Source organism: Microbacterium sp. NPDC057658, assembly GCF_042799975.1.
GTDB lineage: Bacteria > Actinomycetota > Actinomycetes > Actinomycetales > Microbacteriaceae > Microbacterium.
Window position 1 is genome coordinate 2,596,479 of the sequence record NZ_JBHVHT010000001.1, and the last position, 55,462, is coordinate 2,651,940.

Annotated in this window: 57 protein-coding genes (2 of these 57 only partly in view); 15 read left to right on the forward strand and 42 right to left on the reverse strand. The window is 69.2% G+C overall.

Going from position 1 to position 55,462, the window contains the following annotated elements:
• The 12 genes from gap to ACFU8V_RS12580 form a co-directional block, all read right to left on the reverse strand.
• Positions 1-398, reverse strand: the 5' end (the start) of a protein-coding gene (gap, locus tag ACFU8V_RS12525; protein ID WP_025105026.1) for a type I glyceraldehyde-3-phosphate dehydrogenase. The gene continues 613 nt to the left of window position 1, outside the view; only the first 398 of its 1,011 coding nucleotides appear in the window; it begins with the start codon at positions 396-398; the stop codon falls past the left edge of the window.
• A gap of 115 nt (positions 399-513) precedes the next feature.
• A complete protein-coding gene (locus ACFU8V_RS12530; protein WP_025105027.1) occupies positions 514-1,140 on the reverse strand; it encodes a superoxide dismutase in 627 nt (208 codons plus the stop codon).
• A 161-nt stretch (positions 1,141-1,301) separates the two neighbouring features.
• On the reverse strand, positions 1,302-2,279 hold the full coding sequence (whiA, locus tag ACFU8V_RS12535; protein WP_025105028.1) for a DNA-binding protein WhiA: 978 nt from the start codon (positions 2,277-2,279) through the stop codon (positions 1,302-1,304).
• A 63-nt stretch (positions 2,280-2,342) separates the two neighbouring features.
• On the reverse strand, positions 2,343-3,215 hold the full coding sequence (gene rapZ / locus ACFU8V_RS12540; RefSeq protein WP_025105029.1) for an RNase adapter RapZ: 873 nt from the start codon (positions 3,213-3,215) through the stop codon (positions 2,343-2,345).
• A gap of 35 nt (positions 3,216-3,250) precedes the next feature.
• On the reverse strand, positions 3,251-5,155 hold the full coding sequence (gene uvrC / locus ACFU8V_RS12545) for an excinuclease ABC subunit UvrC (protein WP_378871536.1): 1,905 nt from the start codon (positions 5,153-5,155) through the stop codon (positions 3,251-3,253).
• The gene (uvrA, locus tag ACFU8V_RS12550) at positions 5,155-8,043 is read right to left on the reverse strand and encodes an excinuclease ABC subunit UvrA (RefSeq protein WP_025105031.1); all 2,889 of its coding nucleotides are present in this window, start codon (positions 8,041-8,043) and stop codon (positions 5,155-5,157) included. Before uvrA ends, uvrC begins: the two co-directional genes overlap by 1 nt.
• A 9-nt stretch (positions 8,044-8,052) precedes the next feature.
• The gene (locus tag ACFU8V_RS12555; RefSeq protein WP_378871540.1) at positions 8,053-8,628 is read right to left on the reverse strand and encodes a hypothetical protein; all 576 of its coding nucleotides are present in this window, start codon (positions 8,626-8,628) and stop codon (positions 8,053-8,055) included.
• On the reverse strand, positions 8,625-9,932 hold the full coding sequence (locus ACFU8V_RS12560; protein WP_378871543.1) for a DUF58 domain-containing protein: 1,308 nt from the start codon (positions 9,930-9,932) through the stop codon (positions 8,625-8,627). Before ACFU8V_RS12560 ends, ACFU8V_RS12555 begins: the two co-directional genes overlap by 4 nt.
• Positions 9,929-10,900 (reverse strand): MoxR family ATPase, encoded by a 972-nt coding sequence (locus tag ACFU8V_RS12565; protein WP_062766806.1) that lies wholly within the window; start codon positions 10,898-10,900, stop codon positions 9,929-9,931. The genes ACFU8V_RS12560 and ACFU8V_RS12565 overlap by 4 nt, the downstream gene beginning before the upstream one ends.
• Positions 10,897-11,367 carry a hypothetical protein gene (locus ACFU8V_RS12570; RefSeq protein ID WP_378871546.1) on the reverse strand — a complete coding sequence of 157 codons (471 nt, stop codon included), beginning with the start codon at positions 11,365-11,367 and terminating at the stop codon, positions 10,897-10,899. The genes ACFU8V_RS12565 and ACFU8V_RS12570 overlap by 4 nt, the downstream gene beginning before the upstream one ends.
• On the reverse strand, positions 11,364-12,119 hold the full coding sequence (locus ACFU8V_RS12575) for a DUF4129 domain-containing protein (RefSeq protein WP_338566290.1): 756 nt from the start codon (positions 12,117-12,119) through the stop codon (positions 11,364-11,366). Before ACFU8V_RS12575 ends, ACFU8V_RS12570 begins: the two co-directional genes overlap by 4 nt.
• Before the next feature lie 63 nt (positions 12,120-12,182).
• Positions 12,183-12,626 carry a MarR family winged helix-turn-helix transcriptional regulator gene (locus ACFU8V_RS12580; protein WP_378871550.1) on the reverse strand — a complete coding sequence of 148 codons (444 nt, stop codon included), beginning with the start codon at positions 12,624-12,626 and terminating at the stop codon, positions 12,183-12,185.
• Positions 12,627-12,671: 45 nt separating this feature from the next.
• Between ACFU8V_RS12580 and ACFU8V_RS12585 the strand changes: the two genes are divergently transcribed.
• On the forward strand, positions 12,672-12,914 hold the full coding sequence (locus ACFU8V_RS12585) for a hypothetical protein (protein ID WP_378871553.1): 243 nt from the start codon (positions 12,672-12,674) through the stop codon (positions 12,912-12,914).
• Between the two features lie 12 nt (positions 12,915-12,926).
• Here the strand turns inward: ACFU8V_RS12585 and ACFU8V_RS12590 are convergent, their stop codons facing one another.
• The 3 genes from ACFU8V_RS12590 to coaE are packed head-to-tail and all read right to left on the reverse strand — an operon-like array spanning position 12,927 to position 16,015.
• Positions 12,927-13,274: a TfoX/Sxy family protein gene (locus ACFU8V_RS12590; RefSeq protein WP_378871556.1), complete on the reverse strand. Its 348-nt coding sequence runs from the start codon at positions 13,272-13,274 to the stop codon at positions 12,927-12,929.
• Positions 13,275-13,285: 11 nt separating this feature from the next.
• Entirely contained in the window at positions 13,286-15,358 is a 2,073-nt protein-coding gene (gene uvrB, locus ACFU8V_RS12595; RefSeq protein WP_025105040.1) for an excinuclease ABC subunit UvrB, read from the reverse strand.
• A 57-nt stretch (positions 15,359-15,415) separates the two neighbouring features.
• Entirely contained in the window at positions 15,416-16,015 is a 600-nt protein-coding gene (coaE, locus tag ACFU8V_RS12600; RefSeq protein ID WP_062766818.1) for a dephospho-CoA kinase, read from the reverse strand.
• 126 nt (positions 16,016-16,141) lie between these two features.
• Here coaE and ACFU8V_RS12605 point away from each other — a divergent pair, with 126 nt between their 5' ends.
• From ACFU8V_RS12605 to ACFU8V_RS12615, 3 genes are read left to right on the forward strand one after another with little or no spacing between them, the layout of a single operon-like run.
• Positions 16,142-16,699, forward strand: a complete 558-nt coding sequence (locus tag ACFU8V_RS12605) for a hypothetical protein (RefSeq protein WP_062634042.1) — start codon at positions 16,142-16,144, stop codon at positions 16,697-16,699.
• A 36-nt stretch (positions 16,700-16,735) separates the two neighbouring features.
• Positions 16,736-17,251 (forward strand): signal peptidase I, encoded by a 516-nt coding sequence (locus ACFU8V_RS12610; protein ID WP_231729464.1) that lies wholly within the window; start codon positions 16,736-16,738, stop codon positions 17,249-17,251.
• A 23-nt stretch (positions 17,252-17,274) separates the two neighbouring features.
• Positions 17,275-17,778 (forward strand): hypothetical protein, encoded by a 504-nt coding sequence (locus ACFU8V_RS12615; protein WP_062766821.1) that lies wholly within the window; start codon positions 17,275-17,277, stop codon positions 17,776-17,778.
• A gap of 26 nt (positions 17,779-17,804) precedes the next feature.
• Here ACFU8V_RS12615 and ACFU8V_RS12620 read toward each other — a convergent pair whose 3' ends face one another.
• The 7 genes from ACFU8V_RS12620 to rpsA all read right to left on the reverse strand — a co-directional run bounded on the left by ACFU8V_RS12620 (position 17,805) and on the right by rpsA (position 26,013).
• Entirely contained in the window at positions 17,805-18,377 is a 573-nt protein-coding gene (locus tag ACFU8V_RS12620) for a CoA-binding protein (protein ID WP_082758503.1), read from the reverse strand.
• Positions 18,374-19,678 (reverse strand): O-acetylhomoserine aminocarboxypropyltransferase/cysteine synthase family protein, encoded by a 1,305-nt coding sequence (locus tag ACFU8V_RS12625; RefSeq protein WP_338566296.1) that lies wholly within the window; start codon positions 19,676-19,678, stop codon positions 18,374-18,376. The genes ACFU8V_RS12620 and ACFU8V_RS12625 overlap by 4 nt, the downstream gene beginning before the upstream one ends.
• Positions 19,675-21,681: an acetate--CoA ligase gene (gene acs / locus ACFU8V_RS12630; protein WP_338566297.1), complete on the reverse strand. Its 2,007-nt coding sequence runs from the start codon at positions 21,679-21,681 to the stop codon at positions 19,675-19,677. The genes ACFU8V_RS12625 and acs overlap by 4 nt, the downstream gene beginning before the upstream one ends.
• Positions 21,672-22,529 carry an ABC transporter permease gene (locus ACFU8V_RS12635; RefSeq protein WP_062766830.1) on the reverse strand — a complete coding sequence of 286 codons (858 nt, stop codon included), beginning with the start codon at positions 22,527-22,529 and terminating at the stop codon, positions 21,672-21,674. Before ACFU8V_RS12635 ends, acs begins: the two co-directional genes overlap by 10 nt.
• Positions 22,526-23,566: an aliphatic sulfonate ABC transporter substrate-binding protein gene (locus ACFU8V_RS12640; RefSeq protein ID WP_126892926.1), complete on the reverse strand. Its 1,041-nt coding sequence runs from the start codon at positions 23,564-23,566 to the stop codon at positions 22,526-22,528. Before ACFU8V_RS12640 ends, ACFU8V_RS12635 begins: the two co-directional genes overlap by 4 nt.
• Positions 23,563-24,414 (reverse strand): ABC transporter ATP-binding protein, encoded by an 852-nt coding sequence (locus ACFU8V_RS12645; RefSeq protein WP_102209591.1) that lies wholly within the window; start codon positions 24,412-24,414, stop codon positions 23,563-23,565. Before ACFU8V_RS12645 ends, ACFU8V_RS12640 begins: the two co-directional genes overlap by 4 nt.
• 144 nt (positions 24,415-24,558) lie before the next feature.
• Entirely contained in the window at positions 24,559-26,013 is a 1,455-nt protein-coding gene (rpsA, locus tag ACFU8V_RS12650; RefSeq protein WP_025105051.1) for a 30S ribosomal protein S1, read from the reverse strand.
• A 234-nt stretch (positions 26,014-26,247) separates the two neighbouring features.
• Here rpsA and ACFU8V_RS12655 point away from each other — a divergent pair, with 234 nt between their 5' ends.
• The 3 genes from ACFU8V_RS12655 (at position 26,248) to ACFU8V_RS12665 (ending at position 28,528) form a co-directional block, all read left to right on the forward strand.
• On the forward strand, positions 26,248-26,781 hold the full coding sequence (locus ACFU8V_RS12655; RefSeq protein WP_378871563.1) for a hypothetical protein: 534 nt from the start codon (positions 26,248-26,250) through the stop codon (positions 26,779-26,781).
• A 263-nt stretch (positions 26,782-27,044) separates the two neighbouring features.
• On the forward strand, positions 27,045-27,545 hold the full coding sequence (locus ACFU8V_RS12660; RefSeq protein ID WP_338566301.1) for a hypothetical protein: 501 nt from the start codon (positions 27,045-27,047) through the stop codon (positions 27,543-27,545).
• A gap of 32 nt (positions 27,546-27,577) precedes the next feature.
• Positions 27,578-28,528: a 5'-3' exonuclease gene (locus ACFU8V_RS12665; RefSeq protein ID WP_315106152.1), complete on the forward strand. Its 951-nt coding sequence runs from the start codon at positions 27,578-27,580 to the stop codon at positions 28,526-28,528.
• A gap of 12 nt (positions 28,529-28,540) precedes the next feature.
• Here the strand turns inward: ACFU8V_RS12665 and ACFU8V_RS12670 are convergent, their stop codons facing one another.
• Together ACFU8V_RS12670 and trpD are read right to left on the reverse strand one after the other, a co-directional pair.
• The gene (locus ACFU8V_RS12670; protein ID WP_025105055.1) at positions 28,541-29,527 is read right to left on the reverse strand and encodes a PHP domain-containing protein; all 987 of its coding nucleotides are present in this window, start codon (positions 29,525-29,527) and stop codon (positions 28,541-28,543) included.
• A 2-nt stretch (positions 29,528-29,529) separates the two neighbouring features.
• Complete coding sequence (trpD, locus tag ACFU8V_RS12675) at positions 29,530-30,600, reverse strand: anthranilate phosphoribosyltransferase (RefSeq protein ID WP_062766848.1); 1,071 nt, start codon at positions 30,598-30,600, stop codon at positions 29,530-29,532.
• A 288-nt stretch (positions 30,601-30,888) separates the two neighbouring features.
• Between trpD and ACFU8V_RS12680 the strand changes: the two genes are divergently transcribed.
• The 7 genes from ACFU8V_RS12680 (at position 30,889) to ACFU8V_RS12710 (ending at position 36,701) form a co-directional block, all read left to right on the forward strand.
• Entirely contained in the window at positions 30,889-31,446 is a 558-nt protein-coding gene (locus ACFU8V_RS12680) for a heme-copper oxidase subunit III (protein WP_231729617.1), read from the forward strand.
• Positions 31,447-31,466: 20 nt separating this feature from the next.
• Positions 31,467-32,267, forward strand: a complete 801-nt coding sequence (locus ACFU8V_RS12685) for a c-type cytochrome (protein WP_378871568.1) — start codon at positions 31,467-31,469, stop codon at positions 32,265-32,267.
• 36 nt (positions 32,268-32,303) lie between these two features.
• Positions 32,304-33,380, forward strand: coding sequence for a ubiquinol-cytochrome c reductase iron-sulfur subunit (locus ACFU8V_RS12690; protein ID WP_025105059.1), 1,077 nt, complete (start codon positions 32,304-32,306; stop codon positions 33,378-33,380).
• Positions 33,377-35,188: a cytochrome bc complex cytochrome b subunit gene (locus ACFU8V_RS12695; RefSeq protein ID WP_378871572.1), complete on the forward strand. Its 1,812-nt coding sequence runs from the start codon at positions 33,377-33,379 to the stop codon at positions 35,186-35,188. Before ACFU8V_RS12690 ends, ACFU8V_RS12695 begins: the two co-directional genes overlap by 4 nt.
• A gap of 78 nt (positions 35,189-35,266) precedes the next feature.
• Positions 35,267-35,680 (forward strand): RidA family protein, encoded by a 414-nt coding sequence (locus ACFU8V_RS12700; RefSeq protein ID WP_378871575.1) that lies wholly within the window; start codon positions 35,267-35,269, stop codon positions 35,678-35,680.
• Entirely contained in the window at positions 35,677-36,201 is a 525-nt protein-coding gene (locus tag ACFU8V_RS12705) for a GNAT family N-acetyltransferase (protein WP_378871578.1), read from the forward strand. Before ACFU8V_RS12700 ends, ACFU8V_RS12705 begins: the two co-directional genes overlap by 4 nt.
• An 80-nt stretch (positions 36,202-36,281) precedes the next feature.
• The gene (locus ACFU8V_RS12710) at positions 36,282-36,701 is read left to right on the forward strand and encodes a rhodanese-like domain-containing protein (protein ID WP_025105063.1); all 420 of its coding nucleotides are present in this window, start codon (positions 36,282-36,284) and stop codon (positions 36,699-36,701) included.
• Positions 36,702-36,764: 63 nt separating this feature from the next.
• On the opposite strand, the gene ACFU8V_RS12715 is transcribed toward ACFU8V_RS12710, so the two are convergent.
• From ACFU8V_RS12715 to ACFU8V_RS12735, 5 genes are all read right to left on the reverse strand, one after another.
• A complete protein-coding gene (locus ACFU8V_RS12715) occupies positions 36,765-37,199 on the reverse strand; it encodes a cytochrome c oxidase subunit 4 (protein ID WP_126892922.1) in 435 nt (144 codons plus the stop codon).
• 3 nt (positions 37,200-37,202) lie between these two features.
• Entirely contained in the window at positions 37,203-38,936 is a 1,734-nt protein-coding gene (gene ctaD, locus ACFU8V_RS12720; protein ID WP_025105065.1) for a cytochrome c oxidase subunit I, read from the reverse strand.
• Between the two features lie 3 nt (positions 38,937-38,939).
• On the reverse strand, positions 38,940-39,866 hold the full coding sequence (coxB, locus tag ACFU8V_RS12725; protein ID WP_062634011.1) for a cytochrome c oxidase subunit II: 927 nt from the start codon (positions 39,864-39,866) through the stop codon (positions 38,940-38,942).
• Positions 39,867-39,975: 109 nt separating this feature from the next.
• Positions 39,976-40,338 (reverse strand): iron-sulfur cluster insertion protein ErpA, encoded by a 363-nt coding sequence (gene erpA / locus ACFU8V_RS12730; protein WP_025105067.1) that lies wholly within the window; start codon positions 40,336-40,338, stop codon positions 39,976-39,978.
• A 67-nt stretch (positions 40,339-40,405) separates the two neighbouring features.
• Entirely contained in the window at positions 40,406-41,809 is a 1,404-nt protein-coding gene (locus ACFU8V_RS12735) for a dipeptidase (RefSeq protein ID WP_025105068.1), read from the reverse strand.
• Positions 41,810-41,854: 45 nt separating this feature from the next.
• Between ACFU8V_RS12735 and ACFU8V_RS12740 the strand changes: the two genes are divergently transcribed.
• Positions 41,855-42,427 carry a DUF3043 domain-containing protein gene (locus ACFU8V_RS12740; protein ID WP_060921218.1) on the forward strand — a complete coding sequence of 191 codons (573 nt, stop codon included), beginning with the start codon at positions 41,855-41,857 and terminating at the stop codon, positions 42,425-42,427.
• Here ACFU8V_RS12740 and ACFU8V_RS12745 read toward each other — a convergent pair.
• From ACFU8V_RS12745 to ACFU8V_RS12805, 13 genes are all read right to left on the reverse strand, one after another.
• Positions 42,402-43,439 carry a quinone-dependent dihydroorotate dehydrogenase gene (locus tag ACFU8V_RS12745; protein WP_062766860.1) on the reverse strand — a complete coding sequence of 346 codons (1,038 nt, stop codon included), beginning with the start codon at positions 43,437-43,439 and terminating at the stop codon, positions 42,402-42,404. The genes ACFU8V_RS12740 and ACFU8V_RS12745 overlap by 26 nt on opposite strands.
• Before the next feature lie 10 nt (positions 43,440-43,449).
• Positions 43,450-43,920 (reverse strand): transcriptional regulator NrdR, encoded by a 471-nt coding sequence (gene nrdR / locus ACFU8V_RS12750; RefSeq protein WP_025105071.1) that lies wholly within the window; start codon positions 43,918-43,920, stop codon positions 43,450-43,452.
• Between the two features lie 10 nt (positions 43,921-43,930).
• Positions 43,931-45,235, reverse strand: coding sequence for a histidinol dehydrogenase (hisD, locus tag ACFU8V_RS12755; RefSeq protein ID WP_378871586.1), 1,305 nt, complete (start codon positions 45,233-45,235; stop codon positions 43,931-43,933).
• 1 nt (position 45,236) lies between these two features.
• A complete protein-coding gene (locus tag ACFU8V_RS12760) occupies positions 45,237-46,499 on the reverse strand; it encodes a hypothetical protein (RefSeq protein ID WP_249520596.1) in 1,263 nt (420 codons plus the stop codon).
• A 67-nt stretch (positions 46,500-46,566) separates the two neighbouring features.
• Entirely contained in the window at positions 46,567-50,085 is a 3,519-nt protein-coding gene (gene dnaE / locus ACFU8V_RS12765; RefSeq protein WP_025105074.1) for a DNA polymerase III subunit alpha, read from the reverse strand.
• Between the two features lie 38 nt (positions 50,086-50,123).
• Positions 50,124-51,179 (reverse strand): hypothetical protein, encoded by a 1,056-nt coding sequence (locus ACFU8V_RS12770; protein ID WP_338566318.1) that lies wholly within the window; start codon positions 51,177-51,179, stop codon positions 50,124-50,126.
• On the reverse strand, positions 51,163-51,765 hold the full coding sequence (locus ACFU8V_RS12775) for an RNA polymerase sigma factor (protein WP_025105076.1): 603 nt from the start codon (positions 51,763-51,765) through the stop codon (positions 51,163-51,165). The genes ACFU8V_RS12770 and ACFU8V_RS12775 overlap by 17 nt, the downstream gene beginning before the upstream one ends.
• Before the next feature lie 31 nt (positions 51,766-51,796).
• The gene (locus tag ACFU8V_RS12780; protein ID WP_062766878.1) at positions 51,797-52,378 is read right to left on the reverse strand and encodes a GNAT family N-acetyltransferase; all 582 of its coding nucleotides are present in this window, start codon (positions 52,376-52,378) and stop codon (positions 51,797-51,799) included.
• Between the two features lie 56 nt (positions 52,379-52,434).
• Positions 52,435-53,355, reverse strand: a complete 921-nt coding sequence (locus ACFU8V_RS12785) for an RluA family pseudouridine synthase (RefSeq protein WP_025105078.1) — start codon at positions 53,353-53,355, stop codon at positions 52,435-52,437.
• A 2-nt stretch (positions 53,356-53,357) separates the two neighbouring features.
• The gene (lspA, locus tag ACFU8V_RS12790; protein ID WP_036293163.1) at positions 53,358-53,930 is read right to left on the reverse strand and encodes a signal peptidase II; all 573 of its coding nucleotides are present in this window, start codon (positions 53,928-53,930) and stop codon (positions 53,358-53,360) included.
• A gap of 9 nt (positions 53,931-53,939) precedes the next feature.
• Positions 53,940-54,542 (reverse strand): DivIVA domain-containing protein, encoded by a 603-nt coding sequence (locus tag ACFU8V_RS12795; protein ID WP_025105080.1) that lies wholly within the window; start codon positions 54,540-54,542, stop codon positions 53,940-53,942.
• Positions 54,543-54,723: 181 nt separating this feature from the next.
• A complete protein-coding gene (locus ACFU8V_RS12800) occupies positions 54,724-55,023 on the reverse strand; it encodes a YggT family protein (protein WP_025105081.1) in 300 nt (99 codons plus the stop codon).
• Positions 55,024-55,026: 3 nt separating this feature from the next.
• Positions 55,027-55,462, reverse strand: partial view of a cell division protein SepF gene (locus tag ACFU8V_RS12805; protein ID WP_025105082.1) — the 3' portion only. 38 nt of this gene lie beyond the right edge of the window; 436 of the gene's 474 nt are visible here — the last part of the coding sequence; its start codon lies beyond the right edge, outside the window; the stop codon is at positions 55,027-55,029.

A 55,462-nucleotide genomic window follows, 5' to 3' on the forward strand; every position in this document is an offset into this window, starting at 1 on the left:
ATGACGATGGTGCGGTCGTCACCCGTGGCCGGAGCCGAGATGAGGACCTTCTTCGCACCGGCGTCGATGTGCTTGCGCGCGGCGTCAGCGTTGGTGAAGAAGCCGGTCGACTCGATGACGATGTCCACGCCCAGCTCGCCCCACGGGAGGTTGGCGGGGTCACGCTCTGCGAAGGCCTTGATCTCCTTGCCGTCGACGGTGATGCTGTCGTCGTCGTACGTGATCTCGGCGTCGAGGACGCCGCTGACCGAGTCGTACTTCAGCAGGTGTGCCAGGGTCTTGTTGTCGGTGAGGTCGTTGACCGCGACGATCTCAAGGTCTGCTCCCTGCGCGAGAGCTGCGCGGAAGTAGTTGCGTCCGATGCGGCCGAAGCCGTTGATACCGATCTTGACAGACACTCAGGTCTCCCTGTTTCTCATGCGCCGAGCGCCGCCGTCGAGCGTGCGCCATGCGCGGGTTTTTTGGCTGAGATGGCGCCCCGACGAGCCGTGGGCCCGCCGGGACGCGACCCGATTACGACAGTACCAGCAGGCCGTTCGTCTGCTGACGGGCGACCTCGAGGCGCTGGGCGACGTTCTCCCAGTTGGCGATGTTCCACGCGGCCTTGACGTAGTCGGCCTTCACGTTGAGGTAGTCGAGGTAGAAGGCGTGCTCCCACATGTCCAGCTGGAACAGCGGGATGGTGCCCTGCGCGGTGTTCGACTGCTGGTCGAAGAGCTGCTGGATGATGAGGCGCGAGCCGATCGAGTCCCAGCTCAGGACGGCCCAGCCGGAACCCTGGATCCCGGTGGCGGCGGCGGTGAAGTGCGCCTGGAACTTCTCAAAGGAGCCGAAGTACTCGTCGATGGCCGCCTTGAGCTCGCCCTCGGGCTGGCCGCCGCCGTTCGGCGAGAGGTTGGTCCAGAAGATCGAGTGGTTGACGTGGCCGCCGAGGTTGAACGCGAGGTCCTTCTCGAGCTTGTTCACGTTCGCGAGGTTGCCGCTCTCGCGGGCCTCGGCCAGCTGCTCCAGGGCGGTGTTGGCGCCCGCGACGTAGGTCGCGTGGTGCTTGTCGTGGTGCAGCTCCATGATCTTGCCGCTGATGTGCGGCTCGAGAGCGGCGAAGTCGTAGGGAAGGTCGGGGAGCGTGTAGGTTGCCATATCGCATTCATCCAATCCGCGCCGCGCCGCGGCGCTTGCCGATGCTCCGCGTCGCCGATGTGCGACGGAGAGCGGACGACTTTCATCCTACTGACGACAACGCCTCGGGTGTCCGGATCCTTCCGGGGGTTGACACGCCGTCCAGGGCGGCGTCACCCGAGTCAGACGTCGAGACCGGCGGGGACGGCGGCCTCGGTCCCCGGGATGCCCTCCTGCTGCGCGCGCTTGTCCGCCATCGCCAGCAGGCGGCGGATGCGGCCGGCCACCGCGTCCTTCGTGAGCGGAGGGTCGGCGTGGTGACCGAGCTCGTCGAGGCTGGCGTCGCGGTGTGCGAGGCGAAGCTCGCCGGCGACACGGAGGTGGTCGGGCACCTCGTCGGCCAGGATCTCGAGAGCGCGCTCGACCCGGGCGCATGCCGCCACGGCGGCCTGCGCGGAACGGCGGAGGTTCGCGTCGTCGAAGTTGACGAGACGGTTGACGCCGGCGCGCACCTCGCGGCGCTGTCGCAGCTCCTCCCACGCGAGAGCGGTGCGCTGGGCGCCCATCTCGCTGAGGATGGTGCGGATCGCCTCCCCCTCGCGCACGACGACGCGGGGAAGCCCGCGGACCTCGCGCGCCTTCGCGGCGACACCGAGGCGGTGGGCGGCACCCACGAGCGCCATGGCGGCCTCGGACGACGGGCAGGCGACCTCGAGCATCGCGGAGCGGCCCGGCTCGCTCAGCGAACCCGCGGCGAGGAAGGCCCCGCGCCAGAGGCCGGCGATCTCCGCACGGGACCCCGTGGTGAGGCGGTTCGGCAGTCCGCGGACCGGGCGGCGACGCTGGTCGAGCAGTCCGGTCTGGCGGGCCAGGGTCTCCCCCTGCGCGATGACGCGGACGGCCCAGCGGGCGCCGTCGTTGGCGGTGCTCGACTGCACCTGGGCGATCTCCGGGCGGACGCCGTAGATCTCGGCGAGGTCGCGGGCCACACGGCGGGCGAGGGTCTCGGCATCGACCTCCGCTTCCACCGCCACACGGCCGGCGATGGAGTGCAGACCACCGGCGAACCGGAGGATGGCCGTCACCTCAGCGACGCGCACCGTCGGAGGTGCATTGCGGATGCTGACGAGCTCAGCCTTGACGTCGGTGGTTAGTGCCACGAGACTCCTTCACGTTCACGCGCCGGGTCGCGACGCAAACCTCCAGCTTACTCGCTCGGGGGCCTATTCCCTGCCGAGGTCACGGTGGCGGACGTTGACCGCGACGCCCGGGATTCCCGCCAGTCGACGGGCGAGCTCCTCGGACATGGCGACCGAACGGTGCTTGCCGCCCGTGCACCCGATGGCGATCGTGGAGTGGCTCTTGTTCTCGCGCTGATACCCCTCGAGGACGGGCACGAGAGCCTTCGCGTAGGCGTCGAGGAACTCCTCCGCGCCGTCCCGGGAGAGCACGTACTCCCTCACGGTCTCGTCCTGCCCCGTGAGACCGCGCAGGTCCTCGTTCCAATACGGGTTCGGGAGGAAGCGCATGTCGGCCACGACGTCGACGTCGGTGGGCAGCCCGTACTTGAAGCCGAAGCTGAGCAGGGTGACCCGGTGCCGCGCCTCGCCCTCCTCCGAGAAGATGTCCGAGACCTTGGTCGCGAGCTGGTGGATGTTCAACGCCGAGGTGTCGATCACCAGATCCGCGGCCTCGCGGATCGGGGCGAGCCGGGCGCGCTCGGTCCGGATGCCGTCGAGGAGGGTGCCGTCGCCCTGCAGCGGATGCGGGCGCCGTACGGCCTCGAAGCGACGGACGAGGACGTCGTCCGAGGCGTCGAGGAAGAGCACGCGGATGGATCCCCTGGTGCGCAGCACGCGAGCGACACCCGGGAAGTCGTCGAAGAGGTTGCGGCCGCGCACGTCGACCACCGCCGCGACCTTCGGCAGCGCGTCGCCCCCCATGCCGGTGAGATCGAGCAGCGGTCGGAGGATCTGCGGCGGCAGGTTGTCGACGACGTACCAGCTGAGATCCTCCAGCGCGTTCGCCACCGTGGTCCGACCCGCGCCGGACATCCCGGTGACGATGAGGAATTCGCCCTGTTCCCCGTCAGACATCGCTCACTGCTCCTTCTCCCCCTCGGCCTCCCAGCCTAGCGAGTGGACAGGTGCGTATGGATGTTCTGGGCGAGCACCGGACCGATCCCCTGGACCTCCTGGATCTGCTGCGGTTCCGCGGCACGCAGCGCGGTGACCGACCCGAAGTGCTTGAGGAGGACCTTGATCCGCGAGGCCCCGAGACCAGGGACCTCGGCGAGCACCGTGGTGATGTCCTTCTTGCGCTTCTTGCGCTGGTGCGTGATTGCGAACCGATGCGCCTCGTCGCGAAGACGCTGGAGCAGGTAGAGGGATTCGCTGGTCCGCGGCAGGATGACCGGGAAGTCGTCTCCCGGCAACCAGATCTCCTCCAGACGCTTGGCGATGCCGCAGACCGCGATCTCCGTGTGTCCGGCGTCGCGCAGTGCCCGCGCGGCGGCCTCGACCTGCGGCTGACCGCCGTCCACGAGCAGCAGCTGCGGCGGGTAGGCGAACCGGGGCTTCCGGCGCACCCCCGCCTCGCCGACGTCTTCCGCGACCACCTCGTCGGTGGTGGGGTCGACGGTCTCCTGCTCTTCCGGGCGGTCGAGGTAGGCGAGCCGACGCCGCAGCACCTGGTACATGGAGTCGGTGTCGTCGGTGGTCTCCGCGATGTTGAAGGTGCGGTACTGGTCCTTGCGCGGCAGCCCGTCCTCGAACACGACCATGGACGCCACCACGTTGGTGCCCCCGAGGTGCGAGATGTCGAAGCACTCGATCCGGAGCGGTGCCTCCTCCATCCCCAGCGCCTCCTGGAGATCGGTGAGCGCCTGCGTGCGCGCGACGTAGTCGCTCGTCCGACGCGTCTTGTGCCTGATCAGCGCCTGCTGGGCGTTCAGGGTGGCCGTGCGCATGAGGTCGGCGCGCTGGCCGCGATGCGCCACGGCGATCTCGACCTTCCGGCCCCGGCGCTCGCGCAGCCACACCTCCAGCTCGGAGGCGTCGTCCGGAAGCACCGGGACGAGGATGCGGCGCGGCACGTCCTGGGCCTCGCCGTACGCCTGCTGAAGGACCTGCTCCACGAGCTCCCCACCCGTGATGTCGATCTCCTTCTCGATCGTCAGGGCCCGGACGCCTCGAACACGACCGCCGCGGATGACGAAGTGCTGCACGGCGGCGGCGAGCTCGTCCTCCGCGATGCCGAACAGGTCGGCGTCCTCGTCGGCCGGGAGCACGAGGGCGCTCTTGCCGAGCACGGCCTCGATCGCCGAGAGCTTGTCACGGTACTTCGCGGCCGCCTCGTAGTCCATGGCCGCCGACGCCGCGAGCATGCGCTGCGTGAGCTCACGGGTGAAGCGTTCGTCACCGCCCGCCATGAATGCGACGAAGTCGTCGACCATGGCGCGATGCTCCTCGATCGACACCGTCATCGAACACGGCCCGCCGCACTTGCCGATCTGCCCGGGGAAGCACGGGCGCCCCGTCTGCATCGCCCGCTTGTAACTGGCGTCGCTGCACGTGCGGATCGGGAACGCCTTGATCATCAGGTCGATGGTCTCGTGCACCGCCCAGACCTTCGGGTACGGACCGAAGTAGCGGGCCCCGGCGATCTTCCGGTTGCGGGTGACCAGCACACGCGGCGCCTCGTCCCCGAGCGTCACCGCCATGAACGGGTACGACTTGTCGTCCCGGTACTTGACGTTGAACGGCGGATCGAACTCCTTGATCCACATGTACTCGAGCTGGAGGGAATCGACGTCGGTGGGCACGACGGTCCACTCCACCGACGCCGCCGTCGTCACCATCCGGCGCGTGCGCTCGTGCAGTGTCCGCAGCGGAGCGAAGTAGTTCGACAGCCGCTGACGGAGGTTCTTCGCCTTCCCGACGTACAGCACCCGGCCGTTGGCGTCGCGGAACCGGTACACCCCCGGGTCGGTCGGGATCTCGCCCGCCCGGGGCTTGTACGGCAGCACGTCGGCCATCAGCTGGCCTTCCGCGCGGAGCGCCCCTCACCCAGGATCTCGGCGAGGAACTGGCCGGTGTGGCTCTCCTCGACCCGCGCGATCTGCTCCGGCGTGCCGGTGGCGAGGATCGTGCCGCCGCCGGAACCGCCCTCCGGACCCAGGTCGATCACCCAGTCGGCCGACTTGATCACGTCGAGGTTGTGCTCGATCACGATGACCGTGTTGCCCTTGTCGACCAGACCGTTCAGCACCTCGAGGAGCTTGCGCACGTCTTCGAAGTGCAGACCCGTCGTCGGCTCGTCGAGCACATAGATGCTCCGGCCGTTGCTGCGACGCTGGAGCTCGGTCGCGAGCTTCACGCGCTGCGCCTCACCGCCCGACAGCGTCGTCGCCGACTGCCCGAGGCGCACGTATCCCAGCCCCACGTCGACCAGGGTCTTCATGTAGCGGTGGATGGCCTGGATCGGCTCGAAGAACTCGGCCGCCTCCTCGATGGGCATCTCCAGCACCTCGGCGATGTTCTTGCCCTTGTAGTGCACGGCGAGGGTGTCGCGGTTGTACCGCTTGCCGTGGCACACCTCGCAGTCCACGTACACGTCCGGGAGGAAGTTCATCTCGATCTTGATCGTGCCGTCGCCCGAGCACGCCTCGCAGCGTCCGCCCTTGACGTTGAAGCTGAAGCGTCCGGGCTGGTAGCCGCGGACCTTCGCCTCGGGCGTCTCGCTGAAGAGCGTGCGGATGCGGTCGAAGACACCGGTGTAGGTCGCCGGGTTCGATCGCGGGGTGCGGCCGATCGGCGCCTGGTCGACGTGCACGACCTTGTCGAGGTTGTCGAGCCCGGTCACGCGCGTGTGCTTGCCCGGCACCGTCCGCGCCCCGTTGAGCCGCGACGCGAGCACCTGATACAGGATGTCGTTCACGAGGGACGACTTCCCGGATCCGCTGACGCCGGTGACCGCGGTCAGCACGCCGAGCGGGAAGTCGGCCGTGACGTTGCGGAGGTTATTGGCGCGGGCGCCCACGACGCTGAGCATGCGCTTCTTGTCGATCTTGCGGCGCTTCGCCGGCATCGGGATCTCCCGACGGCCCGAGAGGTAGTCCCCGGTCATCGATTCGGTGTCGGCGAGCAGCGCCGAGTAGGGCCCGGAGTGGACCACGGCACCGCCGTTCACGCCGGCGCCCGGGCCGATGTCGACCACCCAATCCGCGGCCTCGATGGTCTCCTCGTCGTGCTCGACGACGATCAGGGTGTTCCCGAGGTCGCGCAGCGTGAGCAGCGTCTCGATGAGCCGGCGGTTGTCGCGCTGGTGCAGTCCGATCGACGGTTCGTCGAGGACGTAGAGCACGCCGGTGAGACCGGAGCCGATCTGCGTGGCGAGGCGGATGCGCTGGGCCTCGCCACCCGACAGCGAGCCGGCCGAACGGCTGAGGTTGAGGTAGGACAGACCGACCTGGAGGAGGAAGTCGAGGCGCAGGCGGATCTCACGGAGCACCTGGGCGGCGATCTTGGCCTCGCGGTCGGTGAGATGCAGCTTCTCCATGAACGCCCGGGCGTCGGCCAGGCTCAGGTGGGAGACCTCGGCGATGGAGTGGCCGTGCACCTGCACGGCCAGCACCTCGGGCTTGAGACGGTCGCCGTTGCAGACCGGGCACGGGACCTCGCGGAGGTACTCGCCCCACCGGCTGCGCTGGGTGTCGGACTCGGCCTGCAGGTACTGCCGCTCGATGTACGGCACCACGCCCTCGAATCCGGAGGCGTAGCGCATCTCACGGCCGTAGCGGTTCTTCCACTTGACGGTGACCTTGTAGTTCTCTCCGCGCAGGACTGCTTCCTTGACGTCGGAGTGCAGTTCGCGCCACGGGGTGTCGAGGGAGAAGTCGAGGTCGCGGGAGAGTCCTTCGAGCAGGCGCTCGTAGTACTGGAAGAGCCCCTTGCCCTGCGTGGTCCACGGGATGATGACGCCCTCGCGGATCGAGAGGTCTTCGTCGCCGAGCATCAGATCGACGTCCACCGACATGCGGGTGCCGAGGCCCGAGCAGGCGGGGCAGGCACCGAACGGCGCGTTGAAGGAGAACGTGCGCGGCTCGATCTCGGTGAGGGTGAGCGCGTGGCCGTTCGGGCACGCGAGCTTCTCCGAGAACGTCTGCCAGGCGTCGTCGCCCTCGCCGTCCACGTAGTTGATCTGCACGACCCCACCGGCGAGACCGAGAGCGGTCTCCACCGAGTCGGTCACGCGTCCGAGGATGTCGGGCGAGGCGACGAGGCGGTCGACGACCACCGCGATGTCGTGCTTGTAGCTCTTCTTGAGCGTCGGAGGCTCGGCCAGCTGGATGAGCTCGCCGTCGACGATCGCCCGCGAGTAGCCCTTCGCCCCGAGCTCCCGGAACAGGTCGACGAACTCGCCCTTCTTCTGGGAGACGATCGGCGCGACCACCTGGTAGCGGGTGCGCTCCGGGAGCTCCATGAGCTGGTCGGCGATCTGCTGGACGGTCTGCCGCTGGATCTTCTCGCCGCACACCGGACAGTGCGGAACGCCGATACGCGCCCAGAGCAGACGCATGTAGTCGTAGATCTCGGTGATCGTGCCGACCGTCGACCGCGGGTTGCGGTTCGTCGACTTCTGATCGATCGACACCGCCGGGCTCAGCCCCTCGATGAAATCGACGTCCGGCCGGTCGACCTGACCGAGGAACTGCCGCGCGTAGGCGCTCAGCGACTCGACGTACCGGCGCTGCCCCTCGGCGAAGATCGTGTCGAAGGCGAGGCTCGACTTCCCCGATCCGGAGAGGCCGGTGAAGACCACCAGCGAGTCACGGGGGATGTCGATGTCGACGTTCTTGAGATTGTGCACGCGGGCGCCGCGGACACTGAGTTTTCCTGGGGAAGCAACGGGGACGATGGGCACCGAACAAGTCTACGAGGGGCCACGGACATCGGCTCCGAGAACGCCGAACGCCCCGGTTCCTGCGGCCGCCACGTCGGCCCGTCTCGCAGCGCGGACCGCGAGCAGGACCCCACCCAGCAGCATCGCCGCGGCGACCGGTGCCAGGAGCGCGGTCGTCCCGGTGATCTCCCGCTCGGTGAGCAGCCAGACTCCGAACGCGACCGGCTGGGCGAGCAGCTGGACCGTGAGGAAGCGGCCGGCGGTCGGAAGCAGGACCGGGAGGGCCACACGCGAGGACGGCGGCACCACGAGACTCAGCGACGCGCACACGTGCAGAGCATGCACGCACAGCAGCGCCAGCGCCGTCCGGCCGGGATCCGGCTCGGTGAGGATCACCCCGAACGGCAGGCACGCGAGCGCCACCCAGGCGGCGAGGCTGCGCGGGATCGCGACGGCGACGAGCGCGGCGAGCACCGCGATGCCCTGCCACAGCGGGAACGGGATGAGCATCAGGGCCCCGCCGGCGGCCACGGCGACCATCGCGAGCCGGATGACGATGCCCGGCACCGCGGCGCCGGTGCGGAACGAGCGGACGGAACGACTCATCGGCGCCCCGTCCCCCGGCGCGTGAGACGACGCGCCGCCAGCCGCATCGCCGCATCGGCTCCGCTCGACCACGGCACCACCTCGATGCCCGCGTGGTCCAGCTCCGTCAGGATGTCGGCGCGTTCGGCGAGCAGCGCGCGAAGCGCGATCCGCTGTTCCCTGGTGAGGCGGGTCGCCTCCGGCACAGGGAGCACGTCGACCGCCACGACGGCGTGGCCCGCGGCACGCCAGCTCGTCGCCAGCCGCGCGGCGACCCCGTCGACGAACGTCGAGAGCACGAAGACGATCGAGCCGGGCGGCACCACCGGCGAGCGACGATACGAGGGGTCGGCGCCGAGGCCGGTGGCCGCGATGGCGCGGCGGAGACGGGCGAGGTGCCGCACTCCTCCACCGGACGGCAGCGACACCCCGTCCGGGGAGAGGGCGTGATAGGCGACCCGGTCCCCGACGCCGATGGCGGCCGTGGCGATCGCGAGGGCAGCCTCACGCGCGTGATCGAGCGACGTGACCCCGGAGCGATCGGCGTCGCCGCTCCCCCACGCGGCGACGACGGCACCCAGGTCTTCCGCGGTGTCGATCGCGATGACCACCGAGGAATCGCTCAGCGCGTCGTCCCTGCGCACCAGGAGGTCGCCGGGGCGACGGGCGGCTCGCGCGGTCGCCCGCCAGTCGACCCGCCGGAGCTCATCCCCCGGGACGAAGGGCTGGATGTCGCGGAAGTCCCCACCCTGACCGGGGCGCGAGCCCGGATGGGCACCGTGGAGTCCGGTGAGTCGCGGCGCCACCGGGAGGGTGCTGATCCGCACGCCGCGCGGGGGCGCGTTCCAGGCGACGGCCGTCCGGGGAAGGAGCCCCGTGACCCACGCACCGTCGAGGTCGGATCCCCGCGCGGTCACGCCGAGCGGCTCACTCGGCCCGGAGTGCTGCAGAGCACTGCGGGCCGTGACGCACGCGGCGCCGGGCCGCACGTCCGCGAGGCCGGTCCGCCGCCCGTCCTGATCCACCGCGACCTGGACGGCGTCGGCCGTCAGCAGCACGTCCACGGTGGTCCGCACCTCCGGGCGGTCACCGTCGCCGACGGCCTGGGCCCGCAGCGCGATGCGTGCGTGTCCGGGACGGGGGCGCGAGAGGAGCGCCCAGCCCGCGGTCAGCGCCAGCGGCAGCCCGAGGGCGACGACGTCCGGACGCGAGGAGGCGAGCCCGACCGCCGCGAGGATCGCGCCGCCGGCGATGCCGAGCGCGATGACCGGCGTGCGCCGCCACGTGAGTGCGGCGGTGGACTCGACCGCCGTCTCGTCCGTCACGGCGTCGTCGCGACCGTCGGAGGCACCGGCGTCCGAGCCAGCGCCGCGTCCACCACCGTCCGCGGATCGACGCCCTGCGCCCAGGCTTGCGGCGTCAGCGTCAGGCGGTGAGCGAGGACGGGCACCGCGATGCGCTTGATGTCGTCCGGCCGCACATACGCCCGGCCGTCCAGGGCGGCGAGCGCGCGGCCGAGGAGGACGAGCGCCTGCGAGCCGCGCGGGGACGCGCCGACGGCCACCGTCGCCGCCTCGCGGGTGGCGCGGGCGAGTTCGACGGCGTACCGCACGACGTCGGGATCGACGTGGATGCGCTCGACCGCGGCCTGAAGACGCTGGAGGCCCTCCGCGTCCAGAACGGGTGCGACCTCGACATCCGGGCTCTGCCGCTCGACGCGGTCGAGGATGATGCGCGCCTCCTCCTCAGCGCCGGGATAGCCCACGGCGAGCCGCACCATGAACCGGTCGAGCTGGGCTTCGGGCAGCGCGTACGTCCCCTCGTACTCGATCGGGTTCGAGGTCGCGATCACGTGGAACGGCCGTGGGAGGGCGAACCGATTGCCCTCCACCGTCACCTGGCGCTCGGCCATGGCCTCGAGCATCGCCGACTGCGTCTTCGGCGTCGTCCGGTTGATCTCGTCCGCGAGCAGCAGGCCCGTGAAGAGGGGGCCGGGGCGGAAGGCGAACTCTCCGGTCGAGGGCGAGTACACATACGAGCCGGTGACGTCGCCGGGAAGCATGTCAGGAGTGCACTGCAGCCGACGGAAGTCCAGGCCGAGGGCCCCCGCCAGACTCCGCGCGGCGAGCGTCTTGCCGAGGCCGGGGACGTCCTCGAAGAGCACATGTCCCCCGGCAAGGATCGTGGCGAGCGCCAGAGTCAGAGGCTCGTCCATCCCGACCACCGCTGTCCGGACGCCGGCGAGCACGCGGCGTCCGACGTCGGCGATCTGCGCGGTCTCATCGTTGGTCATGAAGTCTCCTCCGTGTCGGTAGGGATGCGATCGAGGGCGTCGAGGGCGTGCTCGATGTCGGCACGCTGCACGTCACGCGCGTGCAGGGACGCCCGAACGCCGTCCCCCAGCATCGCGTCGATGCGCGGGTGGTCGTCAGGATCGTCGAGGTCGAGGCCGCGATGGGCGAGGCGCCGCCGGACGACCCCCTGCACGCGCCGCACGACGACGTGCCCGGCGACGCCCGTGCGGGTGTTGATCGCCCAGGCCATCCGCGACACGTCCGAGCCGCGCGATTCCGGCCGCGGCGCCTCCGGCGGCCACACGACCGCCTCGTCGACGAAGACCTGCCGAGTGGCCGCGACCACCGCGAGCAGGAGGAGGGTCCAGGCCACGGCGAAGGCGGCAGGCACTCCGAGCACGAGGAGCACGGTGGGGAGAGCGGCCCCGATGAGGGCGCTGATCACCGTCACGACGATGCCCTTCACCGCCACCCCTCCTTGATGCCCCGGAGGGCGACCACGGCGCTCTGTCGGTCCTGCTCGTCCGCGACCAGCCCACCGAAGCGGACCCGCTCGTACAGCCCCTGGAGCCGGAGCACGTCGGCCGCGATGCTCCGGCGGGCACCGACCACCCGGGCCGTGAACTCCGCCGGCGTCTCGGCGGCTCCGCGACCGTGGCCGGCGTCGGCGGCGGATTCCTCCAGTCCGACCCACGCGGCGACGATCGCATCACCGGGATCGGGCCTCGCTGTCACGGTGCGCAACGCGGCGGAGACCCCGCGGCGGATGACCTCCTCGTTCGGAGGTACCGCGGGAGTGCTGCCACCGTCCTCCCCGGCGGCAGCGGTGACCTCACGACGATCGAGCGGACGTGCCTGCCACAGCCGTCGGAGGAAGCGGAGGAGCTGACGCAGGACCACGAGGACGAGGGCGAGGACGGCCAGCGTCAGCAGCGCCCCGAAGACCACCCCGAGAATCTGCGCGAGAGCGGATTCGCCCCAGGACTCCGGGGGCGGTGGTGTCCCGGTCGTCGACGGGACCGGGAGGACGAGGTCCTCCGGGGGCGGCGGCGTGCTCTCCGGTTGTGACGACGAGAACTGCGGGGTGCCCTGTCCCGCGGCAGCGAGCATGAGGACCCCGAACAGTCCGGCGATCGCGGCGAGGCCGAGCAGCGGCGCGGTCGCCCCTGACCGGCGCACGGCCTCCGGTGCACGGACCGGAGGCTCTGGGCGCGACATGCCTCCACCCTAGGGGCGCGGCCCGAGACGGCCCCGTTCCGCACCGGGGTGCCGCGGAACGGGTCAGCTCTGATCGGGGCGCCGCCCCGCGAAGGCCCCGAGCCCGTCACGGAGAGCGGCGATCTCGCCGATGCCCATCCCCACGGCGGCCATCACCTGCCGCGGCACATCCACGGCCCTCGCACGCAGAGCCGCTCCGGCATCGGTGAGCGTGATCTCCAGTCGGCGCTCGTCTTCACTGCTGCGCTGGCGCGTCACCAGGCCGTCGGTCTCGAGCCTCTTGACGAGGGGCGACGCGGTCGCGGGCTCCAGCGCGAGGTCGGCGGCGAGGTCGTTCAGGGTCCGCGGCGACCGCTCCCACAGGGCGAGCATCACCAGGTACTGCGGGTGCGTCAACCCGAGCGGCTCGAGGATCGGCCGGTAGATCGCCACGACGTTCCGCGCCGCCGTGACCACGGCGAAGCAGAGCTGATTCTCGAGCCGGAGCAGATCGTCGGTGTCAGTCACGGTCCCGACTATACATCTGCACGAATCATTAGTACACTAACGAACATGTCACGCGACTCCAGCCGCCCCCCTCTTCGCACCCGCATCCGCGAGGCGGGGGGCCTTTACACCTGGGTGAACACCAACCTCGTGCGTCTCGCCGGCCCGGCCTCGGTCGGGCCGTACGAGAAGACGCCGCCGCCCAGCGCCGCGGAGCGCGCCGAACGGGCCTGTCCGCTGTGCGGCGCGCCGATGACCGAGCACGAGATCGATCGCTCGGGCCCGAAGACGCTGGTGCACTGCCCGTAAGCTCCCTCGGCGTCAGTCGTCGTCATCGGCGAGCGCGGCGCCGACCGACTCGCGGGCCATGTCGATCCACGTCATGAGCGCGGCGTCGTCGGCGATCGCCGAGGCTGCGACATCGATCCAGCCGGACCCCATGGTGCGGGCTCCCATCACGGCACGCGCGGCCCCGGGCAGCGTCACGGCGACAGCCCCGTTCTCCTCATCCACGCGGACGAGAAGCGTCCCGTCCTTCCGGGCACCCACGAGGATGCGCCCCTCGTCGAGGAATGCCCTGGTCCCGAACATCCGGCGCTCCTCGATGGAAGGGTCGGCCCCGAGCAGTGCGCGGACGCGGTCCGCGAGTTCCTCTCCTGCGGCATCCATCTCGGCTCCGTCTACGCGTGCCCGGCCCGCTCCATCGACCGGAGCTCCTTCTTCAGATCCTGCACTTCGTCGCGCAGGCGCCCGGCGAGCTCGAACTTCAGCTCCGCGGCTGCCGCGAGCATCTGATCGGTGAGGTCCTGGATCGTGGCCTCCAGCTGCTGAGCGCCCTCGGCCGCGATCCCGGTGCGCCGCAGGTTCGGTGTCGGCGACTTGCCCTTGCCCGACGCGCGGCCCCGGCCGGACATCAGCTCCGCCGTATCCTGACCCTCGCGCGCCAGCACCTCTGTGATGTCGGCGATGCGCTTGCGCAGCGGCTGCGGATCGATGCCGTGCTCCTTGTTGTACGCGATCTGCTTCTCACGCCGACGGTCGGTCTCCTCGATGGCCTTGGCCATGGAGTCCGTCATGTTGTCCGCGTACATGTGGACTTCACCCGAGACGTTGCGCGCCGCGCGGCCGATCGTCTGGATGAGTGAGGTCCCGGAGCGGAGGAAGCCCTCCTTGTCCGCGTCGAGGATCGCGACGAGCGACACCTCCGGGAGGTCGAGTCCCTCGCGCAGCAGGTTGATACCGACCAGGACGTCGTACACACCGGCGCGCAGTTCGCTGAGGAGCTCGACGCGGCGCAGGGTGTCGACGTCGGAGTGCAGGTAGCGCACCCGGACGCCGTGCTCGCCGAGGAAGTCCGTCAGCTCCTCCGCCATCTTCTTCGTGAGCGTCGTGACGAGCACGCGCTCGTCCCGCTCCACGCGAAGCCGGATCTCTTCGAGGAGATCGTCGATCTGCCCCTTCGAGGGCTTGACGATGATCTCCGGGTCGACGAGGCCGGTCGGGCGGATGATCTGCTCCACCACGCCGTCGGCGATGCCCATCTCGTACTTGCCGGGGGTGGCGGACAGGTAGACGGTCTGCCCCACGCGGTTCTTGAACTCGTCCCAGCGCAGCGGTCGGTTGTCCATCGCGCTCGGCAGCCGGAATCCGTGGTCGACGAGGGTGCGCTTGCGGGACGCGTCGCCTTCGTACATCGCGCCGATCTGCGGCACCGTGACGTGGGACTCGTCGATGACGAGCAGGAAGTCGTCCGGGAAGAAGTCGAGGAGCGTGTGCGGGGGCTCGCCGGGCATGCGTCCGTCCATGTGACGCGAGTAGTTCTCGATGCCGGAGCAGAATCCGAGCTGCTGGAGCATCTCCAGGTCGAAGGTCGTGCGCATCCGGAGGCGCTGCGCCTCGAGGAGCTTGCCCTGACGCTCGAACTCCTTCAGCCGCTCCTCCAGCTCGTGCTCGATGGTGCCGATGGAGCGCTGGATGACGTCGGTGCCCGCGACGTAGTGCGAGGCGGGGAAGATCGGCACGGCGTCCAGCTTCTCGATGACCTCGCCCGTGAGCGGGTGCAGCGAGTAGAGCGCCTCGATCTCGTCGCCGAACAGCTCGATGCGGATGGCGTGCTCCTCGTACACCGGGATGATCTCGATCGTGTCGCCGCGCACGCGGAAGTTTCCCCGCGAGAAGTCGACGTCGTTGCGGTTGTACTGCATCGCGATGAACTGACGGATCAGGGCGTCGCGGTCGTACCGCTCCCCCACCTGCAGCGCGACCATGGCGCGCAGGTACTCCTCCGGAGCACCCAGGCCGTAGATGCAGGAGACGGTCGACACCACGACCACGTCACGCCGGCTCAGCAGGGAGTTCGTCGTCGAGTGGCGGAGCCGCTCGACCTCCGCGTTGATCGAGGAGTCCTTCTCGATGAAGGTGTCCGTCTGCGGGACGTACGCCTCGGGCTGGTAGTAGTCGTAGTACGAGACGAAGTACTCGACGGCGTTGTTCGGCATGAGCTCGCGGAACTCGTTGGCGAGCTGTGCCGCGAGGGTCTTGTTGTGCGCGAGCACGAGCGTGGGACGCTGCACCTGCTCGACGAGCCAGGCCGTGGTCGCCGACTTGCCCGTTCCGGTGGCGCCGAGCAGCACGATGTCGGTCTCGCCCGCGTTGATACGGGAGGCCAGCTCGGCGATGGCCTGCGGCTGGTCACCGGCAGGGGCGTACTCGCTGATGACCTCGAAGGGGCGGACACTGCGGGTGGGCTGCATACATCAAGCGTATGCCGCCCCTCCGACATCGGGGCCGCGTCCGGCGGCGACACCGCTTCAGCTCGCGCGGAGCCGGTTCCAGAGCGCGTCCGTCTGGGCCAGCGTGTCCGCGATCGATCCTGCGGTGTCGATCACGACGTCGGCGATCGCGAGCCGCCGGTCGTCCGGAACCTGGGCGGCGATCCGTCCGCGGGCCTCGTCGGGCGTCATCCCGCGCAGGTGCACGAGCCTCTCGAGGCGAACCTCCTCCGGGGCATGGGCGACGACGATCGCATCCCAGGGGTCGTCGACACGAGCCTCCACGAGAAGCGGCACGTCGTACACGACGACGGCATCCGGATCAGCCTGGAAGGCGGCGTCGAAACGACGCTGGGACTCGGCCCGTACGGCCGGGTGCACGATGGCGTTCAGCTGTGCGAGACGGCCAGGATCGGCGAACACGGTCGCACCGAGAGCGGCTCGGTCGAGCGACCCGTCTTCGGCGATGACCTCGTCACCGAACGTCCGCGCGATCGCGCCGAGCACCTCGGATCCGGGCGCCTGCACCTCGCGCACGATCCGATCCGCGTCGACGACCACCGCGCCGAGTTCGGCGAGCCGGTTCGCGATGGTGGACTTTCCCGACGCAATGCCTCCGGTGAGAGCGATGAGCGGCATCCGACCATCCTGCCACGCCTGTCCGAGGGCGGCGCACGACGCTGCCGCGGAACAATCGGGAAAGCTTCGGTCCCTCTTGAGGAAGACTTGACGGTCCCCTGAGGTGCGCTGCGTAACGTCGAAGCCATGACGAACACGGATGCCCCCGCACGCCCTGACCGCACCGAGCGACGCTCCCGGCGGCGCCCGATCATGGCGTTCGCGCTGGCCGTGCTCGCGACCGGAGGGATCGGTGCCGCGCTCACGAGCGCCGCGTGGACCGACAACACCTTCTTCAGCGCCCCGGCCGCAGGAGCCACCTTCAACCTCCAGGGTTCCACCGACGGGACCACCTGGAAGGAGTCGGCCGCGAAGAACAGCATCGAGCTCGTCGTGCCCGCGGAGAAGCTGGCCAACCTGCTCCCGGGCGAGACCCGCACGATCAAGCTCTGGGTGAAGAACGCCAGCTCCGTCAACGCCGCACTCACCTCGACCGTCGAGTACGCCCCCGGCAACACGGCGACGGACTTCACGGTCAAGCCGACGGCGACGATCACCGGGCTCGCGGCGTCGCTGACCTCCTCCGGCTCCACGGCGACCGATGAGTTCGACCTCGTCGTCACCACCCCGGCCGACTGGCCGACGAGCAACCAGGGCAAGACCGGCACGATCCTCGTCACGGTCTCCGCCACCGCCACCAACTGACCCCTCGCCCCGCAGCAGAGAACGAAGAGACGAACCGTGGTGCAGATCCTCCGCCGGCTCGCCCTGCCCGTGCTCTGGGCGCTGGCTGCCACGGGCGTGGGCTGCGGCGTCGTCTGGGGCGCCACGGCGATCGGGCTCATCCAGCCGCTCGTCGTGATCTCGGGCTCGATGGAGCCCGGGATCATGACGGGCGATCTCCTCATCGCCACGAAGGTCCCCGCCGACTCTCTGGAGGTGGGCGACGTCGTCAGCCTTCGGAGCGCGCTGACCGACTCCCTGGTGACTCATCGCATCACCGCCATCGAAGCCGCCGACGGCGCGCGCACGATCACCATGAAGGGCGACAACAACGAGTTCTCCGACGCTCTCGACTATCCGGTCACCGGCGATGTCTGGAAGCCGGCGGTGCAGCTTCCCGGTTGGGGGACCGCCATCATGCGGATGACCACGCCCGCCGTCGCCGTCCCGCTGCTCCTCGGACTCCTGGGGCTGCTCGGCCTGAGCATGATGAGCCCTGGGGAGCGACCGGCGCGGAAGCCGCTGACCACGTGATGCCGGCACGACGGGTGTCCCCGATGGCCGGCTTCGCGGTCGCGATGGCGTTCGTCTTCCTGGCCGTCGCCCAGGGAAGCGTCTCGACCACTACCGCGGCGTGGACGGATCGGACCGTGGTCACGGCGACGGTGACGTCCGCCTCGGCATGGTTGTCGCCGTTCGCGGGGAACACGTGCAAGGCCTACAGCAGCCAGTCGGCAGCTCCCACCAGCTGCGCGATCACGGCGATCCGCTACGAGGAGATCAGCGACACCTCCGGCCACTTCTACATCAGCACGAACGCCCCGGGCGGGTCGCACCACGTCGACGTCGACGTGGATCTGAAGAAGGCGACGGGCCTTCCCCGGACGTGGACCTCGTGGACCGCTGCGGGGGTGCTCCCGGGCAGCCACGTCACGCCGGACCCCGCGTGGACGTGCTCCTCGTTGCCCCGGCTCACCGGCCGCAGCCTCGACTGGCACCTCACCGACCTTCAGGTTGCCGTGACGCTGCAGCGCACCACGGCGAACACGATCTGCACCTGAGCCTCCTGGGCACGGCGCGGCTCCCCTCAGCGCGCGAGCAGCTGCCGTCGGGAGCTGATCACCCCGGTGTCGAAGCCGGCGAGATGCAGGCCGCCGTGGAAGCGGGCGTGCTCGATCTTGATGCAGCGGTCCATGACCACCGAGAGCCCCGCCGCCTCCGCGATCGCGGCGGCTTCCTCGTTCCAGGAGCCGAGCTGGAGCCACAGGGTCTTCGCGCCGCTGTCGATCGCCTCCTGCGCGACCCCCGGGAGGTCGTCGTGACGACGGAACACGTCCACGATGTCGGGCTGCACGGGCAGGGCACTCAACGACGGGTAGACCGGCTGGCCGAGGATCTCGGTCTCCCTCGGGTTCACGAGATAGACGTCGTAGGCCGTGCTGGACAGCAGGTAGGTCGCGACGAAGTACGAGGCCCGTGACGGATTCCCGGAGGCACCGACGATGGCGATCGATCGCGCCCGCCGCAGCAGTCCGAACCGCTGCGGCTGCGAGGGCCCGGTCCAGGTGCGGCCCGGCTCCACGGCAGCGGGAAGCGCGCAGCTGGCGGCATCCGTGGTCGGCGGGATGGCGCAGGCGTCGCCGGCGGAGGTCGTGCTCATCGGTGGGCTCCCGTCGCGAGGGTGAGGGCCTGGTCGAGGTCCCAGATGATGTCCTCTGCGTCCTCCAGGCCGACGGAGATGCGGATCAGGTCGGGACGCACGCCCGCGGCGACGAGCTGCTCCTCGGTGAGCTGGCGGTGCGTGGTGGAGGCCGGGTGGATCACCAGGGTGCGGGCGTCGCCGATGTTGGCGAGGTGGGACGCGAGCTGCAGGTTCTCGATGAACGCCTCCCCCGCGGCGCGGCCGTCCTCGGCGGCGACCCCGAACGCGAACACGGAGCCCGGTCCCAGCGGCAGGTATCGCGCGGCACGCTCGTGATGCGGATGACCGTCCAGCCCCGCCCAGGTGACGTAGGACACGCGGGGGTCGGCGGCCAGCCACTCGGCGACGACCCGGGCGTTGGCGATGTGGGCGTCGATGCGCTGCGGCAGCGTCTCCACGCCCTGCAGGAGCGCGAAGGCCGACTGCGGGCTCAGCGCCGGCCCGATGTCGCGCAGCTGCTCGGAGCGCAGCTTGGTCAGGAATCCGTACTCGCCGAAGTTCCCCCACCAGGAGATCCCGCCGTAGGAGGCCACCGGTTCGGTCATCTGCGGGAACTTGCCGTTCCCCCAGTCGAAGGTGCCCTTCTCGATGACCACGCCGCCGAGGGTCGTGCCGTGGCCGCCGAGGAACTTCGTGACCGAGTGGATGACGATGTCCGCCCCGTGTTCCAGCGGGCGCGCGAGGTACGGGGTGGCCAGCGTGGCGTCGACGACGAGCGGCACCCCCGCCTCATGCGCGACGGCGGCGAGTCCCGCGATGTCGGCGATCTCGCCCGACGGGTTCCCGATCATCTCGACGTAGACGACCTTGGTCTCCGGACGGATGGCCGCGGCGAAGTCGGCCGGGTCTGAGGAGCTGACGAACGTCGTCTCCACGCCGAACCGTCGCAGGGTGACGTCGAGCTGCGTCACCGTGCCGCCGTAGAGCTGCGCGGCGGCGACGACATGATCGCCCGCGCCCACGAGGGCGGCGAACGTGATGAACTCGGCGCTCATCCCCGAGGCGGTCGCCACGGCCCCGATACCGCCTTCCAGCGATGCCAGCCGCTCCTCCAGGGCGGCGACGGTGGGGTTGCCGATGCGCGAGTAGATGTTGCCGTACTTCTGCAGCGCGAAGAGGTTCCCGGCGTCGGCCGCACCGTCGAAGACGAACGACGTCGTCTGGTAGATCGGCACCGCCCGCGCTCCGGTGGCGGCGTCCGGTGTGCCGCCGGCGTGCAGAGCGCGGGTGCGGAACCCGAAACGGTGGTCCTCGGTCATGATGTCCTCGATTCTGCGGCGAGAGCGCCGGCGATGTCGTCGACGGCCCAGGGGTTCTGCAGTGACGTCGTGTCGCCGAGGGCCTGCGGAGTGCGTCCCGCTCGCCGATCCTGTTCGGCATCCCAGAGCTGCGCGAGCAGGCGGCGCATGATCTTCCCCGAGCGTGTCTTGGGCAGGTCCGGCACGACGACGACGTGCTTCGGCTTCGCGACCGGACCGATCGCGCGGGCGACCTCAGCACGCAGCGCGTGCACGTCGATCTCCGCCCGGCCGGACGGGGTGACGAACGCCACGACCGCCTGCCCGGTGACCGGATCCGCCACGCCGGCGGACCCGGCTTCGCCGACGGTCTCGTGCGCCACGAGCGCCGACTCGATCTCGATCGTCGAGAGGCGATGACCGGACACGTTCACGACGTCGTCGAGCCGGCCCAGGATCCAGATGAACCCGTCGGCGTCCCGGGTCGCCCCGTCTCCGGCCACGTAGTAGCCGCCGTGCGCGCCCACGCCGGCGTACGCGGACCAGTATGCGTCGCGGTAGCGCTCCGGGTTCCCCCAGACGGTCCGCGCCATCCCCGGCCACGGGCGCCGGACGACCAGCGTCCCGGATCGGCCCGGCGCCACCTCGTCCCCGTTCTCGTCGACCACCGCGACGTCGATGCCCGGAAGCGGGACCGACGCAGAGCCGGGCTTCAGCGGCGTGATGCCGGGCAGGGGGGCGATCATCGCGGCGCCGGTCTCCGACTGCCACCACGTGTCGATGACGGGGAGCTCCTCCCGCCCGAAGTTCCGGCGGAACCACACCCAGGCCTCCGGATTGATCGCCTCCCCCACCGTGCCGAGCAGTCGCAGGGTCGACAGGTCGTGGCCGCTCGGCAGCTCGTCGCCGAACCAGGTCATGAACGTCCGGATGAGCGTCGGGGCCGTGTAGTAGACCGTGACGCCGTAGCGCTCGATGATCTCCAGGTGCCGCTCGCGGCGCGGAGTGTCCGGCGTGCCCTCGTAGATGACCTGGGTGAGCCCGTTCGACAGCGGCCCGTAGATCTCGTAGGTGTGGGCCGTGACCCAGGCGAGGTCGGCCGTGCACCAATGGACGTCGTCGGGTTTGGCGTCGAAGTGCGCCCAGTGCGCCCAGCTCGCGTGGGTCAGGTAGCCACCGGAGGTGTGCACGAGGCCCTTGGGCTTCCCGGTCGTGCCGGAGGTGTAGATGATGAAGAGCGGGTGCTCGGCGTCGAAGGCCTCCGCCCGATGCGCGGTGGGAGCCGTGTCGACGACATCGTGCCACCACACGTCCCGGCCTTCGGTCCACGGGACGCTCTGTCCGGTGCGACGGAGCACGAGGACGTGTTCGAGGTCCGGCAGTCCCGCAGCGGCGGCATCGGCGGCGGACTTGACCTCGGTCGCCGTCCCCCGCCGGAACTGGCCGTCGCTGGTGACGAGCAGCTTCGCCCCGGTGTCCTCGAGCCGGAACCGCACGGCCTCCGCGGAGAACCCTCCGAACACGAGCGAGTGGACGGCTCCGATCCGCGCGCACGCGAGCGTGATGACCACGGTCTCCACGAGCACAGGGAGGTAGATCACCACGCGGTCCCCCGGTCGGATCCCGAGGTCTTCCAGCGCGTGCGCCGCCTGAGCCACACGACGCTGCAGGTCGGCGTAGGTCACCGAGATCCGGTCGCCGGGCTCCCCTTCGAAATGCAGCGCGACCTTGTCTCCGCGTCCGGCGTCGACATGACGGTCCACGCAGTTCACCGCGACGTTCAGCCGTCCGCCGAGGAACCACCGCGCCGCGGGGACGGCACCGTCGACGGGCGGCTCCCACTCGTGCACGGCCGTCCACGGCTCGGCCCAGTCCAGTCGGCGCGCCGCGTCCTCCCAGAAGGCCAGAGGATCAGCGGCCGCGCGCTCGTAGGCGTCCGCGGTCACGTTGGCGTCGAGGAACGCGGGCGACGGAGGATAGACCCGTTCCTCCTGCAGCCGAGCCTCGGTCGTCGTCACGTCCATCGCCGCAGCAGGTACTTCTCCAGCAGCGCGAGCACGCCGTTGGTGATCGTGCCGAGCAGCGCGAGCAGCACGATCGAGAGCAGGATGCGGTCGACGCGCCCCGTGCTCTGGGAGTCGGTCAAGAGGAAACCGAGCCCCATGGACGAGGCGATCAGCTCGGCGGCGACCAGGAACAGCCACGCCTGGGCGAGCGCGAGGCGCAGGCCCGCGACGACGGACGGCACGACGGCCGGGAGCTGCACGGTGCGGAACAGCGACCATCCGTGCAGGCTGAAGGAGCGTCCCGCCTCGACGAGCTGCGGGTCCACGTGCCGGAGCGCGGAGGCGACGGTCGTGTAGACCGGGAAGAACGCACCGATCGCGATGAGGGTCACCTTGGACTCCTCGCCGATCTGCATCCACAGGATCAGCAGCGGCACCCAGGCGAGCGACGGCACCGCGCGAACCGCGGCGAGGGTCGGGCTGAGCAGCACGTCACCCCAGCGTGAGAGCCCGACGATGCCGGCTGCGGCGAGGCCGACGACCGAGCCGATCGCGAACCCGAGCAGCACCCGCTGGACGGAGATGGCGATGTGGGTCCAGAGCTGTCCGGACTCGGCGAGTTCCACCCCGGCCTGGAAGACCGACGCCGGCGCCGGGAGGCGGTACGGCTCGATGAGACCGGCCGTCGTGACCACCTGCCAGGCGATGAGGATCGCGGCCGGGAGCAGGAGACCCGCGACGATCCGCACGACGGGCGGCAGACCACGCCGTGATCCTCCTGTCCCCCGCCGGGGAGCACCCTTCGCGAACTCGAGCGCGTCCCGCGATTCCGCCGGGACGACCACCCGATCCTCAAGACCGGTCACTCGTCTGCGCCCGCCTTCGTCGCGAAGGTGTCGTTGATGATGCTGGACAGCGCCTTGTCGACGGATTCCTGCCCACCCTGGACGTCGCCGGACTCGACGAGCACCGGAGCGATCTTCTCGAGCACCGCGAGCTGGTCGTCACCGGGGACGCCGTCCACGTCGAGGTTCGACCGCTCCTGGATGACCGTGGTCGCGACCTCGAGGTCGATACCGGCGACCTCTGCCAACAGGGCGGCGGTCTCCTCCGGGTTCTCCAGCGCCCACGCACGCGCCTCCTCGTAGGCGTCGACGACGGCCTGAGCGAGGTCGGGGTGGTTGTCGATGAAGTCCTCGGTCGCGTTGAGGAAGCCGTACGTGTTGAAGTCGACGTTGCGATAGATGAGCTTGTCGCCCGACTCCTGCTCCGCGGCGGCCATGATGGGGTCGAGACCCGCCCATGCGTCGACGGAACCGCCGTCGAGCGCCGCGCGCCCGTCGGCGTGCTGGAGGTTCTGCACCTCGACGTCGGCCAGCGACAGCCCGCCCTCCTCCAGGGCCTGGAGAAGGAAGAAGTAGGGGTCCGTGCCCTTGGTGGCCGCGACGGAGGCGCCCTTGAGATCCTCCACCGAGGTGATGTCGCTGTCGGGCCCGACGACGATGGCCGACCACTCGGGCTGGGAGAAGATGTCGATCACCTGGATGGGCGAACCGTTCGCGCGGGCGAGCAGCGCGGCCGAGCCCGCCGTCGATCCCACGTCGACCGAACCCGAGCGGAGGAGCTCGTTGGCCTTGTTCGAGCCGGCGGACTGCACCCATTCGACGGTGACGTCGTCGCCGAGGATGTCCTCCAGGATGCCCTGGTCGCGGATCACGAGGCTGAGCGGATTGTAGGTCGCGAAGTCGATGGACAGCGTGTCCGCCGACCACTCGCCGTTCCCGGCCGGGGTGGACTCGGCCTCGGCGGACGCGTTCTCCCCGGCGACGCAGCCGGTGGCGACGAGCATCATCGTCCCGGCGACGGCGATCGCAGGGATGATGCGGCGGGTGATGGTGCTCATCGGGTCTCCTCGGGGGTGTGGTGGTGCGTGTCGACGCCGAGCCCTTCGAGGAGCTCGGCGCGCAGGTCGGCGAGGCCGCGGTCGGCGCGGTCTCGGGGGCGGATGCCGGGGACGCGGATCGTCCGCGCGACGGACGACGCGGTGTCGTCCGCGTCGCCGACGGTGCGCAGCAGCAGCACGCGGTCGGCGAGATAGAGCGCCTCCTCCACGTCGTGGGTCACGAGCAGCACCGTGGTGGGCTCGGCCGCGTGGATCTTCAGGAGCAGGTCGTGCATGCGGAGGCGCGTGAGGGCGTCGAGCGCGCCGAACGGCTCGTCGAGCAGCAGGACTCCGGGGTTCCTGGCGAGAGCCCGGGCGAGGGAGGCCCGTTGCGCCATGCCTCCGGATACTTCACGGGGGCGCTGGTCGGCGGCGTGCTCGAGTCCCACGAGCTGCAGGAGTTCGCGGACCCGGGCGCGTCCGGCGCGGCGGGAGACGCCCCGGGGGAGACCGAGCTCGACGTTCTGCGCGAGCGTACGCCACGGGAGCAGCCGCGGCTCCTGGAACGCGATCGCCGTGCGCTCGTCGACGTCGGCGACACCGGAGCCGTCCAGACGGATCGTTCCACGCGTAGGGGTGTCCAGTCCGCCGATGAGGCGCAGCAGCGTCGACTTCCCACACCCGGACGGACCGACGACGGCGACGATCTCCCCGGCGGCGATATCCAGGTCGATGCCGCGGAGCACCTCGCGTCGCCCCTGAGCGAGCGGGAACGACCGCGCGATGCCGTCCAGGCGCACGGGTTGTGCGGAGCCCGACGTCGTCGGGGCCTCAGCGGTGCGCGACGCAGCGGGCAGGAGGGCGGTCATGTCCCCATGCTGTCGGAGGCTCCGGAATGTTACGAATGCGGTCGTAACGTTGCGTCACGCAGCTGCTCCGCCGGATTCCGGGCATGCCAAAAGGGCCGCCACACCCGCCGTGAGGCGGGGTGACGACCCTTTTCGGAGTGGTGCTTAGGAGTTGCCGCCCGAGAGCTTCTCGCGCAGAGCCGCGAGAGCCTCGTCGTCGGCGAGCGTGCCGGCGCCGGCCGACTCGCTCGAGAAGGACTGGCCGCCGAAGTCGTCGCCGGCCGCAGCCTCGGCCTCGGCCGCCTTCGCGACCTGAGCCTTGTGAGCCTCCCAGCGAGCCTGGGCCGCAGCGTACTCCTGCTCCCATGCCTCGCGCTGGGCGTCGAAGCCTTCCTTCCACTGACCGGTCTCGGCGTCGAAGCCCTCCGGGTACTTGTACTCGCCGTTCTCGTCGTACTCGGCGAGCATGCCGTACAGAGCCGGGTCGAACTCTGTGCCGTTGGGGTCGACCGACTCGTTGGCCTGCTTCAGCGACAGCGAGATGCGACGACGCTCGAGGTCGATGTCGATGACCTTGACGAAGACCTCTTCGCCGACCGACACGACCTGCTCGGCCAGCTCGACGTGCTTGCTGGAGAGCTCGGAGATGTGCACGAGGCCCTCGATACCGTCGGCGACGCGGACGAACGCACCGAACGGAACGAGCTTGGTGACCTTACCCGGCGTGACCTGACCGATCGCGTGGGTGCGGGCGAAGACCTGCCACGGGTCCTCCTGCGTCGCCTTCAGCGACAGGGAGACGCGCTCGCGGTCGAGGTCGACCTCGAGGATCTCGACGGTGACCTCCTGGCCAACCTCGACGACCTCGGAGGCGTGCTCGATGTGCTTCCAGGACAGCTCGGAGACGTGCACGAGGCCGTCCACGCCACCCAGGTCCACGAACGCACCGAAGTTGACGATCGAGGAGACGACACCCTTGCGGACCTGACCCTTGTGCAGGTTGTTCAGGAACGTGGTGCGCGACTCCGACTGCGTCTGCTCGAGCAGCGCGCGGCGGCTGAGGACGACGTTGTTGCGGTTCTTGTCGAGCTCGAGGATCTTCGCCTCGATCTCCTGGCCGAGGTACGGCGTGAGGTCGCGGACGCGACGGAGCTCGATGAGCGAGGCCGGGAGGAAGCCACGGAGGCCGATGTCGACGATGAGTCCACCCTTGACGACCTCGATGACCGTACCGGTGACGACGCCGTCGTTCTCCTTGATCTTCTCGACGTCTCCCCAGGCGCGCTCGTACTGTGCACGCTTCTTGGAGAGGATCAGGCGGCCTTCCTTGTCCTCCTTCTGGAGAACCAGGGCCTCGACCTCGTCGCCGACCTTGACGACCTCGTTGGGGTCGACGTCGTGCTTGATCGAGAGCTCGCGCGAGGGGATGACACCCTCGGTCTTGTAGCCGACATCGAGCAGGACCTCATCGCGGTCGATCTTGACGATCGTGCCCTCGATGATGTCGCCGTCGTTGAAGAACTTCAGGGTCTTCTCGACCGCGGCCAGGAAGTCCTCAGCAGATCCGATGTCGTTGATGGCGACCTGCTTGGTGGCCGGGGCGGTCGTTGCGGTAGTCATGTAGTGGGTTGTCCTTGTGAATGGATACTCGGGCTGCGGAGCATGGCCGCGCACGGCCGGGATGTGCTTCGCAGCAGGTGGATTGTGGTGTGTTCGTCACCTGGGCATGCATGTACACGCCACGAGTGACAGTTCAGGCTATCAGAAGTTGCCGTCCGCGAAAGAGCGGATTCGTGCGAGCTTCTCTGTGGATAACGTCGGCGCCGCTCCGTCCATTCCGCGTACGGTGGCCCGGTGATGTCGCCCACCGCTCTCCGCATGCTCGCCGTGCTGGCCCTCGGCGTCGCGGCCCTGTCCGCCTGCGCCCCCACTCCGGAGCCCACGCCGACCCCCTCCCCCGCCTTCGCCTCCGAGGAAGAGGCTTTCGCCGCCGCCGAGGCCACCTTTGCCGAGTACACCAAAGCGACCAACAGCACAGACCTGCAAGACCCAGCCACGTTTGAACTGGTCTACGCCTGGCTGGCCGACGACGCAGCTACTTCTGCGCGCGAGAACTACAGCCGGCTCCACGCCGCAGCCATAGTTCGCTCAGGCGATTCCGGCTTCGACCGGATGGAGATCCAGAGTTACGCCGACTCGGAAGTGACAGCCAACTTGTGCTTGGACGTCTCGGAGGTATCGCTGAAGAATCCAGACGGCACATCGGCAGTGCCAGACGATCGACCACCCCGCCAACCAGTCAATGTTGAGTTCGTCGCTGCCACCACGAGCACGGGCCTTGTGATCTCGTCGATCACCTCATCGGAGACGCTGCAATGCGAGCCCTAGGTGGCGTCACGCTCACTTCTCTGGTCCTGTTAGCCGTGACGACGTTTGCCGACCTCCCAGACAACGGCCAACCCCAAGCCGGTTTCGATAGCGGATGGACGGCATCGCGCAATGGCTCGCTAGTTGTCCGCGCGCAGCAAGAACGAACTGTGACGAGCGATCAGTCAGCTGCCCAACGAAATCAATCGTCCCCAGAACCAAAACGCGAACCGTGCAAGACGGACACAGCGCTGAGCCGGTCGTGCGGCATGTACGGAGTGCGGGTGACGGAGGAGTCCGAGCACCCGCTCACGATCGAGGACCTCGCACGGTTCGCGCCGGACCCCGTGACGACGACAGCGGAGCCCGGGAACGCCGGCGTCGTGGGGATGGCGACGAACTTCGTGGCGACCGTCGCGGCGCACACGGTGAGCGGCACACTCCTCGACCGGCCGGTGACGGTGCGCTTCACACCCGTGCGGGTCGTCTTCAACCACGGCGATGGAACGTCGGCCACCGCGCCGGACGGCGGCCGCACGTGGGCGACGCTCGGCCAAGCGCCCTTCACCGCGACCCCCACGAGCCACGTCTACCCCCGACGCGGCACCTACACGACGAGGACGGCGGTCGCCTATACGGCGGAGGTCGACGTCGGCGGGGGCTGGTTCCCGGTGTCCGGCGAGCTTTCGGTCGATGGCGCATCCAGGCAGATCCGCATCTACGAGGCGACCACCGCGCTCGTGGCACGGACGTGTGAAGAGCGACCCGCGGCGGCGGGCTGCTGAGCACCCCTAGGGGCACGCTCTACCCTGAATCCATGACCCGCGCCGAACGCCTCATGCTGCTCGACACCGCCAGCCTCTACTTCCGCGCGTTCTACGGCGTCCCCGACAAGGTGACAGCCCCCGACGGCTCCCCCATCAATGCGGCGCGCGGCCTACTGGACATGATCGCGAAGCTCGTGACCACCTATCAGCCGACCCACGTCGTGGCGTGCTGGGACGACGACTGGCGCCCGCAGTGGCGAGTGGACCTCATCCCCAGCTACAAGACGCACCGCGTGGTGGAGGTCGTGGCGGGTGCGCCCGACGTCGAGGAAGTGCCCGACCCGCTGGAGGCGCAGATCCCGCTGATCCGCGAGACGCTCGCGGTCGTCGGCATCCCGATCGTCGGTGTCGCCGAACATGAGGCGGACGACGTCATCGGCACCCTCGCGACGAACGCGACGATGCCCGTCGACATCGTCACCGGAGACCGCGACCTGTTCCAGCTCGTCGACGACGAGCGCGACGTGCGTGTGATCTACACGGCGCGCGGCATGAGCAACCTCGAGGTCGTGACGGACGCCACTGTGGTCACCAAGTACGGGGTGCTCCCCTCGCAGTACGCGGACTTCGCGACGATGCGCGGCGATGCGTCGGACGGACTCCCGGGCGTCGCCGGGATCGGCGAGAAGACCGCCGCCACCCTGCTGCAGAAGCACGGCGACCTCGTCGGCATCCGGGAAGCCGCGGAAGCGGGCGAGGGCATGAGCGCCGGCATCCGCGCGAAGATCCTCGACGCGCAGGCGTATCTCGATGTCGCCCCCACGGTCGTCGCCGTCGCCACGGAGCTCCCGATCACCGCTCCCGATGTCGCGCTGCGAGCCCTCACGCCGGACGAAGCGGCGGAAGCCACGGCCCTCGCCGAGCGCTGGAACCTCGGAAGCTCGATGACAAGGGCCGTCACCGCGGTCACCGCGGCCGCGAGCCAGATCACCGAGGGCTGACGCGGCCGGACGTCACTCCGCCCAGGCGAGGAGGCGCGACAGACCCCACGTCGTGACGATGCGCGACGCCGGCACCCCGGCGCGCTCCGCACGTTCGGCGCCGTGGTCCAGCAGCGAGAGCTGTCCGGGAGCGTGCGCGTCGGAGTCGATCGAGAAGAGGCATCCGGCCTCGAGCGCGATCGCGATGAGCTCGTCCGGCGGGTCCTGACGCTCGGGGCGCGAGTTGATCTCGACCGCCACCCCGTTCTCCGCGCACGCCGCGAACACCGCGGCGGCATCGAAGGCCGAGGGCGGGCGCGTGCCCCGGTCGCCCTGGACGAGCCGGCCGGTGCAGTGTCCGAGGACGTTCACCCGAGGATGCGAGACGGCCGCGATCATCCGCGCGGTCATCGCCCGTCCGTCCATGCGGAGCTTGGAATGCACCGAGGCGACGACGATGTCCAGGTCCGCGAGGAGGGCGTCCTCCTGATCGAGCGCTCCGTCTTCCAGGATGTCCACTTCGATGCCGGCGAGCAGTGTGAAGCCGTCCCCCGACTGCGCCCGCACCTGCGGGATCTGCTCGCGGAGTCGCTCCGCCGAGAGTCCTCGCGCGACACGGAGGCGCGGCGAGTGGTCGGTGATGGCCTGGTACTCGTGACCCTGCGCGCGGGCGGCAGCAGCCATCACCTCGATGGAGGTCGTCCCGTCCGACCACTCGGTGTGGGCGTGCAGGTCTCCGCGCAGCTTCCCGCGAAGCACCGACACCTTCTCCGGTTCGACGTCACCGCGGAGCTCCACGAGGTACTCCGGCACCTCTCCTGCCTGCGCCTGGCGGATGACGGCGAAGGTCGACTCCCCGATGCCCTTGGCCGCTCGCAGACGCGTCGGGTCGCCCTGCACGTCGGACGGAAGATCCTGGAACGTGGCAGCCGCCTGGCGGAACGCCTTGGCCCGGTAGCGCGACGCCCGCTCGCGCTCCAGCAGCGAAGCGATCTCGAGCAGCGCGTCGACCGGGTCCATGCTCACTCCTTCGGCGCGGCCAGCTCGCGACTGACGCCGATCCACTGATCCAGCTTGGCCAGCGCGCGCCCGTCGTCCACTGCGGCGGACGCACGGGCGAGCGCATCGCGGAGCCGCTCGAGGATCGGCCGCTGCACCTGGGTCGCGTCCTGCGACAGCTCGAAGGCGACGATGCCGGCGGCGGCGTTGAGGAGCACGATGTCCCGTACCGGCCCCTGCTCCCCCGCGAGCGTCCGGCGGAGGATCTCGGCGTTGTGGGCGGGAGAGCCGCCGATGAGGTCGGAGAGGTCGGCGAGCGGGATGCCGAGATCACGGGGATCGAGGTCGTGCTCGTGGATGTCTCCACGGGTGACCTCCCAGATGCGGCTGTGCCCGGTGGTCGTGAGCTCGTCGAGGCCGTCGTCGCCGCGGAAGACCAGCGCCGTCGCTCCCCGCGTCCGGAAGACGCCGGTGATCAGCGGGACGCGCTCCATCTGGGCGACACCGACCGCGTTCGCCTCGGCGCGCGCGGGGTTGCAGAGCGGGCCGAGCATGTTGAACACGGTGGGCACTCCGAGCTGCGAGCGGACGGCACCGGCGTGCTTGAACCCGGGATGGAACGCCCCCGCCCAGGCGAAGGTGATGCCCGTCCGGTCGAGGATCGAGGCGACCGCCGCGGGGTCGAGGGAGAGCTCGAGGCCGAGTGCACCGAGGACGTCGGAGGAGCCCGAGGCCGAGCTCGCGGCGCGATTGCCGTGCTTGACCACGGGGATGCCCGTGGCACCGATGATGACGGCAGCCGTCGTCGACACGTTCACGGTCCCGACGCGGTCGCCGCCCGTGCCCACGATGTCCAGCACGTTCGGGGAGACCGGCAGAGGCACGGCCGCCTCGAGGATCGCGTCGCGGAAGCCGACGATCTCATCGATCGTCTCCCCCTTCGCCCGCAGAGCGACGAGGAATCCGGCGAGCTGCGCCTCGGAGACGTCGCCGTTCATGATCTGGCGCATGGCCCACGTCGACTCCCACACGCTGAGGTCGCGACGCTCCAGGAGAGAGGTGAGCACATCGGACCAGGTCAGGGAATCAGCCATGTGTGCGATCCTATCGGCGCGGAGAAAACGTGCAGATCGATCCGGGCGAGCGCGCAGCCCGCGGAAGAGCGACGTTTCCCGCGTATTCACCGGGTATTCGCAGTGTTTTCTTAGGGTCCCCTAAGTCCTCGACGGGCGAATCGAGGGGCGCGGGTGCAAGAATCACGCCCGCGGATCGGCCATAATGGAGGGGTGACGACCTCAGCGACGTATGCCCCGGCGGCGAGAACCATCAAGCGGCCCAACCCGGTAGCTGTCGGCACCATTGTGTGGCTCGGCAGCGAGGTGATGTTCTTCGCGGGACTCTTCGCGATCTACTTCACCCTCCGCAGCACTTCCCCCGAGCTGTGGGCCGACCGTACCGAGCTCCTGAACGTGCCGTTCGCGGCAGTGAACACGGCGATCCTCGTGCTCTCCTCGTTCACCTGCCAGATGGGCGTGTTCGCGGCCGAAGACCTGCAGCCGTACAAGATCGGCAAGGGCCAGAAGAACGGCGCTGGCCGCCGTCGCCTGTTCGGCTGGGGCATGGTCGAGTGGTTCTTCCTCACCTTCGCCCTCGGCGCGATCTTCGTGTCCGGCCAGGTGTGGGAGTACGCCCAGCTCGTCGCAGAGGGCATGCCCATCCAGGCGGACTCGTACGCCTCGGCGTTCTACCTCACCACCGGCTTCCACGCCCTCCACGTCACCGGCGGACTCGTCGCGTTCCTCCTGGTGATCGGCCGCGCGTACGCCGTCAAGAACTTCCGGCACAAGGAGGCGACCTCCTCGATCGTGGTGTCCTACTACTGGCACTTCGTCGACGTCGTCTGGATCGTGCTGTTCTTCGTTATCTACTTCCTGAAATAAGAGCGGAGCTGATCCCCGAGATGGCACGAGAGAAGAAGCGCCGTTCGAGCAGTCGTCGCAGCCCACTGGCGGCGGCCGCGCTCATCGGAGCAGGCCTCATGATCACAGGCGCGGTGTACGCGGGTGCGACTGCGGCATTCGCCGCCAACGACGCCCCCACGGCATCGACGCAGCTGACGGTCGAGGACGGCGAGAAGCTGTTCACGGCGAACTGCGCCACCTGCCACGGCCTCGACCTGGAGGGCACCCCCAACGGCCCGAGCCTCTACGGCGTCGGCGAGCTGGCGGTGGAGTTCCAGGTGTCGACCGGCCGCATGCCGCTGCAGATGCAGGGACCGCAGGCTCCGCAGAAGGAGCCGCAGTTCACCGAGGAGCAGATCCTCGCGATGGCGGCCTACGTGCAGTCCGAGGCCCCCGGCCCGACGTACCCCGCTGACGAGATCATCGACGGCGAAGGCGACGTGGCGCACGGCGCCGAGCTCTTCCGCGTCAACTGCGCGATGTGCCACAACGTGGCCGCCGCCGGTGGCGCTCTCACCGAGGGCAAGTACGCTCCGGCCATCACGGAGACCAGCGCGCTGCACATCTACGCGGCCATGGTCACCGGCCCGCAGAACATGCCGGTCTTCGGCGACATGAACCTGTCCGACGAGGACAAGCGCGACATCATCTCGGCTCTGCTCTTCCAGCAGCAGTCCGTCCAGATCGGCGGCTTCTCCCTCGGCTCGCTCGGACCGGTCTCCGAAGGCCTGTTCGTGTGGATCTTCGGTATCGGCGCTCTGGTCGCCATCACCGTGTGGATCACGGCGAAGTCCAACTGACGCTTATTCATCGAAGAGGAACGTACGAGGAGCACCATGGCACACGACGACGACTCGCAGGCTCTTGACAGGGCCTACCAGCCCTCTCCGGGGCTGGGTGTCGCAGTCAGCGATCCCGTGCAGAACCCCGGGCTTCCGCCGCACCGCGAGCGGATGACCGACAAGGACCCGCGCGCCGAGAAGGCCGCCGTCCGCACCGTCTACACGCTGTTCTACCTGTCGCTCGCCGGCAGCATCTGGGCGGTCGCCGCCTACATGCTGTTCCCGATCGAGAGCGGCGCTCTCATCGACATCCGTCAGAACAACCTCTTCATCGGTCTCGGCATCGCGCTCGCGCTGCTGGCCCTGGGCATCGGCGCGATCCACTGGTCGAAGGCCCTCATGTCCGACAAGGAGCACGTCGAGCTCCGCCACCCCACCCGGGGCAAGGACTCGACGCGTGAGGCGGCCATCAAGGCCTTCGCCGACGCCAACGAGGAGTCCGGCTTCGGTCGCCGCACGATGATCCGCAACTCGCTGTTCGCGGCGATCGTCGCGTCGATCATCCCCGGTGTGACGCTGTTCCGTGGCCTCGCCCCGCACTCCACGCCGGACGACCCCACCGCGGGCGACCCGGTCGCGCTGCTGAAGCACACGATGTGGGATGAGGGCATGCGCCTCGTCCGCGACCCCGACGGCACCCCCATCCGTGCCGCCGACGTCACGCTCGGCTCCGCTTTCCACGTGATCCCGGAGGACCTCGCGGAGCTCGGTCACGATGAGGGCTACCTCGAGGAGAAGGCCAAGGCCATCGTGCTGATGATGCGCCTCCGCCCGGAGCAGCTCATCGAGGCCGAGGACCGCAAGGACTGGTCCTACGACGGCATCGTCGCGTACTCCAAGGTCTGCACGCACGTCGGCTGCCCCGTCGCGCTGTACGAGCAGCAGACCCACCACCTGCTGTGCCCGTGCCACCAGTCGCAGTTCGACGTCACGGACCACGCGAAGGTCATCTTCGGCCCGGCCGCTCGGCCGCTGCCTCAGCTGCCCATCACCGTGGACGACGAGGGCTACCTCATCGCACGCAGCGACTTCACCGAACCCGTCGGCCCGAGCTTCTGGGAGCGCCATTGAGCACCGCAACGCTGTCCAAGGACGAGAAGGACACCAAGGCGCCTCTCGGCGGCCGCTTCGTCGGCGCCGCGTCGAACTACATCGATGAGCGCACGAGCCTCTCCGGCTTCGTCAAGGAGCTCGGTCGCAAGATCTTCCCCGACCACTGGTCGTTCATGCTCGGTGAGATCGCGCTCTGGAGCTTCGTCGTCGTGTTCCTCTCCGGAACCTTCCTGACGTTCTTCTTCCAGGCCTCGATGGTCGAGACCCACTACACCGGCGCCTACGCCCCCATGCGCGGTATCGCGATGTCCTCGGCTCTCGAGTCGACGCTGCACATCTCGTTCGACCTCCGCGGCGGCCTCCTGGTCCGCCAGATCCACCACTGGGCCGCGCTCGTCTTCATCGCCGGCATCGGCGTGCACATGCTGCGCGTGTTCTTCACGGGCGCGTTCCGCAAGCCGCGCGAGCTGAACTGGGTGATCGGCTTCGTGCTGTTCATCCTCGCGATGGCCGAGGGCTTCACCGGCTACTCGCTCCCCGACGACCTGCTCTCGGGCAACGGTCTGCGCATCATCGACGGCATGATCAAGGGTCTCCCCCTGATCGGCACCTGGACCTCCTTCCTCCTCTTCGGCGGCGAGTTCCCGGGCACCGACATCGTGGGACGCCTCTACACCCTGCACATCCTGCTGCTCCCGATGCTGGTGATCGCCTTCATCGCGGTGCACCTGATGCTCATGATCATCAACAAGCACACGCAGTTCGCCGGCCCCGGCCGCACGAACGACAACGTCGTGGGCTACCCGATGATGCCGGTCTACATGTCCAAGATGGGCGGCTACCTGTTCATCGTCTTCGGCACCATCGTGCTGATCGCGACGTTCTTCCAGATCAACCCGATCTGGAACTACGGCCCCTACGACCCCTCCCCCGTCTCGGCCGGTACGCAGCCGGACTGGTACATCGGGTTCGCGGACGGCGCGCTGCGCCTGGCCCCGTCGAACTGGGACATCGTGTTCCTCGACCACACCTGGTCGTTCGGAATCCTGGCTCCGGTCGCCGTGCTCGGTCTGTTCATCGTCATCGTCGCGATCTACCCGTTCATCGAGGCGTGGGTCACCGGCGACAAGCGCGAGCACCACATCGCCCAGCGTCCGCGCAACGCGGCCACCCGCACCGCGATCGGCGTCGCCGGCGTCATCTTCTACGCGGTCCTGTGGGCGGCGGCCTCGTCCGACCTCATCGCCACGCACTTCATGCTCACCATGGAAGGCGTCATCCACACGCTGCAGGCGCTGCTGTTCCTGGGCCCGATCATCGGCTACTTCGTCACGAAGCGCATCTGCATCGCGCTCCAGAAGAAGGACCGCGAGATCGTCCTGCACGGCTTCGAGTCCGGACGCATCGTCCGCCTCCCCGGCGGCGAGTTCATCGAGGTGCACCAGCCGGTCGACGTTTACGACCGCTGGAAGCTCATCGACGTCGACGGCTACGAGCCGCTGGTCGTCCGCCCGAACGCCAAGGGCCGCATCCCGTGGACGGAGAACCTCCGTTCTGCGATGTCTCGCTGGTTCTTCGAGGACCGTCTCGCCCCGCTCACGCAGGCCGAGATCGACGCCGCCGATGCGCACCAGCATCACGTCACTGCGGGGAACGAGGAGGCGGAGGCCGCCGAGATCCAGGGCGCTCACGAGCGTGCCGGGTTCCCGGACGCGCCGCTCACGGTCGACGAGACGCACGTCGACGAGACGCCGAACACGCCCAGTACGGTGATCTCGACCGAGCCCGTCAAGAAGCCTCGGAAGAAGTCGGAGGACGACGAGTAGTCGTCACTCCCCTTCGATGAAGGCCCCGTCCGTTCGGACGGGGCCTTCATCGTTCTTCCCTGATGAGAGGATCGTCTCATGTCTTCGGTCGTCCGCCTGCTCCGTGCTCCCCTCCTCGCCGACGCCCCGTACGCGTACGCCGCCACCGCCCCCGCTGACGCGCGTCTGGTCTTCCTGGCCGGGGCCTGCCCGTTGGAGGACGATGGGACAACCACCGCCCCCGGTGACTACGCCGGTCAGGCGGCACGGTGTGTCGAGACGCTGCTGGGCGCGCTCACGGCTGCCGGCGCCACTCTGACGGATGTCATCAGCACGCGGGTCCTGGTGGCCTCCTCCGCGCAGCGGGACCTCGTCACGGCCTGGGACGTCGTCCACGCCGCGTTCGGGCCTCACGACGTCCCCAGCACCCTCCTCGGCGTGACTGTCCTCGGCTACGGCGACCAGCTCGTCGAGATCGAGGCGGTCGCCGCTCTGCCCGCGGACCGTGCATGACCACCCTCATCCGACACGCGACGGATCAGGACCATGCCGTCCTGGAGGAGATCGAGCGCGCCGCTGACAGCCTTCTGACCGATCGCTTCGGTGCCGAGGACTGGCCCCCGCCGTCGACAGCCGACGACCGCCGGCGCGCCGAGGGATTCGTCCTGGTGGCCACCTCCTCTCCTACGACGGAGGCTTCCGGCGGACTCGAGGTGCCGGTCGGGTTCGTGCAGGTGCTGGAGGGACCCGGGTACGCCCATCTGGAGCAGTTGTCCGTCCACCCCGCCTCCGGTCGCCGCGGTATCGGTCGCGCCCTCGTCATGGCGGCCCGGGACGAGTCCCGCCGTCGGGGCCGCACACAGCTCACGCTGCGCACATACGCGGACGTCCCCTGGAACGCCCCTTTCTACTCCCGCTGCGGCTTCACGGAATCCACGCCGGACACCGACTTCCTCCGTGAGCTCGTCGCCGTCGAAGAGCGTCTGGGCCTGACCCGGTACGGACGGCGGATCCAGATGACCGCGGCGCTCTGACCGGCCACGACGGCAGGATTCGCGCGACGCACGACGGTATCCCTCGGTCGTCGGCGCCCGCGCGTCCCTAGTCTGGGCTCATGATCGATCGCCTTGACTACTTCGCCGCCCGCCTCGCCTTCGAGACCGACCCCAGCGACGTGCACGCCGACCGTGCCGCCGGCCGCGCTCTGGTCGTGGTCGACGTCCGCTCGAGCGAGGCGTTCGCTCAGGGGCGCGTGTCCGGCGCGCTCCACATGCCTCACAGCGAGATCGCGCACCGCGCCCCGGAGGAGATCCCGGCGGATGCTGAGGTCGTCGTCTACTGCTGGAGCCCCGGATGCAACGGCGGTGTCCGCGGCGCGCTCGAGTTCGCTCGTCTCGGCTATCGCGTGCGCGAGATGATCGGCGGCTTCGAGTACTGGGCCCGCGAGGGATATCCCATCGAAGACGCCGAGGGTGTGCACCACCGTCCCGTCGACCCGCTGACCGGGATCCCCCGCATCCGCACCCGCGTGTGAGCGGATCGCAGGAACGAAGAAGGCCCCCGGAGTGATCCGGGGGCCTTCGTGCTGTGAGGAGACTCAGCGGGCGAAGTTGCCGCGGTAGTACTCGTAGACCCAGCCGACGATCGCGACCACGAAGATCGCGAGACCGATCGGGAGGAGGAAGTGACCGACCGCCAGGCCGACGACGAACACTCCCGCCGAAGCCGCGAGCACCAGCGGCCACCAGGACCACGGGCTGAACTCGCCGAGCTCGGGGTCACCGTCGTCGATGTCCGACGTGAGGATGTCCTCGGGCAGCTCACCGTTCTGCGCCTTGTGCGTCCGGTCGAGGTAGAAGGCGACCATGGCGCCCATGAAGGCCGAGAAGAACAGGGCGACGGTACCGACCCACTCGACCTGGTTCACCAGCGGAAGCCCGGGGTGAGCCAGGATGTTCCAGCCCGTGTAGACGACGCCGACGAGGGCGAAGAACGCGGTCAGGACCCACCAGATGATGACGTTGTCGCGCATGGCTCAGTGGCCCTCTCGCTCGCCGGGTGCGGTGGTCGCGAACTCCGCGGCCTCCGGGTGGTTCAGGTCGAACGCCGGACGCTCGCTGCGGATGCGCGGGATCGACGTGAAGTTGTGCCGCGGCGGCGGGCACGAGGTCGCCCACTCCAGCGAGGCACCGTAGCCCCAGGGGTCGTTCACGGTGACCTTCGGCGCCTTGCGGGCCGTGATCCAGACGTTCAGGAAGAACGGCAGCATCGAGGCGCCGAGGATGATCGCACCGATCGTCGAGACCTGGTTCTGCCACGTCCAGCCGTCCGCCGCAGAGTAGTCCGCGTAGCGACGCACCATGCCGTCGACACCGAGCCAGTGCTGGATGAGGAAGGTCATGTGGAAGCCGACGAACAGCATCCAGAAGTGCACGTAGCCGAGACGCTCGTTCAGCATGCGACCCGTCCACTTCGGCCACCAGAAGTAGAAACCGGCGAACATCGCGAACACGACCGTGCCGAACACCACGTAGTGGAAGTGCGCCACGACGAAGTAGCTGTCGCTGAGGTGGAAGTCCAGCGGCGGGGCCGCGAGGATCACACCGGTGAGGCCACCGAAGACGAACGACACGAGGAAGCCGAGCGAGAACACCATCGGGGTCTCGAACGTCACCGAGCCGCGCCAGAGCGTTCCGATCCAGTTGAAGATCTTCACACCCGTGGGCACCGCGATGAGCATCGTCATCAGAGCGAAGAACGGCAGGAGCACGGAGCCGGTGACGTACATGTGGTGCGCCCACACGGCGACGGACAGGGCCGCGATCGCGATCGTCGCGTAGACCAGGGTCTTGTACCCGAAGATCGGCTTGCGGCTGAACACCGGGAAGATCTCCGAGACGATGCCGAAGAACGGCAGCGCGATGATGTAGACCTCGGGGTGGCCGAAGAACCAGAAGAGGTGCTGCCAGAGCAGGACACCGCCGTTGGCCGGGTCGTAGATGTGCGCACCGAGCACGCGGTCGGCGGCGGCGGCGAAGATCGCCGCGGCGAGGACCGGGAAGGCCATCAGGATCAGGAGGCTGGTGATGAGCGTGTTCCAGCTGAAGATCGGCATGCGCCACATCGTCATGCCGGGAGCACGCATCGTGATGATCGTCGTGATGAAGTTCACCGCACCGAGGATCGTGCCGAAGCCCGAGATGCCGAGACCGAGCATCCAGAGGTTTCCGCCCGCTCCTGGCGAGAACGACGCGTTGGCCAAGGGCTGATACGCGAACCAGCCGAACGAGGCCGCACCCTGCGGGGTGAGGAAGCCGGCGACCGCGATGGTCGAGCCGAACAGGAACAGCCAGAAGGCGAAGGCGTTCAGACGCGGGAAGGCGACGTCCGGAGCACCGATCTGCAGCGGCAGGATCGCATTAGCGAAGCCGGCGAACAGCGGCGTCGCGAACATCAGCAGCATGATCGTGCCGTGCATCGTGAACAGCTGGTTGTACTGCTCCTTCGTCGGGACGATCTGCATGCCCGGCGCGAACAGCTCGGCACGGATCACCAGCGCCATCACGCCACCCAGGAGGAAGAACATCACCGAGGCGATGAGGTACATGTACCCGATCGTCTTGTGGTCCGTGGAGGTGATCCACTTGACGACGATGTTGCCCTTCTGCTCGACGCGGGAGGAGCTCATCAGAGCAGCCTGGCGCGCGGGCAGGGTGGTGGGACGGGAGCGAGGTGCCTCGTCGGTGCGAGGAGCTTCAGTGGTCGACATGGCTTACTCCTCTCCTTCCTCGGTGTCGGTCTTCCCGGAGGTGCCGGGGAGGTTCGAGAGACGGTCGTACGCGTCGGTGATGTCCCCGGTGTTGCCCTCTTCCTCGAGGGTCTCGAGGTAGGCGGCGTACTCGTCCTGCGAGACGACCTTCACGTTGAAGAGCATCATCGAGTGGTACTCGCCGCAGAGCTCGGCGCACTTGCCGGCGTACTCGCCCTCACGGGTGGGGATGAAGGACCAGGAGTTGTCCTTCCCGATGAACATGTCCTTCTTGTAGAGGAAGTCGATGATCCAGAAGGAGTGGATGACGTCGCGCGACTGCAGGTTGATGGTGACCTTCTGGTCGACCGGCAGCACCAGGGTCGGCAGCTCCGCCTGGTCGATGTTGCCTTCCGCGTCGGGCTGGGCCTGGATGCCCATGGTCCACACGGTGTCTTCCTCGGTCTCGCCGTTGTACTGGAAGTCCCACGCCCACTGCTTGGCGATCGCGGTGATCTCGACGTCGGGGTCGTCCCACTTCGTCTCGATCTCGGTCTGGTCGCGAGCCGTGAAGAAGAACATGCCCAGCACGAGGATGAGCGGCACGATCGTGTAGAAGATCTCGATCGGCATGTTGTAGCGCATCTGCACCGGGAGGCCGGTCTGGCCCTTGCGGCGGCGGTACGCGATCGCAGCCCAGGCCATGAGGCTCCAGGTGACGACACCCACCGCGAGGAGCACGATCCAGGAGTTCACCCAGAGGGACGACACGCGCTCCGTCTGGTTGGTTGCTGCCGGACCACCATCCACGAAGCCCGGAAGAAAGCCGTTCAGCTCGGTGGGAGTACATCCCGCCAGAGCCACAGCTGCCACAACTCCCACAGGGAGTGCGGCCCAACGAAGGCGGCGTTTCGAGGGCACGATGCACCTTTCAGATCGCGGACAAGGCATGTCCAAGTCTAGAGCAACCTCACACCTGATTCATGCCAACCATGCAGGTTGAGAAGCGGAACGGCCGCCGTCACGGGACGTGACGGCGGCCGTTCGCGGGAAGAACGTGTCAGTGGAAGCTGTCGCCGCAGGCGCAGCTGCCCGCCGCGTTCGGGTTGTCGATGGTGAAGCCCTGCTCCGAGATGGTGTCCTTGAAGTCGATCGAGGCGCCGTCGAGGTAGGGAACACTCATGTTGTCGACGATGACCTCGACACCGTCGAAGTCGACGGTCTCGTCGCCTTCGAGGTAGCGCTCGTCGAAGTAGAGCTGGTAGATCAGGCCCGAGCAGCCGCCGGGCTGCACGGCGACACGCAGACGGAGGTCGTCGCGGCCCTCCTGCTCGAGAAGGTTCTTCACCTTCGTGGCGGCGGCGTCCGTCAGCTTGACGCCGTGTGCGCGGGTGGTCTCTGCGGACAGGGTGGTGTCGCTCATGTCGCTCCTCGTGACGGGGCCGGGTACGTGCTCTTCGACGATTCTACCGCCGGTGCGGACGGAAGGCTCAGATCTCCCGCGCGTTCATGCGGGCGAGGAGCAGGGCCTCGGTCGCCACGGCATGCCGGAAGGTGTCGAGATGCAGAGACTCGTTCGGGCTGTGCGCGCGGGAGTGCGGATCCTCCACGCCCGTCACGAGGATCTGCGCCTCCGGGAACTCGCGCACGAGGTCGGCGATGAACGGGATCGACCCGCCGACGCCCAGGTCCACCGGAGCGACCCCGTACCCGTCGCGCATCGCGTCGCGGGTGAGGGTGACCGCCCACCCGCTCGTGTCCACGAGGAAGGGGTTGCCGAGGTCGACGTCCGAGAAGGTCAGCTCGGCGCCGAACGGGGCGTGGGCGCGGAGGTGCCGCTCGAGAGCCTCGTAGGCCTCCTGGCCGGACTGTCCGGGGGCGACACGTGCGCTGATGACCACGGTCACCTCCGGGAGCAGCGTGTTCGACGCCGCCGCGACGCTCGTCGCATCGATGCCGATCACGGTGACGGAGGGCTTGTTCCAGATGCGACTGAGGATCGTGCCGTCGCCGATGGGCGTCGTCCCCGGGAGGAGCCCGGCCTCGTCGCGCAGCGTCTCCTCGGTGTACTCGGGTGTCTCGGCGTCCCGAGCGGTCATGCCCTCGACCGCGACGGAGCCGTCCTCGTTCCACAGCGTGGCGAGGAGACGCACGGTCGCCATCATCGCGTCGGGCACCGCGCCACCGAACATCCCGGAGTGGGACGCGTGGTCGAGCGTGCGCACCTTCAGGGTGAAGCGTGCGTTGCCGCGGAGGGAGACGGTCAGGCCCGGCGTGACGGAGTCCCAGTTGCCGGAATCCGCGACGACGATCGCATCGGCGCGAAGGGCATCCTTGTTGTCGGAGAGGAATTGCGCGAAGGACCGCGAACCGTACTCCTCCTCCCCCTCGACGAACATCGCGATCCCGAGGTCGAGGTCGTCGCCGAGCACGTCGGCGACCGCGCGGATCGCGCCGATGTGGGCCATGATGCCGGCCTTGTCGTCCGCGGCGCCGCGTCCGTACAGGCGGCCGTCACGCACCGTCGGCTCGAACGGCGGCGTCTCCCACAGCGCGTCCTCCCCCGGAGGCTGCACGTCGTGGTGGGCGTAGAGGAGGATCGTCGGCTTCCCGTTCCGCGCCGCGCGCGTCGCGAGGACGGCGGGCTGGCCCTGCTCGTCGGTGCCGGGGATGTCGGCACGGAGCACCCTCACCTCGTCGAAGACACCGGTGCCGCGCGCGAGCGTGGCGACGGCGTCGGCGCTGCGCTCGAGCTGCGTCTGGTCGAAGGCCGGCCAGGCCATGCCGGGAATGCGCACGAGGTTCCCGAGGTCCGACAGCGCGGACGGGATACCGGTGGCGACTGCTTCGAGGACGGCGGCGTCGGACTCGCTGGGAAGTGCAGGTGAGGTCATGCGAGTAATCTTAAGGCGACCCACCCCAGCGAACCGAGGAACCTCGTGGCCACTACCCCCGCCTCCCCTTCGACGAACGACGACGCCCCCCAGACGCCTGCCGTCGGCAAGGGACGCGCGACGCCGACCCGCGCCGAGCAGGAGGCCGCCCGCCGCCGCCCCCTCGTGGCGAACACGAAGGAGGCCAAGGCCGCGGCCCGCGCCGAGCTCAACGAGCGCCGCGCGAAGGCACAGGCCGGCATGGCCGCCGGTGAGGAGAAGTACCTCCCCGCGCGCGACAAGGGCCCCCAGCGTCGGTGGGTGCGCGACTACGTCGATGCCGGCTGGCACCCCGCCGAGTTCGTCATGGGCGTCATGGTCCTCGTCATCCTGGCCTCGCTGCTGCCGACGAACATGATGATCTCGTTCTACGCGTACCTGTTCATGATGGCGTACCTCGTGATCGCGATCGGCGGCATGATCCTCCTCGGCATGCGGGTCAAGCGCAAGGCGGCCGCGAAGTTCGGCAAGGACCGCGTCGAGAAGGGTCTCGGCTGGTACGCCGGCATGCGGGCTCTGCAGATGCGCTTCATGCGCCTGCCCAAGCCGCAGGTCAAGCGCGGGCAGTACCCCGACTGACCAGTCCGCGGTTGATCTCGCGGCCCCAGAACGGGCCGCGGTAGAGGAACGCCGTGTAGCCCTGGACCAGGGTCGCCCCGGCATCCAGACGCTCCTGCACATCGGCGGCCGTCTCCACACCGCCCACCGCGATCACGCAGAAGTCCTCCGGCACCGCCGCACGGACGACCCGGAGCACCTCCAGCGACCGCTGCTTGAGCGGAGCCCCGGAAAGCCCCCCGGCGCCGGCCGCTTCGACCACGGCCGCATCGGTCCGCAGGCCGTCACGGCTGATCGTCGTGTTGTGGGCGATGATCCCCGCGAGCCCTTCGTCGACGGCGAGCCGCGCGATCGCGGTGATCTCGTCGTCCGGCAGATCGGGGGCGATCTTCACGAGCAGCGGGGTGGACCCGGCCGCGTCGCGGACGGCGCGCAGCAGCGGCGCCAGGGTCTCGACCGCCTGCAGGCCCCGCAGCCCTGGGGTGTTCGGCGACGAGACGTTGACCGCGAGATAGTCGGCGAGCGGAGCGAGTCTGGTGGCGGAGGCGACGTAGTCGGCGACCGCGTCCTCGACGTCCACCACGCGGCTCTTGCCGATGTTCACGCCGATCACCGTGTCCGGCGCGCCGCGGCGGAGCCGGGCGAGGCGGCGGGCTGCGGCATCCGCGCCCCGGTTGTTGAAGCCCATGCGGTTGATGACCGCCCGGTCCTCGACCAGCCGGAACAGGCGCGGCTTCGGGTTGCCCTCCTGCGGGACTGCCGTGATCGTGCCGACCTCGACGTGGCCGAAGCCGAGCGCCGCGAGTCCGCGGACCCCGACGGCGTTCTTGTCGAACCCGGCGGCGACGCCGAACGGTGACGGGAACGTGAGCCCGAGGGCTTCGACCCGCAGCGAGGGGTCCGGGCGGGTCATCGCACGGGTGGCCCACGAGAACGGCGGCACACCGAGGACGCGGATCACCGCCATGCCGGCGTGGTGGGCGAACTCGGGGTCGAAGCGCGAGAGGACGGCGCGGAAGAGCAGCGGATACATCCCTGCCAGATTACCGGTCCGCCGCCTCCGCCTTCGCGTGGTCGGCCCGGAGGTCGCTGATCGCGGACTCGAAGTCCTCGAGCGAGTCGAACGCCTGGTAGACGCTCGCGAAGCGGAGGAAGGCGACCTCGTCGAGCTCACGCAGCGGGCCGAGGATGGCGAGGCCGATCTCGTTCGTGTCGAGCTGGGAGACCCCCGTCTGCCGGACCGCCTCCTCCACGCGCTGAGCGAGGATCGCCAGGTCCGCCTCCGTCACGGGCCGCCCCTGGCAGGCCTTCCGGACACCGGAGATGACCTTCTCCCTGCTGAAGGGCTCCATGACGCCCGAGCGCTTGATGACGTTGAGGCTCGCGGTCTCCGTCGTCGAGAACCGTCCGCCGCATTCCGGACACTGACGACGCCGACGGATGGACAGACCGTCGTCGCTGGTGCGCGAGTCGATGACGCGCGAATCGGGGTGACGGCAGAAGGGGCAGTGCATCTGACAGATCCTACGCGGTGAAACGGGCCTCGATCGCCTCGCCGTGGGCGGGGAGCACCTCGGTGTCGGCCAATGCGACCACGCCCTCCCGGACCGCGGCCAGAGCGGCACGGTCGTACGAGACGACTTGCTGCGGGCGGAGGAACGTGTAGGCGCCCAGGCCCGGGGCGTAGCGCGCCTGCCCTCCGGTGGGCAGGACGTGGTTGCTCCCGGCCATGTAGTCGCCGAGGCTGACCGGGGTCTGATCGCCGACGAAGACGGCACCGGCGCTCGTGAAGGCGGCTGCCGCCTCCTCCGCATCCGCGAGGTGCAGTTCCAGGTGCTCCGGGGCGTAGGCGTTGCTGAACGCGACAGCCATCGCCCGATCGTCCACGAGCACGATCGCCGACTGCGGTCCGGACAGTGCGGCCGCGACGCGCTCGCTGTGCCGCGTGCGCCCCGCCTGCCGTTCGACCTCTCCCCTGACCTGCTCTGCGATCTCCACGGAGTCCGTGACGAGGACGGCAGAGGCCTGCTCGTCGTGCTCGGCCTGGCTCACGAGGTCGGCGGCGATGAGCCGCGGGTCGGACGTGGCGTCCGCGACGACGAGGATTTCGGTGGCCCCGGCTTCGGAGTCGGTGCCGACCACGCCCGCGACGGCGCGCTTCGCGGAGGCGACGTAGTTGTTGCCCGGTCCGGACACGACGTCGACGGGATCGAGTCCCAGGCTCCCGACGCCGTGGGCGAGGGCTCCGATGGCTCCGGCTCCGCCCATGGCGTAGACCTCGGCGACCCCGAGCAGCGCGGCCGCAGCCAGGATGGTCGGATGCACGCGGCCGTCCTCATCCGCCTGCGGTGGCGAGGCGAGGGCGATCTGCTGCACCCCGGCGACCTGCGCGGGCACGACGTTCATGACGACGCTCGACGGGTAGACGGCCTTGCCGCCGGGGATGTAGACCCCGACGCGGGAGACCGGCTGCCAGCGCTGCGTGATGGTCGCGCCGTCGCCGAAACGCGTGACCTGCGGGGCCGGCACCTGCGCGGCCGACGCCGATCGCACGCGTCGGATCGCCTCCTCCAGGGCCGCGCGCACTGTGGGAGCCAGTCCCTCCAGAGCTTCCTGGAGGTGGGACGCGGGCACCCGCACCGCGTGGCCGGTGACGCGGTCGAAGCGCTCCGCCTGCTCGCGCAGGGCCTCCTCGCCGCGCTCCCGGACATCGTCGACGAGACGCGCGGCGGTGTCCAGAGCCTCGGCCCGCGCCTGAGTCGCGCGCGGGACGGCCGCGAGCATGTCGGCGGGCGAGAGCTCGCGCCCCCGCAGATCGATCGTGCGCATGTCAGCCCTTCGTGATGCCGGCGATGTCGTGGAGGTAGCCGATGCGGCCGTCGTCATGACGGACCACGAACGCGCCGCCCCGATCTTCGATCACGAGGGCCCAGGCCGTCGGACCGATACGGAAGATCGGCTCGCCGCGCTCATCGTGCACGTCGCGCTCCGTCGGCGCGAGGATCCAGAAGGGCTGCGCCACGTCCGCGTTCTCGCGCGGCGCGGCGTACCCGTCCTCACGGCTGTCGCCGACGACCGGGTGCACGGCCGTCGCGTCGTCCGCCTCCGGTTCCCGGTATGCGGCGAGCTCTTCCTCGGTGAGCGCCTTGGCTCCGAGGAGGGACTCGATGCTGCCGGTGTCCGACACGATCTCGGGCTGCTCGCCACGGGAGCGGCGCGAGTACGGCGGGGCGTACTCCGGCTCTGAGGAGACGGGAACAGTTCCGGTCCCCCCTCCGGAGGCGTGCGCGGTGAGCGGGACCCGACCCGCGTCGTCCGCGATCCCGCCGTCGGCGGCGTCATCGGAGCCCTCATCGGAGGCCGCATCAGCGGTGCGGGCCTCCGCGGGGGCGACATCCGCTGTCGACGATGCGCTGTCGGGAGTCGCGATCACGGCGGTCTCATCCTCCGCCGGAGCCGCGGTGGTCACGGACGGCGACGCGTCGGCCTCCGCGGCGGCGGTGGTGTCCGTGGTCGTCTCGGGACGCGGACGAGCGATCACGGGGCGGACCGGGTTCGCGTTGCGGTGCGCGAGAGTGACGAGCCGCCCCTGGAAGTCCTCCTTGAGGCCCGGGATGAGCGGGGCGAAGACGGTGAGCACGACGAGCGCGGTCGAGGTGATGACCTGCATGACGGCGTTCCAGGGCAGACCCCAGTTGCCGGTGGAGATGACGGCCGACAGGGCGAGCCACAGGTTGCCGGCCCACACGCACGCCGAGACCGAGAAGGCCACGGAGGCGAACTGATCGATGCCGAGCGACCCCACGCGGCGGATGCCGTCGGGCGAGAACCGCCGGAGGACGAGGAGGAACACGGCGACCGTCGGCACGCCGATCGGCAGGATCCACTGGATGCCGATGCCCCAGAGCGAGATCCCGCCGCTGAGCGGGAAGAAGGACACGAGGAAGGAGACCAGCCAGACTCCGACGATCAGCAGCTCGCGCAGCGTGAATCCGAGGATGCCGTACTCCGGCGTGACCTCGTCGTCGTAGAGGACGCCGTCCTCGTCGCTGAACACCGCCTCGGCATCCGGCTCGGGAAGATCCGTGCTCATAGTCGTCCTTTCCTCATCGGCGCACCACGACTTTCCGGTGCTCTCGACGGCTCCCGATCCTACCCGCTCACCCCAGACAGGTTGGTCCGAGCAGCGACTTGAGGTCGCCGAAGAGGTCGGCCGACACCTTCACGGGCATGGGCACCTCGAACACCTTCGCGGTGCCTCCGCGGTGCACGCGGAGCAGCACCTCGGTGTCGCCGCTGTGCCGTCGGAGCACCTCGGCCAGCTCGGTCATGACCCGTTCCGTCGCGCGCTGCTCGGCGAGGACGAGCGACAGGGGCCCTGCCGCATCGAAGGAGCCGACGTCGGGGGCGAAGGCGGACTGGGCATGCAGGTTCAGGCCGTCGTCGCGGCGGGAGACGCGCCCACGCACGGCGAGGATCGCATCCTGCTGCAGCGTGTGCTGGAACTCGAGGTAGGTCTTTCCCATGAACATCACGGTGACCTCGCCGTTGAAGTCCTCCACGGTGATCATGCCGTAGGGGTTGCCGCTCGCCTTCGCCACTCGGTGCTGCACGCTCGTGACGAGGCCCGCCACGGTGACCTGATCGCCGTCCTGCAGGTCCTCGGAGTTGTTGAGGTCGTGGATCGAGATCGAGGCGTGCTTGGCCAGCGGCACCTCGAGACCCGCGAGCGGGTGATCGGAGACGTAGAGGCCGAGCATCTCGCGCTCGAAGGCGAGCTTGTCCTTCTTGATCCACTCCGGACGCGGAGGGACCTTCGCGGGTGCCGCCTCCTCCATGCCGTCATAGAGACTGTCGAAGTCGAAGCCGATGGCGCCCTGCGCCTCGTTGCGCTTCCTGTCGACAGCCGCCTCCACGGCGTCTTCGTGGATCTCGAGGAGCGCCCGACGGGTGTCCCCCATCGAGTCGAAGGCGCCGGCCTTGATGAGCGACTCCACCGTGCGCTTGTTGGCGACGTGCAGCGGCACCGTGTCGAGGAAGTGATGGAAAGAGGTGAACCGCTCATCCTTGCGCGACTGCACGATGCCGTCGACGACATTCGTGCCGACGTTTCTGACCGCCCCGAGACCGAAGCGGATGTCGTCGCCGACGGCCGCGAAGAAGTTGATCGACTCCGAGACGTCCGGCGGGAGCACCTTGATCCCCATTCGGCGGCACTCGTTCAGGTAGAGCGCCATCTTGTCCTTCGAGTCGCCGACGCTCGTGAGGAGGGCGGCCATGTACTCGGCCGGGTAGTGCGCCTTGAGGTAGGCGGTCCAGTACGACACGAGCCCGTAGGCAGCGGAGTGCGCTTTGTTGAAGGCGTAGTCCGAGAACGGCAGGAGGATGTCCCAGAGAGCCTTGACCGCTCCCTCCCCGAAGCCGCGCTCGGTCATGCCCGCCGCGAAACCCGCGTACTGCTTGTCCAGCTCGGACTTCTTCTTCTTTCCCATCGCTCGGCGCAGGATGTCGGCCTGACCGAGGCTGAACCCGGCCACCTTCTGCGCGATCGCCATGACCTGCTCCTGGTAGATGATGAGCCCGTAGGACTCCTCCAGGATCTCGGCGAGCGGCTCCGCCAGCTCGGGGTGGATCGGGGTGATCTCCTGCTGCCCGTTCTTGCGCAGCGCGTAGTTGGTGTGGGAGTTGGCTCCCATCGGCCCGGGACGGTACAGCGCGATGAGGGCCGAGATGTCACCGAAGTTGTCGGGCTTCATGAGCCGCATCAGCGAGCGCAGCGGCGGACTGTCGAGCTGGAAGACGCCGAGCGTGTCGCCGCGGGCCAGCAGTTCGTAGACGGCGGGGTCGTCGAGACCGAGGTGCTCGAGATCGAGCTCCTCGCCCCGGTTCATGCGGATGTTGTCGAGCGCGTCCGAGATGATCGTGAGGTTCCGGAGGCCCAGGAAGTCCATCTTGATCAGACCGAGGGACTCGCACGACGGATAGTCGAACTGCGTGACGATCTGACCGTCCTGCTCGCGACGCATGATCGGGATGATGTCGAGCAGGGGCTCGGACGACATGATGACGCCGGCGGCGTGCACGCCCCACTGCCGCTTCAGCCCCTCGAGGCCGAGCGCGCGGTCGAAGACCGTCTTCGCCTCGGGGTCGGTCTCGATGAGAGCCCGGAACTCGCTCGCCTCCTTGTAGCGCGGGTGCGCGGAGTCGAACATGCCGTCGAGGGGCATGTCCTTCCCCATGACGGCCGGGGGCATCGCCTTGGTGAGCCGCTCCCCCATGCTGAACGGGAAGCCGAGGACACGACCGGCGTCCTTGAGGGCCTGCTTCGACTTGATCGTGCCGTACGTGACGATCTGTGCGACCCGCTCGGACCCGTACTTCCTAGTCACGTACTCGATGACCTCGCCGCGGCGGCGGTCGTCGAAGTCGACGTCGAAGTCGGGCATCGACACGCGGTCCGGGTTGAGGAACCGCTCGAAGATCAGACCGTGCTCGAGAGGGTCGAGGTCGGTGATCTTCATCGCATAGGCGACCATCGAACCCGCACCGGAGCCGCGCCCCGGACCGACCCGGATGCCGTTGTCCTTGGCCCAGTTGATGAAGTCGGCGACGACGAGGAAGTACCCGGGGAAGCCCATCTGGAGGATGATGCCGGTCTCGTACTCGGCCTGCTTGCGCACCTTGTCCGGGATGCCGTTCGGGTACCGGTAGTGGAGGCCCTTCTCGACCTCCTTGATGAGCCAGCTGTCCTCGGTCTCGCCCTCGGGGACCGGGAACCGCGGCATGTAGTTCGCCGAGGTGTTGAACTCCACCTCGCAGCGCTCGGCGATCAGGAGCGTGTTGTCGCAGGCCTCCGGGTGGTCCCGGAAGAGCTGCCGCATCTCGGCCGCGGTCTTGATGTAGTACCCGTCGCCGTCGAACTTGAAGCGGTTCGGGTCGTCGAGCGTGGAGCCGGACTGCACGCACAGCAGGGCCGCGTGGGCGTCGGCCTCGTGCTGGTGGGTGTAGTGCGAGTCGTTGGTCGCCACGAGCGGGATGCCGAGGTCTTTCGCGAGACGCAGCAGATCCGTCATGACCCGGCGCTCGATCGACAGGCCGTGGTCCATGATCTCGGCGAAGTAGTTCTCCTTGCCGAAGATGTCCTGGAACTCCGCCGCGGCCGCGCGGGCGGCGTCGTACTGGCCGAGCCGCAGCCGCGTCTGCACCTCGCCGGACGGGCACCCCGTCGTGGCGATGAGCCCCTTGCCGTACGTCTGGAGCAGCTCGCGGTCCATACGCGGCTTGAAGTAGTACCCCTCCATGCTCGACAGCGAGCTCAGCCGGAAGAGGTTGTGCATGCCCTCCGTGCTCTGGCTCCACATGGTCATGTGGGTGTACGCGCCCGAACCCGACACGTCGTCGCTGCGCTGGTCTGCCGAGCCCCACTGCACGCGGGTCTTGTCGCTGCGGTGCGTGCCCGGGGTGACGTACGCCTCGAGACCCACGATGGGCTTGATGCCGGCGTTGCGCGCGGCGTTGTAGAACTCGAACGCCGCGAAGGTGTTCCCGTGGTCCGTCACCGCGATCGCCGGCATGCCGTAATCGGCGGCCGCCTGCGTCATCGCGTTGATCTTCGCAGCCCCGTCGAGCATCGAGTACTCGCTGTGCACGTGCAGGTGGACGAAGGAGTCGGATGCCATGCTTCGAGTCTACGTTCGGCCATCGACATCGGCCGGCCTCACGGCACCTCGTCCACCACCTCGGTGACGACGCTCGTCGTCGACTCCGGCGTGTCGCCGATGACCCCTCCTGACCCGTAGCCCTCCGCGATCGAGTCCACGAGTCCGTGATCCGTGTCGACGACGATGGTCGTCGTCCGGTGGCCGGGAACCGCATAGCGCAGCGTGGCCGTGCCGTCGCCCTCGTCGACCAGCTCGAAGCCCGGGATCAAGGCGATCGCGCGGAAGAAGGCCGCTCTCAGCTCGGCCGGCATGAGGTTGATCGCGGACGGGTCGGAGAGGCTCGCCACCACCCACCGATCACCCTCCGCACCGGTCAGGCCGGAGCGGGCACGCAGCCAGTCCCGCAACGCCGACGGTTCCCGCGGCATCTCCTCGTAGTACGGGCGATAGCCGTCCGCCAGGTGCGGGACGGGTGCCGGATCGCCGTCGCCGACCGGCCAGGCGCCGCCCGGGAGGACCTGCACAGTGCCGCGCTCGCGGATCGCCGCTCCGGGTGACGAGGGCCACTCCTGTGCGGCGCGCGTGCCCTGCGCGCCGAACGACCGTACGACTTCGGCGTTCCCCCAGTCGTAGAACCAGTCCGCCGAGCGGTCGGCAGGGACGTACAGCACCCGCGTGTCCCTGACCAGGACGGCGGCGTCCCCCGTGTCGCGGGAGGCGTTGAAGGCGAAGGTGTCGTCGTCGCCGTCGTCGGCGGCGTCTCCATCCCAGAACTGGACGAACTCGTCGACGGTCTCGATCCGGATGTACTGTCCCGCGCCCGGGGCGAGGTCCTGGGCGTCGACGGTGACGCTCGCCGCCTGCTCGAGCACCGCCGCAGCGGCGGCATCGGGCATCACCGGGAACAGGAGGCCTCCGGCGCCCAGCGCCACCACCGCGGCTCCGGCCGTCAGCCCCCCGATGCCGAGACCGGTCCACACCCGCGCCCGTCGTCGCCCGCCCCGCGGAGCATGTGCGGCGGACACCGCGGTCGCCAGAGCGGCGCGGGCACGACGGACGCTCTCCTCCGACGGTTCCGCCTGATCCGCACCGAGGTCACGCACTCGTTCCATAAGCAGCATCGCTCTCCTCCTTCGCCATCCATGTCAGTCGGGTCTGCCCGCGCGAACCCGGCGGGGCGAGTCGTCGTCGCACCCGGTGGAGCCGCGACCGCACCGTCCCGACCGGGATGCCGAGGGCCTCGGCGATCTGCTCGTATGTGAGGTCGCCCCACGCATGCAGGAGAAGCACATCGCGGTCTCGGGCGGGAAGACCGGCGATGCGGGGTGCGAGCGCTCGCAGGGCCGCGTCGGCGTCCAGCCGCGCATCCGAGGCCGCGTACGGGTGCTCGCCGGGTCCGGCCGCGGCGGACGTGGCCTCGAAAGCCCGCCACTGCCGCACTTCGGCGGCACGATGCCGCTTGACCATCCGCGTGGCGATACCGAGGAGCCACGGGAGGGCCGACACGACATCGAGATCGAAAGACGCCCGACGGCGGAACGCGACCAGGAACGTCTCGCTGAGCACGTCGTCGACCGCATCCTCGCCGACCCGCCGCCGGATGTACCCGCCGACCGGGCGCACGTGCCGCTCGAAGATGGCAGAGAACGCCCGCGGCTCGTCGAGCGACCGGGCGATGACCTCGCTGTCTGTGTTCACACTCTGTATTGCCCGGGAAGCGGAATCCGGTTCACGCTTTCTCGCGGAGGTCCAGCCGCATGAGCACGCGAGGGAAACCGTCGAGGACCGAACCCGTGTCCGCCGCCTTCTCGAACCCCGCGCCCTCGAAGAGCCGCCGGGTCCCGACGTACGCCATCGTGAGATTCACCTTCGCCCCGGCGTTGTCGACCGGATAGCCCTCGATCGCGGGCGCGCCGCGTTCCCTGGCGTAGGCGACCGCGCCTTCGATGAGAGCGTGGGAGACCCCCTGCTTGCGGTGCCCAGGGCGGACCCGGAAGCACCACAGCGACCACACGTCGAGGTCGTCGACATGCGGGATGAGGCGATTGCGCGCGAAGCTCGTGTCGCGTCGAGGGTGCAACGCCGCCCAGCCGACCGGCTCGTCGTCGAGGTAGGCGAGCACGCCGGGAGGAGGATCCTGGTGGCAGAGCTCACGCACCCGCTCGGCCCGTGCGGGACCGCGAAGGGAGACGTTCTCCTTGTTGCCAATCCGATAGCTCAGGCAGAAGCAGACGTTCGACGTCGGTTTCTTCGGTCCCACGACCGCGGCGACGTCGTCGAAGACCGTCGCCGGGCGCACCACGATGCTCATGCGGTCAGTGTGGCGGAGACCACGGACACCGGCGCGCTGACGCCCCGGCGGATGGACTATTCCCCGCGCAGCACGTCCAGCGCGTGCTGGAAGTCCTCCGGATAGGGCGAGGCGAACTGCACCCACTCCCCCGTCGTCGGATGGGCGAAGGCCAGCTGATGCGCATGCAGCCACTGACGCGTGAGTCCGAGGCGGGCCGAGAGTGTCGGGTCGGCGCCGTAGAGCGGGTCCCCGACGCACGGGTGCCGGTGCGCCGCCATGTGCACGCGGATCTGATGCGTACGGCCCGTCTCCAGGTGGATCTCGAGCAGGGAGGCACCGGGAAAAGCCTCGAGCGTCTCGTAGTGCGTCACGGAGGGCTTGCCGTCCGGGACGACGGCGAACTTCCACGAGTGGTTCGGGTGCCGACCAATCGGCGCATCGATCGTGCCCACGAGCGGGTCCGGATGCCCCTGCACCACCGCGTGGTAGATCTTCTCGACCGTGCGCTCCTTGAACGCCCGCTTGAGAGCGGTGTAGGCGGCCTCGCTCTTGGCGACGACCATGAGTCCGCTCGTCCCCACATCCAGCCGGTGCACGACGCCTTGACGCTCCGGTGCACCGCTGGTCGCGACGCGGAACCCCGCGGCGGCGAGCGCACCGACGACCGTGGGGCCCTCCCACCCGAGCGAGGGGTGGGCGGCGACGCCCGTCGGCTTGTCGACGACGACGATGTCGTCGTCGTCGTAGACGATGCCCAGCTCAGGCACCGCGATGGGGACGATCTTCGGCCCCTCCTTCGGCTCCCACTCGACATCGAGCCAGGCACCGCCCCGCAGGCGGTCCGACTTGTCGAGGGTGACGCCGTCCAGGCGGACGCCGCCGGACGCGGCCACCTCCGCCGCGAAGGTCCTCGAGAACCCGAGGAGCTTGGCGAGGGCGGCGTCGACCCGCGTGCCGTCGAGCCCGTCCGGGACGGGCAGCGAGCGGGACTCCACGCTCAGCGCCCCTCGGACGCGGCGGCGGCCTCGGCGTCCTCGTCGGTCTCGACCGGGGCGTGGTCGCGCTCACGCGTGCCGTCGAACCGGAGGCCGAACACCACGAGCAGGGCGACCGAGATCATCCCGGTGACGATGAAGATGTCGGCGACGTTGAAGATCGCCGGCATCATCCACGGCATGGAGATCATGTCCACGACGTGACCCACGGGGAACCCGGGCTCCCGGAACAGACGGTCAGACAGATTCCCCAGCACGCCCCCGAGGAGGCAGCCGAGGACGACCGCCCAGAGACGCGACCGCAGGCCAAACGCCTTCCAGACGATGACGCCCGCGACGACCGCGAGGGCGATGGTGAAGATCCACGTCACGCCGGAGCCGAGCGAGAACGCCGCGCCGGGATTGCGCACGTAGTAGAGCTGCAGGAACTCTCCGAGAACCGGGACCGCCTCGTGCAGCGGCAGGTTCTCGATGGTGAGGTACTTCACAAACTGATCGGCGGCCAGCACGACCGCTGCGAGAATCGCAACGATCGCGCCGGCCGCCGACCGACGAAGGGGACGACGTCCTGACAAGAGGGCGCCTTACAGGCCGATCGCGGAGACCGGCGTCGAGTCCGTGGAGCCCGACTTCTCGTCGAGCTCGCGGAGCTGGCCCTCGATGTAGCCGCGGAGCTGCGAGCGGTAGTCGCGCTCGAAGTTGCGCAGCTCGGTGATGCGGGCCTCCAGCGTGTTGCGCTCGCGCTCGAGACGTGCGGTCTCCTCGCGCTGCTTCGCCTCGGCCTCGGTGCGGATGCGGGCGACCTCGGCCTCGGCCTCGGAGATGAGCTGGTTGCGCTTGGCCTCACCCTCGGCCACGTGCTCGTCGTGCAGACGCTGCGCGAGCTCGATGATGCCGGCGGTGGCGGTGGCGGAGCCGGTCGGTGCGGCGTCGGCGGCGGGGGCCTCGGCCGCGGGGGCCGGGGTGGATGCAGCGGCAGCCGGCTCGGCGGCGGCAGCGGGAGCAGGGGTGGAACCCGACTCGTACGCGGCGAGCTTCGCCTTCAGCTCGGCGTTCTCCTCGAGGGCCTTGCGCCACTCGATGACGATCTCGTCGAGGAAGTCGTCGACCTCGTCCGGGTCGAAGCCGTCCTTGAAGCGGACGTGCTGGAACTGCTTGGTGACGACGTCATCCGGGGTAAGTGCCATGGGTGGCTCCTCTTTCGATGAGTTCGATTGCCAGTACCGATGTATGGCGTGTTCGTGATGTGGCGCGAACCCGGGGCGCGCACCTGGGTGCCAGCATAGCCCCCGAGCCTTGGGGTCGCGATGCCACGACACCCAGGCTCGGAGAACTTGAGGCCGTCCCCGGGCGCGACACGCGGGGTGGTCAGCGGATGAACAACCGGACGATGTTCATCAGGATCAGGACGACCAGAAGGGTCAGCGCGAAGCCGAAGTCCAGCGAGAGCTGACCGATGCGCAGCGGAGGGATGATCCGCCGGAAGAACCGGATGGGCGGATCGGTGACGGTGTACACCGCCTCCGCGGCGACGAGGCCGAAGCCCTTCGGACGCCATTCCCGATTGAACATCGGGATGTAATCCAGGATGAGCCTCGCGAAGAGCACGAGGATGTAGACCAGCAGCACCAGATGGACGATGCTGGCGAGGACCGAGACCAGCTGCACGGTCTACGAGTGGTCGAAGCCCGCAGACTCGGCGTCTGCGTGCGCGATACCCCCGTGACCGGACACCGCGATGTTCTCCGGCGAGAGCAGGAAGACCTTGGAGGTCACCCGCTCGATCCGGCCGTAGAGGCCGAGGGAGAGACCGCTCGCGAAGTCGATGAGGCGGCGCGCGTCGGCGTCGCTCATCTGGGAGAGGTTGATGATGACCGGGACGCCCTCGCGGAAGCTCTCCGCGATCAGCTGGGCGTCGCGGTACTGCTTCGGGTGGACGGTGAGGATCTCGTTCACGGCTCCTGCTGCGGGCTGGCGGACGGCGACGGGACGACGGAGCGGCGTGACGGGGGCCGGAGCCGGCTCTTCGCGCTCACGCTCGCGCTCGCGCTGGGCGCGCGCGGGTGCCGGCGTCTCCTCTTCGTAGACCTCTTCCTCGTCGGCGAGG

Excerpts from the sequence above, each read along its gene's own strand:
- ACFU8V_RS12605 (WP_062634042.1), top strand. The coding sequence starts at position 16,142 with ATGACGAACACGGATGCCCCCGCACGCCCTGACCGCACCGAGCGACGC.
- erpA (WP_025105067.1), bottom strand. The coding sequence starts at position 40,338 with ATGAGCGACACCACCCTGTCCGCAGAGACCACCCGCGCACACGGCGTC.
- ACFU8V_RS12575 (WP_338566290.1), bottom strand. The coding sequence starts at position 12,119 with ATGTCGCGCCCAGAGCCTCCGGTCCGTGCACCGGAGGCCGTGCGCCGG.
- ACFU8V_RS12780 (WP_062766878.1), bottom strand. The coding sequence starts at position 52,378 with ATGAGCATCGTGGTGCGCCCGGCGACGGTCTTCGACGACGTCGCCGCG.
- ACFU8V_RS12680 (WP_231729617.1), top strand. The coding sequence starts at position 30,889 with ATGTTCTTCGCGGGACTCTTCGCGATCTACTTCACCCTCCGCAGCACT.
- ACFU8V_RS12565 (WP_062766806.1), bottom strand. The coding sequence starts at position 10,900 with ATGACCAACGATGAGACCGCGCAGATCGCCGACGTCGGACGCCGCGTG.
- ACFU8V_RS12745 (WP_062766860.1), bottom strand. The coding sequence starts at position 43,439 with ATGTATCCGCTGCTCTTCCGCGCCGTCCTCTCGCGCTTCGACCCCGAG.
- rapZ (WP_025105029.1), bottom strand. The coding sequence starts at position 3,215 with ATGTCTGACGGGGAACAGGGCGAATTCCTCATCGTCACCGGGATGTCC.
- ACFU8V_RS12705 (WP_378871578.1), top strand. The coding sequence starts at position 35,677 with ATGACCACCCTCATCCGACACGCGACGGATCAGGACCATGCCGTCCTG.
- ACFU8V_RS12795 (WP_025105080.1), bottom strand. The coding sequence starts at position 54,542 with ATGGCACTTACCCCGGATGACGTCGTCACCAAGCAGTTCCAGCACGTC.
- ACFU8V_RS12625 (WP_338566296.1), bottom strand. The coding sequence starts at position 19,678 with ATGACCGAGGACCACCGTTTCGGGTTCCGCACCCGCGCTCTGCACGCC.
- ACFU8V_RS12585 (WP_378871553.1), top strand. The coding sequence starts at position 12,672 with ATGTCACGCGACTCCAGCCGCCCCCCTCTTCGCACCCGCATCCGCGAG.
- hisD (WP_378871586.1), bottom strand. The coding sequence starts at position 45,235 with ATGCGCACGATCGATCTGCGGGGGCGCGAGCTCTCGCCCGCCGACATG.
- ACFU8V_RS12640 (WP_126892926.1), bottom strand. The coding sequence starts at position 23,566 with ATGAGCACCATCACCCGCCGCATCATCCCTGCGATCGCCGTCGCCGGG.
- ACFU8V_RS12770 (WP_338566318.1), bottom strand. The coding sequence starts at position 51,179 with ATGGAACGAGTGCGTGACCTCGGTGCGGATCAGGCGGAACCGTCGGAG.
- coxB (WP_062634011.1), bottom strand. The coding sequence starts at position 39,866 with ATGCCTTGTCCGCGATCTGAAAGGTGCATCGTGCCCTCGAAACGCCGC.
- ACFU8V_RS12665 (WP_315106152.1), top strand. The coding sequence starts at position 27,578 with ATGACCCGCGCCGAACGCCTCATGCTGCTCGACACCGCCAGCCTCTAC.
- ctaD (WP_025105065.1), bottom strand. The coding sequence starts at position 38,936 with ATGTCGACCACTGAAGCTCCTCGCACCGACGAGGCACCTCGCTCCCGT.
- ACFU8V_RS12590 (WP_378871556.1), bottom strand. The coding sequence starts at position 13,274 with ATGGATGCCGCAGGAGAGGAACTCGCGGACCGCGTCCGCGCACTGCTC.
- ACFU8V_RS12645 (WP_102209591.1), bottom strand. The coding sequence starts at position 24,414 with ATGACCGCCCTCCTGCCCGCTGCGTCGCGCACCGCTGAGGCCCCGACG.
- ACFU8V_RS12530 (WP_025105027.1), bottom strand. The coding sequence starts at position 1,140 with ATGGCAACCTACACGCTCCCCGACCTTCCCTACGACTTCGCCGCTCTC.
- acs (WP_338566297.1), bottom strand. The coding sequence starts at position 21,681 with ATGGACGTGACGACGACCGAGGCTCGGCTGCAGGAGGAACGGGTCTAT.
- dnaE (WP_025105074.1), bottom strand. The coding sequence starts at position 50,085 with ATGGCATCCGACTCCTTCGTCCACCTGCACGTGCACAGCGAGTACTCG.
- rpsA (WP_025105051.1), bottom strand. The coding sequence starts at position 26,013 with ATGACTACCGCAACGACCGCCCCGGCCACCAAGCAGGTCGCCATCAAC.
- uvrC (WP_378871536.1), bottom strand. The coding sequence starts at position 5,155 with ATGGCCGACGTGCTGCCGTACAAGCCCCGGGCGGGCGAGATCCCGACC.
- ACFU8V_RS12670 (WP_025105055.1), bottom strand. The coding sequence starts at position 29,527 with ATGGACCCGGTCGACGCGCTGCTCGAGATCGCTTCGCTGCTGGAGCGC.
- ACFU8V_RS12685 (WP_378871568.1), top strand. The coding sequence starts at position 31,467 with ATGGCACGAGAGAAGAAGCGCCGTTCGAGCAGTCGTCGCAGCCCACTG.
- uvrB (WP_025105040.1), bottom strand. The coding sequence starts at position 15,358 with ATGCAGCCCACCCGCAGTGTCCGCCCCTTCGAGGTCATCAGCGAGTAC.
- ACFU8V_RS12735 (WP_025105068.1), bottom strand. The coding sequence starts at position 41,809 with ATGACCTCACCTGCACTTCCCAGCGAGTCCGACGCCGCCGTCCTCGAA.
- ACFU8V_RS12700 (WP_378871575.1), top strand. The coding sequence starts at position 35,267 with ATGTCTTCGGTCGTCCGCCTGCTCCGTGCTCCCCTCCTCGCCGACGCC.
- ACFU8V_RS12615 (WP_062766821.1), top strand. The coding sequence starts at position 17,275 with ATGGCCGGCTTCGCGGTCGCGATGGCGTTCGTCTTCCTGGCCGTCGCC.
- trpD (WP_062766848.1), bottom strand. The coding sequence starts at position 30,600 with ATGGCTGATTCCCTGACCTGGTCCGATGTGCTCACCTCTCTCCTGGAG.
- ACFU8V_RS12620 (WP_082758503.1), bottom strand. The coding sequence starts at position 18,377 with ATGAGCACGACCTCCGCCGGCGACGCCTGCGCCATCCCGCCGACCACG.
- ACFU8V_RS12690 (WP_025105059.1), top strand. The coding sequence starts at position 32,304 with ATGGCACACGACGACGACTCGCAGGCTCTTGACAGGGCCTACCAGCCC.
- coaE (WP_062766818.1), bottom strand. The coding sequence starts at position 16,015 with ATGCCGCTCATCGCTCTCACCGGAGGCATTGCGTCGGGAAAGTCCACC.
- ACFU8V_RS12555 (WP_378871540.1), bottom strand. The coding sequence starts at position 8,628 with ATGAGTCGTTCCGTCCGCTCGTTCCGCACCGGCGCCGCGGTGCCGGGC.
- nrdR (WP_025105071.1), bottom strand. The coding sequence starts at position 43,920 with ATGCACTGCCCCTTCTGCCGTCACCCCGATTCGCGCGTCATCGACTCG.
- ACFU8V_RS12710 (WP_025105063.1), top strand. The coding sequence starts at position 36,282 with ATGATCGATCGCCTTGACTACTTCGCCGCCCGCCTCGCCTTCGAGACC.
- ACFU8V_RS12760 (WP_249520596.1), bottom strand. The coding sequence starts at position 46,499 with ATGAGCACGGATCTTCCCGAGCCGGATGCCGAGGCGGTGTTCAGCGAC.
- ACFU8V_RS12715 (WP_126892922.1), bottom strand. The coding sequence starts at position 37,199 with ATGCGCGACAACGTCATCATCTGGTGGGTCCTGACCGCGTTCTTCGCC.